The organism is Nocardia sp. NPDC059240, from assembly GCF_042753865.1.
Classification (GTDB): domain Bacteria; phylum Actinomycetota; class Actinomycetes; order Mycobacteriales; family Mycobacteriaceae; genus Nocardia.
Genome location: NZ_JBHZAC010000015.1, coordinates 1 through 57,671 on the forward strand (window position 1 = coordinate 1; position 57,671 = coordinate 57,671).

Annotated in this window: 45 protein-coding genes and 1 tRNA gene (1 of these 46 running past the window's edge); 17 read left to right on the top strand and 29 right to left on the bottom strand. The window is 65.6% G+C overall.

Annotated elements, in window-relative coordinates; all coding sequences use genetic code 11:
- Positions 1 to 138 precede the first annotated feature (138 nt).
- Both gndA and ACFXHA_RS38950 read right to left on the bottom strand, forming a co-directional pair.
- Positions 139 to 1,581 carry an NADP-dependent phosphogluconate dehydrogenase gene (gndA, locus tag ACFXHA_RS38945; protein ID WP_379365327.1) on the bottom strand — a complete coding sequence of 481 codons (1,443 nt, stop codon included), beginning with the start codon at positions 1,579 to 1,581 and terminating at the stop codon, positions 139 to 141.
- 165 nt (positions 1,582 to 1,746) lie between these two features.
- The gene (locus ACFXHA_RS38950; protein ID WP_379365329.1) at positions 1,747 to 2,688 is read right to left on the bottom strand and encodes a LysR family transcriptional regulator; all 942 of its coding nucleotides are present in this window, start codon (positions 2,686 to 2,688) and stop codon (positions 1,747 to 1,749) included.
- Between the two features lie 219 nt (positions 2,689 to 2,907).
- Here ACFXHA_RS38950 and ACFXHA_RS38955 point away from each other — a divergent pair, with 219 nt between their 5' ends.
- Positions 2,908 to 3,684: a C1 family peptidase gene (locus ACFXHA_RS38955; RefSeq protein ID WP_379365331.1), complete on the top strand. Its 777-nt coding sequence runs from the start codon at positions 2,908 to 2,910 to the stop codon at positions 3,682 to 3,684.
- A 48-nt stretch (positions 3,685 to 3,732) separates the two neighbouring features.
- A complete protein-coding gene (locus ACFXHA_RS38960) occupies positions 3,733 to 4,464 on the top strand; it encodes a hypothetical protein (protein ID WP_379365332.1) in 732 nt (243 codons plus the stop codon).
- Between the two features lie 5 nt (positions 4,465 to 4,469).
- On the opposite strand, the gene ACFXHA_RS38965 is transcribed toward ACFXHA_RS38960, so the two are convergent.
- From ACFXHA_RS38965 to ACFXHA_RS38990, 6 genes are all read right to left on the bottom strand, one after another.
- A complete protein-coding gene (locus ACFXHA_RS38965; protein ID WP_379365334.1) occupies positions 4,470 to 6,149 on the bottom strand; it encodes an alpha/beta fold hydrolase in 1,680 nt (559 codons plus the stop codon).
- Between the two features lie 88 nt (positions 6,150 to 6,237).
- Positions 6,238 to 6,795 (bottom strand): TetR/AcrR family transcriptional regulator, encoded by a 558-nt coding sequence (locus tag ACFXHA_RS38970; protein WP_379365336.1) that lies wholly within the window; start codon positions 6,793 to 6,795, stop codon positions 6,238 to 6,240.
- A 633-nt stretch (positions 6,796 to 7,428) separates the two neighbouring features.
- Positions 7,429 to 8,826: an ATP-binding protein gene (locus tag ACFXHA_RS38975; protein ID WP_379365338.1), complete on the bottom strand. Its 1,398-nt coding sequence runs from the start codon at positions 8,824 to 8,826 to the stop codon at positions 7,429 to 7,431.
- Positions 8,826 to 9,506 carry a response regulator transcription factor gene (locus ACFXHA_RS38980; protein WP_379365340.1) on the bottom strand — a complete coding sequence of 227 codons (681 nt, stop codon included), beginning with the start codon at positions 9,504 to 9,506 and terminating at the stop codon, positions 8,826 to 8,828. Before ACFXHA_RS38980 ends, ACFXHA_RS38975 begins: the two co-directional genes overlap by 1 nt.
- A gap of 46 nt (positions 9,507 to 9,552) precedes the next feature.
- On the bottom strand, positions 9,553 to 11,046 hold the full coding sequence (locus tag ACFXHA_RS38985) for an alpha/beta fold hydrolase (protein ID WP_379365342.1): 1,494 nt from the start codon (positions 11,044 to 11,046) through the stop codon (positions 9,553 to 9,555).
- 133 nt (positions 11,047 to 11,179) lie between these two features.
- Positions 11,180 to 12,766 carry an MAC/perforin domain-containing protein gene (locus tag ACFXHA_RS38990; RefSeq protein ID WP_379365344.1) on the bottom strand — a complete coding sequence of 529 codons (1,587 nt, stop codon included), beginning with the start codon at positions 12,764 to 12,766 and terminating at the stop codon, positions 11,180 to 11,182.
- Between the two features lie 308 nt (positions 12,767 to 13,074).
- On the opposite strand from ACFXHA_RS38990, the gene ACFXHA_RS38995 reads away from it, so the two are divergent.
- Positions 13,075 to 14,031, top strand: a complete 957-nt coding sequence (locus ACFXHA_RS38995; RefSeq protein ID WP_379365346.1) for a cutinase family protein — start codon at positions 13,075 to 13,077, stop codon at positions 14,029 to 14,031.
- On the opposite strand, the gene ACFXHA_RS39000 is transcribed toward ACFXHA_RS38995, so the two are convergent.
- The gene (locus ACFXHA_RS39000; protein ID WP_379365348.1) at positions 14,032 to 14,898 is read right to left on the bottom strand and encodes a MerR family transcriptional regulator; all 867 of its coding nucleotides are present in this window, start codon (positions 14,896 to 14,898) and stop codon (positions 14,032 to 14,034) included.
- A gap of 62 nt (positions 14,899 to 14,960) precedes the next feature.
- Here ACFXHA_RS39000 and ACFXHA_RS39005 point away from each other — a divergent pair, with 62 nt between their 5' ends.
- The 4 genes from ACFXHA_RS39005 to ACFXHA_RS39020 all read left to right on the top strand — a co-directional run bounded on the left by ACFXHA_RS39005 (position 14,961) and on the right by ACFXHA_RS39020 (position 17,422).
- Positions 14,961 to 15,491, top strand: a complete 531-nt coding sequence (locus tag ACFXHA_RS39005; RefSeq protein WP_379365350.1) for a maleylpyruvate isomerase family mycothiol-dependent enzyme — start codon at positions 14,961 to 14,963, stop codon at positions 15,489 to 15,491.
- A 79-nt stretch (positions 15,492 to 15,570) separates the two neighbouring features.
- Entirely contained in the window at positions 15,571 to 16,314 is a 744-nt protein-coding gene (locus ACFXHA_RS39010; protein ID WP_379365351.1) for a hypothetical protein, read from the top strand.
- Positions 16,315 to 16,414: 100 nt separating this feature from the next.
- Positions 16,415 to 16,657 (top strand): hypothetical protein, encoded by a 243-nt coding sequence (locus ACFXHA_RS39015; RefSeq protein WP_379365353.1) that lies wholly within the window; start codon positions 16,415 to 16,417, stop codon positions 16,655 to 16,657.
- A gap of 129 nt (positions 16,658 to 16,786) precedes the next feature.
- Complete coding sequence (locus ACFXHA_RS39020) at positions 16,787 to 17,422, top strand: hypothetical protein (protein ID WP_379365355.1); 636 nt, start codon at positions 16,787 to 16,789, stop codon at positions 17,420 to 17,422.
- A 56-nt stretch (positions 17,423 to 17,478) separates the two neighbouring features.
- Here ACFXHA_RS39020 and ACFXHA_RS39025 read toward each other — a convergent pair whose 3' ends face one another.
- The 5 genes from ACFXHA_RS39025 to ACFXHA_RS39045 all read right to left on the bottom strand — a co-directional run bounded on the left by ACFXHA_RS39025 (position 17,479) and on the right by ACFXHA_RS39045 (position 22,638).
- The gene (locus tag ACFXHA_RS39025; RefSeq protein ID WP_379365357.1) at positions 17,479 to 18,945 is read right to left on the bottom strand and encodes a glyceraldehyde-3-phosphate dehydrogenase; all 1,467 of its coding nucleotides are present in this window, start codon (positions 18,943 to 18,945) and stop codon (positions 17,479 to 17,481) included.
- 148 nt (positions 18,946 to 19,093) lie between these two features.
- Positions 19,094 to 19,345 (bottom strand): hypothetical protein, encoded by a 252-nt coding sequence (locus tag ACFXHA_RS39030; protein ID WP_379365360.1) that lies wholly within the window; start codon positions 19,343 to 19,345, stop codon positions 19,094 to 19,096.
- 82 nt (positions 19,346 to 19,427) lie between these two features.
- Complete coding sequence (locus ACFXHA_RS39035) at positions 19,428 to 20,792, bottom strand: ABC1 kinase family protein (RefSeq protein ID WP_379365362.1); 1,365 nt, start codon at positions 20,790 to 20,792, stop codon at positions 19,428 to 19,430.
- Positions 20,793 to 20,999: 207 nt separating this feature from the next.
- Positions 21,000 to 22,199 (bottom strand): lipid-transfer protein, encoded by a 1,200-nt coding sequence (locus ACFXHA_RS39040; RefSeq protein WP_379365364.1) that lies wholly within the window; start codon positions 22,197 to 22,199, stop codon positions 21,000 to 21,002.
- Positions 22,192 to 22,638 (bottom strand): Zn-ribbon domain-containing OB-fold protein, encoded by a 447-nt coding sequence (locus ACFXHA_RS39045; protein ID WP_379365366.1) that lies wholly within the window; start codon positions 22,636 to 22,638, stop codon positions 22,192 to 22,194. The genes ACFXHA_RS39040 and ACFXHA_RS39045 overlap by 8 nt, the downstream gene beginning before the upstream one ends.
- Before the next feature lie 82 nt (positions 22,639 to 22,720).
- Between ACFXHA_RS39045 and ACFXHA_RS39050 the strand changes: the two genes are divergently transcribed.
- Positions 22,721 to 23,443 (top strand): GTP-binding protein, encoded by a 723-nt coding sequence (locus ACFXHA_RS39050; RefSeq protein WP_379365368.1) that lies wholly within the window; start codon positions 22,721 to 22,723, stop codon positions 23,441 to 23,443.
- On the opposite strand, the gene ACFXHA_RS39055 is transcribed toward ACFXHA_RS39050, so the two are convergent.
- Complete coding sequence (locus ACFXHA_RS39055) at positions 23,437 to 29,460, bottom strand: amino acid adenylation domain-containing protein (protein ID WP_379365370.1); 6,024 nt, start codon at positions 29,458 to 29,460, stop codon at positions 23,437 to 23,439. The two genes, ACFXHA_RS39050 and ACFXHA_RS39055, sit on opposite strands and share 7 nt — an antisense overlap.
- Before the next feature lie 277 nt (positions 29,461 to 29,737).
- Positions 29,738 to 32,749, bottom strand: coding sequence for a tetratricopeptide repeat protein (locus tag ACFXHA_RS39060; RefSeq protein ID WP_379365372.1), 3,012 nt, complete (start codon positions 32,747 to 32,749; stop codon positions 29,738 to 29,740).
- Between ACFXHA_RS39060 and ACFXHA_RS39065 the strand changes: the two genes are divergently transcribed.
- Positions 32,715 to 33,053: an immunity protein Tsi6 family protein gene (locus tag ACFXHA_RS39065; RefSeq protein WP_379365374.1), complete on the top strand. Its 339-nt coding sequence runs from the start codon at positions 32,715 to 32,717 to the stop codon at positions 33,051 to 33,053. The two genes, ACFXHA_RS39060 and ACFXHA_RS39065, sit on opposite strands and share 35 nt — an antisense overlap.
- Here the strand turns inward: ACFXHA_RS39065 and ACFXHA_RS39070 are convergent.
- Positions 33,037 to 33,648 (bottom strand): nitroreductase/quinone reductase family protein, encoded by a 612-nt coding sequence (locus ACFXHA_RS39070; protein WP_379365376.1) that lies wholly within the window; start codon positions 33,646 to 33,648, stop codon positions 33,037 to 33,039. The genes ACFXHA_RS39065 and ACFXHA_RS39070 overlap by 17 nt on opposite strands.
- A gap of 41 nt (positions 33,649 to 33,689) precedes the next feature.
- Here ACFXHA_RS39070 and ACFXHA_RS39075 point away from each other — a divergent pair, with 41 nt between their 5' ends.
- Positions 33,690 to 34,256, top strand: coding sequence for a TetR/AcrR family transcriptional regulator (locus ACFXHA_RS39075; RefSeq protein WP_379365654.1), 567 nt, complete (start codon positions 33,690 to 33,692; stop codon positions 34,254 to 34,256).
- Between the two features lie 14 nt (positions 34,257 to 34,270).
- Here the strand turns inward: ACFXHA_RS39075 and ACFXHA_RS39080 are convergent, their stop codons facing one another.
- The 3 genes from ACFXHA_RS39080 to ACFXHA_RS39090 form a co-directional block, all read right to left on the bottom strand.
- On the bottom strand, positions 34,271 to 36,313 hold the full coding sequence (locus ACFXHA_RS39080; protein ID WP_379365378.1) for a CocE/NonD family hydrolase: 2,043 nt from the start codon (positions 36,311 to 36,313) through the stop codon (positions 34,271 to 34,273).
- A 172-nt stretch (positions 36,314 to 36,485) separates the two neighbouring features.
- Positions 36,486 to 36,740 carry a hypothetical protein gene (locus ACFXHA_RS39085; RefSeq protein WP_379365380.1) on the bottom strand — a complete coding sequence of 85 codons (255 nt, stop codon included), beginning with the start codon at positions 36,738 to 36,740 and terminating at the stop codon, positions 36,486 to 36,488.
- Between the two features lie 9 nt (positions 36,741 to 36,749).
- Positions 36,750 to 37,082 carry a DUF6247 family protein gene (locus tag ACFXHA_RS39090; RefSeq protein ID WP_379365382.1) on the bottom strand — a complete coding sequence of 111 codons (333 nt, stop codon included), beginning with the start codon at positions 37,080 to 37,082 and terminating at the stop codon, positions 36,750 to 36,752.
- An 812-nt stretch (positions 37,083 to 37,894) separates the two neighbouring features.
- Here ACFXHA_RS39090 and ACFXHA_RS39095 point away from each other — a divergent pair.
- The 6 genes from ACFXHA_RS39095 to ACFXHA_RS39120 all read left to right on the top strand — a co-directional run bounded on the left by ACFXHA_RS39095 (position 37,895) and on the right by ACFXHA_RS39120 (position 48,321).
- A complete protein-coding gene (locus ACFXHA_RS39095; protein WP_379365384.1) occupies positions 37,895 to 38,908 on the top strand; it encodes a DUF4365 domain-containing protein in 1,014 nt (337 codons plus the stop codon).
- Between the two features lie 401 nt (positions 38,909 to 39,309).
- Positions 39,310 to 40,143, top strand: a complete 834-nt coding sequence (locus ACFXHA_RS39100) for a TIGR04255 family protein (protein WP_379365386.1) — start codon at positions 39,310 to 39,312, stop codon at positions 40,141 to 40,143.
- 703 nt (positions 40,144 to 40,846) lie between these two features.
- Positions 40,847 to 41,785 carry a hypothetical protein gene (locus ACFXHA_RS39105; RefSeq protein WP_379365388.1) on the top strand — a complete coding sequence of 313 codons (939 nt, stop codon included), beginning with the start codon at positions 40,847 to 40,849 and terminating at the stop codon, positions 41,783 to 41,785.
- A gap of 441 nt (positions 41,786 to 42,226) precedes the next feature.
- Positions 42,227 to 45,640 carry a hypothetical protein gene (locus ACFXHA_RS39110; protein WP_379365390.1) on the top strand — a complete coding sequence of 1,138 codons (3,414 nt, stop codon included), beginning with the start codon at positions 42,227 to 42,229 and terminating at the stop codon, positions 45,638 to 45,640.
- A 461-nt stretch (positions 45,641 to 46,101) separates the two neighbouring features.
- On the top strand, positions 46,102 to 47,574 hold the full coding sequence (locus tag ACFXHA_RS39115) for a hypothetical protein (RefSeq protein ID WP_379365392.1): 1,473 nt from the start codon (positions 46,102 to 46,104) through the stop codon (positions 47,572 to 47,574).
- A 507-nt stretch (positions 47,575 to 48,081) separates the two neighbouring features.
- Positions 48,082 to 48,321, top strand: coding sequence for a hypothetical protein (locus ACFXHA_RS39120; protein WP_379365394.1), 240 nt, complete (start codon positions 48,082 to 48,084; stop codon positions 48,319 to 48,321).
- A gap of 180 nt (positions 48,322 to 48,501) precedes the next feature.
- On the opposite strand, the gene ACFXHA_RS39125 is transcribed toward ACFXHA_RS39120, so the two are convergent.
- From ACFXHA_RS39125 to ACFXHA_RS39165, 9 genes are all read right to left on the bottom strand, one after another.
- Complete coding sequence (locus tag ACFXHA_RS39125; protein ID WP_379365396.1) at positions 48,502 to 49,278, bottom strand: class I SAM-dependent methyltransferase; 777 nt, start codon at positions 49,276 to 49,278, stop codon at positions 48,502 to 48,504.
- Positions 49,275 to 50,291 carry an aminotransferase class I/II-fold pyridoxal phosphate-dependent enzyme gene (locus ACFXHA_RS39130; protein WP_379365397.1) on the bottom strand — a complete coding sequence of 339 codons (1,017 nt, stop codon included), beginning with the start codon at positions 50,289 to 50,291 and terminating at the stop codon, positions 49,275 to 49,277. The genes ACFXHA_RS39125 and ACFXHA_RS39130 overlap by 4 nt, the downstream gene beginning before the upstream one ends.
- Entirely contained in the window at positions 50,288 to 51,646 is a 1,359-nt protein-coding gene (locus ACFXHA_RS39135; RefSeq protein ID WP_379365399.1) for a radical SAM protein, read from the bottom strand. The genes ACFXHA_RS39130 and ACFXHA_RS39135 overlap by 4 nt, the downstream gene beginning before the upstream one ends.
- Before the next feature lie 154 nt (positions 51,647 to 51,800).
- On the bottom strand, positions 51,801 to 52,238 hold the full coding sequence (locus tag ACFXHA_RS39140; protein WP_379365401.1) for a hypothetical protein: 438 nt from the start codon (positions 52,236 to 52,238) through the stop codon (positions 51,801 to 51,803).
- A 273-nt stretch (positions 52,239 to 52,511) separates the two neighbouring features.
- Positions 52,512 to 53,738, bottom strand: coding sequence for a hypothetical protein (locus tag ACFXHA_RS39145; RefSeq protein ID WP_379365403.1), 1,227 nt, complete (start codon positions 53,736 to 53,738; stop codon positions 52,512 to 52,514).
- Between the two features lie 296 nt (positions 53,739 to 54,034).
- Positions 54,035 to 54,106, bottom strand: a tRNA-Val gene (locus ACFXHA_RS39150).
- Between the two features lie 61 nt (positions 54,107 to 54,167).
- A complete protein-coding gene (locus ACFXHA_RS39155) occupies positions 54,168 to 54,632 on the bottom strand; it encodes a peroxiredoxin (RefSeq protein WP_379365405.1) in 465 nt (154 codons plus the stop codon).
- Between the two features lie 152 nt (positions 54,633 to 54,784).
- Positions 54,785 to 55,207, bottom strand: coding sequence for a DUF3052 domain-containing protein (locus ACFXHA_RS39160; RefSeq protein WP_379365407.1), 423 nt, complete (start codon positions 55,205 to 55,207; stop codon positions 54,785 to 54,787).
- A gap of 138 nt (positions 55,208 to 55,345) precedes the next feature.
- On the bottom strand, positions 55,346 to 55,903 hold the full coding sequence (locus ACFXHA_RS39165; protein WP_379365409.1) for a hypothetical protein: 558 nt from the start codon (positions 55,901 to 55,903) through the stop codon (positions 55,346 to 55,348).
- Positions 55,904 to 56,118: 215 nt separating this feature from the next.
- Between ACFXHA_RS39165 and aceE the strand changes: the two genes are divergently transcribed.
- Positions 56,119 to 57,671, top strand: the 5' portion of a protein-coding gene (aceE, locus tag ACFXHA_RS39170) for a pyruvate dehydrogenase (acetyl-transferring), homodimeric type (protein WP_379365656.1). Its footprint extends 1,315 nt past the window's final position; 1,553 of the gene's 2,868 nt are visible here — the first part of the coding sequence; its start codon is at positions 56,119 to 56,121; its stop codon lies off the right edge, out of view.

The following is a 57,671-nucleotide window of genomic DNA, read 5'->3' on the forward strand; positions in this document are numbered from 1 at the left end:
CTACCTTTACACCCCCCCCGGCGCCCATCTGCGCTGGGGGGGTGCTTTTGGGGCTCTATGTAAACCCGCGGGGGGGGCCGGCGGCGGGGGCCCCGCCCCCCCGCCCTTTCGTGGTGAGACCTGTTGTACTACCGCGAATTACGCGGGAACTTCGCTGCGGTCACCGCTCCACAGCGTGTGGTACTTGCCCTCGGCGTCGATGCGCTCGTAGGTGTGCGCGCCGAAGAAGTCGCGCTGGCCCTGGGTCAGGGCGGCCGGGAGGCGGTCGGCGCGCAGGCCGTCGTAGTAGGACAGCGAGGAGGCGAAGGCCGGGACCGGGATGCCGAGCTGGGTGGCCACCACGACCACGCGACGCCAGCTGTCGATGGCGGTCTCGATGGCCTCGCGGAAGTACGGGGCGAGGATCAGCGACGGCAGCGCCGGATCCGCCTCGTAGGCGTCCTTGATGCGGTTGAGGAAGCGGGCGCGGATGATGCAGCCGCCGCGCCAGATGGTGGCCAGGTCGCCGGGGTGCAGATCCCAGTTGTATTCGGCGGAGCCGGCCGCGATCTGGTCGAAGCCCTGCGCGTAGGCGACGATCTTGGAGGCGTAGAGCGCCTGGCGGATGGCCTCGGTGAATTCCGCGACATCCGTGGGCTTTTCGCCGAGCACGCCGGAGGCGAGGCCCTTGGCGGCGGCACGCTGGGTGCGCGAGCCGGACAGCGCGCGGGCGAAGACGGCCTCGGCGATACCGGTCACGGGGATACCGAGATCCAGCGCGGACTTGACCGTCCAGCGGCCGGTACCCTTCTGCTCGGCGGCGTCCACGATCACATCGACCAGCGGCTTGCCGGTCTTGGCGTCGACCTGGTTGAGCACCTCGGCGGTGATCTCGACCAGGTAGCTCTCCAGCTCACCGGAGTTCCACTGGGTGAACACGTCCGCGATCTGCTTGGCGTCGAAACCCAGCGCGTCCCGGAACAGGTTGTACGCCTCGCCGATGAGCTGCATATCGGCGTACTCGATGCCGTTGTGCACCATCTTCACGAAGTGACCGGACCCGTCGGGGCCGATGTGGGTACAGCACGGGGTGCCGTCGACCTGCGCCGCAATGGATTCCAGCATGGGACCCAGCGACTCGTAGGACTCCTTCGGACCACCCGGCATGATGGCGGGCCCGTTGAGCGCGCCCTCTTCGCCGCCGGAGATGCCCGCGCCCACGAAGTTCAGCCCGCGCGCGGCCATCGCGGCCTCGCGGCGGATGGTGTCGGTGTAGAGGGCGTTGCCGCCGTCGATGATGATGTCGCCGGGCTCCATGGCCGCGGCCAGCTCCTCGATCACGGCGTCGGTGGCGTCACCGGCCTTGACCATGATCAGCACGCGGCGCGGCTTCTCCAGCGCGGCCACGAACTCCTCGACGGTCTCGGTGCGCACGAAGTCACCGTCGCCGCCGTGCGCCTCGAGCAGCGCGTCCGTCTTGCCGATGCTGCGGTTGTGCAGGGCCACGGTGTATCCGTGCCGTGCGAAGTTGCGGGCGATGTTGCTACCCATGACCGCCAGGCCGGTCACGCCGATCTGGGCACGCGCTTCCGAGGTCGCCATGAAACAGCCTCTCCGTTCGTCAGATGTGTTTCCGCACGAATTCTCCTCGGCGGCGGCATCCCGGATCGCGTCCACGACGCCATGTCCTTTTCTACCCGGTCGGCCTCCGACACACCGAAGGGCCCCGGGCGGCAGCCCGCATTCAACCGGTACGGCAGCCCGGATTCAGCCCGCCCGGCGCTCGGCGACGCTCACGATCGCCGCCTCGGGTTCTCGCCGCGACGTCCAGCCCAGCCGCTCGGCCAGCAGCCGCGCACAACAGCGAATGGCGCGCACGGCCTCGGTCTCACCGTTCGCGCGCCACAGCAGCGACCACGGATAGTGGGCGGGCTCGGCGAGCGGCAGCCAGCGCAGCCCCGGCAGCGGCGCGCACGACCGGGGCACGCACGCGACCGCGTGGCCGTCACGGACCAGCCGGCCCGCGCCCAGCACACTGTGCACGGTGCCCGGATACTCCCGGGCCACGAATCCCGCCGTGCGGCACAGCTCCCGGACGTACTCGTTGAACTCCGGGGCGCGCGATTCGTCGGCGAAAACCTGTGTTTCCCCGGCCAGTTCGGTGAGCGGCACCGTATGCCGTTGCGCCCAGGGGTGTTCCGCGCCGACCAGCACACCCAGCCGGTCGAGCCGGATCACCTCCGAGGCCACCCCCGCCGGCAGTTGCGTCGCACGCCCGATACCGACATCGAGGTGTCCCTGAGCCAGCATCCGGCACTGCTCGGGCACCCCGGCCTCGATCTGATGCACCTCGACGAGACGCGGATGGTGATGCCGGACGGCGGCCAGCACCATCGGCATGGTGTCGAAACTGGCGTCGCCGAGCGCAACCCGCGCGATGGCGTCGGTTCCGGTCATGGTGCGGGCCGCGGCCGCGGCCCGATCGACATGGCTGAGGATCAGCCGCGCCTCGGCCAGCAGCAGGACGCCCGCCGCGGTGAGCCGCACATGATGGGTGCTGCGCTCCACCAGCGGGACCCGCAGTTCCCGTTCCAGCCGCTGGATCTGCTGGCTCAACGCCGATTGCACGATGTGCTCGCGGGCCGCTGCACGCCCGAAATGCAGTTCCTCGGCCAGCGTCACGAAATACCGCAGTTGCCGTAATTCCACGGCCTTGCCCCCTTGCGCCGTTCGACACCGGTCCCCGCACCCGGTTGCCGTCGGCGGTATCGCCATTCACCTTCGCATCCAATATCGCGCAATCGGGGGGCCGGGGTAACGAGTGGCCCGCTACCCGAATTTCGGGGACATCCGGTGATCGGTTCGAGTGAATACGTTTTCTGATTTCGCCGGTTTCCGATGCCCGCGCCCCCGGTTGCACTGGAAGGCATGAACACTCTCAACACCAAGAAGACCACCCAGCTCGGCTGGCTTCCGGACCTGCCGGACCAGCGCGACCACCTGTACGCCGCACCGGCCGCGGTGATCGCCGAACTACCCCCGTGCGTGGATCTGACCTCGCAGTTCGCTTCCGTTTACGACCAGGGCGAGCTCGGCTCCTGCACCGGCAACGGCATTGCCGGGGCGCTGCAATTCGATGCCATGAAACAGGGACTGCCCGACGAATCCATCCCTTCCCGGCTTTTCATCTACTACAACGAACGCGTCATGGAGGGCACCGTCACTCAGGACTCGGGCGCGATGATCCGGGACGGCATCAAGAGCGTGGCCAAGGTGGGCGCCTGCCCGGAAACCGAATGGCCTTATGACATTTCGGCCTTCGCCACCCAACCGCCGCCCAAATGTTATGCCGACGCCGCCGCACATCGAGCCATCGCGTATTCCCGGGTGACCCGCACACTGTCGCAGCTGCGCGGCTGTCTGGCCGACGGGTATCCGTTCGTGTTCGGGTTCACCGCCTACCAGAGCATCTTCGATCCGGACGTGAAGACCACCGGGGCCATCCCGCTGCCCGGGGCCAAAGACCCGGTGGTGGGCGGACATTGCGTGGTCGCGGTCGGCTACGACGACGGCCGCTCGGTGTTCCGCATCCGCAATTCCTGGGGCACGGGCTGGGGACTCGACGGCTACGGGAGCATGCCCTACGCCTACCTGCTCTCGGGCAACGCCTCCGACTTCTGGACCGTTCGCACCGTCGCGGGCTGATCGAAAACGCCTGGCCGCCAGGGTGGCCACACCGATACAGTGCGGGGCATGACGCGTTTGAATCAGATTGTCGCCGTTGAGAAAGGGATCAAGTCCCGTACTTTCTCCGACCTCACCGAGGCCCATCACAAGCTGGCCAAGAATCCGCTGCTGAGCGGAATCTCGCGCACCTACCGTCCCAAGGACGAGGAGGGCGAGCAGCTGCCGCCCGAGTCGACGCGCGTGCAGGTGAAGGCCGATGAGGTGCTGGCCACCACGGCGGACATTCTGACCAAACTGTTCGATGTGGTGGCGACCAAGGATTGGGCGAACACCACCGCGACGGCCGATGTGGTGGTGGACGGGCGCACCCTGGTGGCGGACGCGCCCATCACCTATCTGCTGTTCCTCGAGAAGCAGTTGACGGATCTGCACACCTTCGTGCGCAAACTGCCGGTGCTGGACGCCTCGGAGTCGTGGGACTACGACGCGGCCGCCGACTGCTACGCCACCGAGCCGGTACAGACGGTGCGCACCAAGAAGATTCCGCGCAACCACGTGAAAGCCGAAGCGACGGAGAAGCATCCGGCGCAGGTCGAGGTGTATCACGAGGATGTGGTGGTCGGGTACTGGCGGACCATCAAGTTCTCCGGCGCGCTGCCCGCCAAGCGCGTCCACGAGCTCACCGAGCGCGTCGAAAAGCTGCAGCAGGCAGTGAAGTTCGCGCGCGAGGAAGCCAACAATGCCGAGATCACCCAGCGCAAGCTGGGGGCGGACGTCTTCGGGTACCTGTTCGGCTGACGCCGTTATCGCGGGCCGGCCACCTTTTCTAGGTGTCCGGCCAGCACGGCCGGATGCGTGAGCTGCGGATAGTGGCCCGCACCCGGCACTTCGGTCACCGGATGATCGACGGGCACGACCAACGGGTCGGCCGAGCCCACGATGATCTCGACCGGGACGCTCACCCGGTCCAGGAGCTCGCGGTTGTGCCCACGCTCGGCGTGCACGGTGCGCAGCGCCGCGACGACCCGCCGCGCGACTCCGGGGCGGCGCAGATCCGCTGCGGCGCTGTCGATCTCGGGACCGGGCTCGAGCCCGAGGGTCTCGGCGAGCCGTGCGGCGGACATGCGGCGCAACATCCAGGCCGCCAGTGGCGAGCGCGTGAGCGCCGAGCCGGGGGCCTGCAGGAACGCCGGTGCGATCAGCACCAGTCCGCCGATGCGGTCCGGATGCTCGATCGCGTAGCGCAGCGCGGGCGCGCACGCCAGCGAGTGTGCGACGAGCACCGGCCGGGTCCGGACCTCGCTCAGCAGGTCGGCCAGCCACGCCTCCAGCGGCCGGTCGGAGGCTTCCGATCGGCCGAGCCCCGGCAGGTCGGGCGCCAGCACCGAACCGTCCAGCCGCGCCGCGAGCGGAGCCCACAGCTCGGCGTTCATCGGAAGACCGTGCAGCAGAACGTGATCGGGAGTGTGCCGGTCACCCGCGATCCAGGTTCGGCTGCCCGCCACGGTCCGGAAACCGTAGGGGCGCAGCCACGGTGCGGCCGCGCCGAATCGTTCCGCGATGAGATCGTCGGCCCACGTGCGCAACGCGTCGTCGGCAGCGGGCATCTCCAGATTCGCGGCGGCGGCGAAGGATCGGGCCGAAGCCGTCGGATAGCGGTCGGTCGAGAGGAACGAGAGCGTCTCGGGATCGGCCCCGGTGAGTTTGCGCGGCAGGCGGCGCAGCAGGCCGACCGGGACACTGCGGCTCGGCGCCCGCACTCCCAGGTGGTCGGCGACCGTGCGAATCAACTCCGGCAGCCGCGGAGTGTTGTCGTCGAGCACCCAATAGTGCTCGCCCGCAGGAGATTCGGGAATGCGGGCCAGGAAACGCACGAAGTAGTCGATGCCGACGATCGGCACGAACACCTCGGGACCGCCCGGGACCGCGGGCAGCTTCCCGTCCCACAGATCCCGGACCAGCCCGGCCAGGCCGATGTGCTGTCCCGGACCGATCACGGTGCTCGGGTTGGCGATGGTCAGCGGTACATCGCGCTCGCGGGCCAGCTTCCGGACCGCGAGATCGCCCTCGAACTTCGACGCCTCGTACGCCCCCAGCCCGGCATAGTCGGGCTCGCCACTGGGCGCGCTCACCCGGTATCCGCTCACATGCACCAGCCGCCGCAGGGCGGGCAGGGTCGCGGCCCATTCGAGAACGTTGATCGCTCCGATCACATTGGTGGCCCGCGCTTCTCGCTCCCCGAGTCCGAACGCGTACCGGGCCGCGGCGTTGTAGACGTCGCGCGCCTCGGGCAGTCCGGTGAGCGGTTCCGTGATGTCAGCGGTGACGACGGTCAAACCCTCGATGTCGGTCCCCCGGGCGACGAGCCACGGGGTGAGGGTGTCGTTGCGCACCACCGCCGCCACCCGCTGCCCCTCGCCGAGTAGTTCGCCGACCAGCGATCGGCCGATGAATCCGGTTGCGCCGAAGACGATTGCGTCCATACCCACTCCACTAATAGATCGGTCTACATATTTTCTGGTCAAAAAGAGAGCCGACTTCCCGTCGGCCCAATCTCAGCCCGGATCGAAATCAGTTCAGCCAGACCGCGATCTGCCTGGCCACCCGGTCCAGCGGCTCCCGGCTGCGATGTGCCCGGGCCAGAATCAGTGCGCCCTCGATGAGCGCGAGAATCGTGGTCGCCAGGTCATCGCCGCCGGGCTGCCCCGACAGCCGCGCGCGCAGAATGTCCTCCCACGAGGCATAGACCTCCGCGCACACCTGCTGGATCGAGTCGTTGGAGGCGGCCGTCTCGAGCGCCACGGTGGCGACCGGACAGCCCTTGCGCCACTCCGACTCCTCGAGCCGCTCGCCCAGCTGCCGCAGCACCAGGTCGACGACGTCGGCCACCGGCAACTCGGAACCGGCCAGCGCCCCAAGCGAATCACCGATCGCCGCACCCGCCCGGCGCACGGACTCCCCGACCAGCTGATCCTTCCCGCCAGGGAAATGGAAGTACAGCGACCCCCGGGGCGCACCGCTGAGCGCGATCACCTGGTTGAGCCCGGTGCCGAAATACCCCGCGGCCTCGACCGACTCCTGCGTCGCGTCCAGCAGCCGGTCTCGGGTCTCGGCGCCCTTCTGTCCCATGCCCAAGAAAGTAGACCGATCTACATATTCCGTCAACCCCAGGCTGCGCACGGACCACGTCATTATTGGCTTGGCCGCCGACCGCGCCGCCGTCTAGAGTCTCCAATGCGCAAGGAGCGCAAGCTGAAACCGAAGTTCAATGTGATCGGCTCAGCGGCCCAGTGGGGGTTCGAATCCCTCTCCCGCCATCCCTGGCGGGATAGCCCAACGGTAGAGGCACCGCGGCTGACTCAAACTCACATTATCGCTCCAGCTTCAGCATTCGCCGCCGAACGCCGAATCGAAGGAACGGGTTGTCAGCGTGAAGGTTGCGGGTTCAACTCCCGCCGGCTCAGCCATCAATGGGCCGTAGCTCAATCGTAGAGCGTCACGTTAACTTGAAACTCAGCTCGTTCTTAAACGTGTCGGCGTGCTGCAATTGGGCGGCCACCGAGGCCCCGGGGCAGGCTACGCCCCGGGGCTTCCCCAATCCCCTTGCCCCGCAACGGCACCACACGATCCGAGCCCCAGCGCCGACCCGACCGGCGACCGGTCTTCGCCACCGTGACCGCCACACATGACCGGCTCCGCCGCACACGATGACCGTCCCCCATCCCACCCGAAACCGGCTGGGGTCCTGGGCCTCCCACTGCGCTATCGCGCGGGCGGCAAGCGGAAGCCGACCTCGGTGCCGCCGCCGGGGCGATCGGCCGTGTAGACGGTGCCGCCGTGCGCGGTGATGATGTCGTGCACGATAGCCAGGCCGAGACCCGAACCGGGGGTGGCGCGGGTGCGGTCGGCCCGATAGAAGCGGTCGAACACCGCGGTCCGGTCGGCCGTATCGATGCCGGGGCCATGGTCCAGGACCGCCAATTCCGTTCCGCGAATGCGAATCTCGACCTCGGTGTCGGCTGGGCTGAACTTGAGCGCGTTGTCCAGCAGGTTGTCCACGCAGCGGGCCAGTCCGCGTGGGCGCACCACGACATCGGCGGGCGGGGTATCGCCTTCGTCACGGCCAGTGGAGATTTCGTTGTGCACGCTGATTGCGCGGCCGGTGCGGCGGCGAAAGCGCTGGGCGCAGTCTTCCGCGAGATCGGGCAGCGCCACCCGGGCCGACGCTTCGTCGGCATGCTGGTCGGTCGCCAACTCGACGAGTTCACCCACGAGGGCGTCGAGGGCCTTGGCCTCCTGCACGAGAGTGGTCAGCACCTGCTCCTCGTCCGCTGCTTCGAGGCGGCCCTTGGCGCGTTGGAGGAGTTCGGCGCTGCCGCGGACCGAGGTGAGCGGGGTGCGTAGTTCGTGGCCCGCGTCCTGGACCAGGCGGTGTTGCTGGGCTCGGGACAGTCGTAGGGCGGCGAGCATGGCATTGAAATCGCGGGTGAGGTCGCCGATTTCGTCGCGGCCCGCTTCGGGCAGGACGGTGGACAGCTCGCGGGTGGTGGTGATCCGCTGGGTTGCCTGGGCGAGGCGGCGCATGGGGCGCAGGATGCGGCCGATCGCCAGCCACGCCGTCAGCGCGACCAACAGCACCGCGACGGCGGTGATCGAGGCGGTGCGCCAGATGAATTCGCGATCGACCCGCTCGACCTCGGCGTAATCCTGGCCGACCATGACCGCGCCGCCACCGGGCCGCGCCTTGGTCAGGACGCCGTAGGACCTATCGCCGACCATGATCTCGGTCTCGACGCTGCCGCTCCCGGCGCGGGCGACGGCCAGATCGGATGCGCTGACCGGCAAGGGATCTCGCCCCGTGGTCAGCGGTCGTACGGTCCCGTCCGCGAGCAACAGCTGCTCGGTCATGTCGGAGCGCACGGGCAGCATCGCTCCGACCGGTACCGCGCCACCCGGCATGATCGGCCCCGCCCCTCCACCCGACACGCTCTGGGCGTCCGCGGCTCGCAATACGGCAATGACCGTGTCGGCCCGATCGCCCAGGCTGCGATCGACTTGCGCTGCCACCAGCGGGGATACGCTCCGATACGCCGTCACCAACGCGACCACGATGGCGACGACGGTCGCGGTGAACACCACCAGGGTGAGCCGGGTGCGCATCACACCGCCTTCACGGTGAAGCCGACATTGCGGACGGTCTGGATGAGTCGGGGCGCGCCGCCCTCCTCGGTCTTGCGCCGCAGGTACCCGATGTACACATCCAGCGAGCGGGATTCAGTGTCGAAGTCGAAACCCCAGATGTGTTCGTAGATCTGGCCTCTGGTGAGCACCACCGGCGCGTTGCGCAGCAGCAATTCCAGCACGTCGAATTCGGTGCGGGTGAGCTCCAACAGCCGATCCCCACGCCGGACCTCCCGGGTCGCCGGGTTCAGGCTCAGGTCTCCGACCGTCAGCACCGCGGGCTCGGCGGGCGCGCTGCGCCGCAACAGCGCCCGCAGCCGCGCGAGCAGTTCCTCGGTGTCGAACGGCTTGCCGAGGTAGTCGTCGGCCCCGGCGTCGAGCCCGGCGACCCGGTCCCCGGCCTGCCCCCGCGCGGTGAGCACGAGGATCGGCAGCCGATCCCCGCGCCGCCGCAACGTCCGGCACAGCGACAGCCCGTCCAGACGCGGCATGACCACATCCACCACCGCCAAATCCGGCCGATCGAGCTCGAGCAGATCCAGGGCCTCCCGCCCGTCGGCGGCCACGCTGACCCGATACCCCTCGAACCGCAGCAACTGTTCGAGCGTGCTGCGCACATTCGGATCGTCCTCGACCACGAGCACTTTCGCTGATGCCATCGGGTCAGTCTGGTCGGTGGCGGACACTGTCATCTCAGGGCTCCCGTCAGTTCGTGACCGGGGCCACGACGATCGGCGGCAGCGACGCGACGCACTCCGCGCCCGACACCGCACCGGTGCGCACGAAACCGGCGACGACCCCGACGACGCAACCGCTCGGCTCCAGATCCGGCACATGCCCGGTATTGGGCACCGAGATGAAGGTCGCGCGCGGGAACTTCGCGGCCACCAGCTTGCCGTTGGCGTCGGGGGTGATGGCGTCCAGATCACCGGAGAGCACCAGCACGGGGACATCCGGCAGCGGGGTGGTCACCTGGTCAGGGCGCTGATGGCCCGGGATGCCGGGCCAGCGCAGGCACGCGTCGCCGCCGTCGCGCTGTCCAGCGGTGAAGCCTTCGGCGCTGAACGCCCCGAACTGGCCCGCGCTCTCGGCCACCCGCTGCCGGTACTGCTGCTCACGCTGCGGCAGTGCCGCCTCCCGCGACCAGAGCGACGGATAGTCGTTGCAGGCCACCGTGATGTAGAGCCCGATGTTCTCGTAGGCCGGTTCCTCGGTGGTGAGCCGGACGAACTCGCTCAGCCCGCTGTCGTCGCCGCGCACGGACGCATGCAGGGCGGCGGGCAGCAGACCCAGCGGGGTCATGTGTTCCGGAGCCGCACCGACATTGCTGGTGGCCGCCTCGAAGACCAGGCTCGCCAGCTTGGCCTCGGTCAGCAGGACGTCCGACTTGGCGCGCACCGGCAGGGGATGCTCCCGCACCCGGGTGGCCACCGCGCGCAGATCATCGACCGCGGTGGTGCCGTCACAGGCCCGGCTGCGCTCGCAGATCCGTTGCAGCGCAAGCGAGACCGCCGCGGCATTGGGCCGCTGCAACGGGTCGTGATCGGCGGGGTACGCACCGGTCAGCACCATCGACGCGACCCGGTCAGGGTGACGCTGGGCGTAGACCGGCATCAGATAGGTCCCGTAGGAGATGCCGTACGGGATCACCTTGTCGATCCCCAACTGCGCCCGCACCGCGTCGAAGTCGTCCACCGTGGCCGCCGACGTGTATCCGGCCGCCTTGTCCCCCAGCCGATCCGCGCACCGCCCGACCGCGTCCCGCTGCTGTTCGCGGGTGCCCAGCTGGTATTCGTCGGCGCCGACGCCGCAGTCGATCGGGCCCGACAGCCCGGTGCCACGCGGATCGATCAGCAGCACATCGTGATCGGTGAGCAGTCCGGCGGTGACCTGGGCCGCCTCGGCGGCATGCGAGATCATCGGCACGCCCGGCCCGCCCGGGTTGGGCAGGATGGTGCCCGCCGCCGGCGCCCCGCCCGGATGCTTGATCCGCGCATACGCCACGTCCACCGTGCCCAGCTCCGCCCGCCCCTCGACCAGCGGCCGCGGCACGGTCCCGCAGTCCACCGCGTACCCCTCGACGGTGGGACACCACGGCAACGCGCGATCCCGCTCCCCCGCATCACATCCCGTCACCAAACCCGCAGCTATCGCCGCCACCGCGGCCACACCCATCCCGGCCCGAATTCCAGCGCGCATGCCGTCGGCTCCCTCATCCGTGCGCCGCCCGGCACTTCCGGGCGGCTCACAGGAATCGTGCGCGGCCGAGGTCAAACCCGATTCAAACGAATGACAAAGGCGTGTAAGAATCCGCGCCCCGAGAATCCGGACGCTAGTGCCCGGACCCTTCCGGCAACACGAGCGAGCCGTAACCACGCTGCCCGAGCGCCTTATTGGCGGTGCGGGCATAGGTCAGGCCGAGCGCTGACGGGTTCAGATTGAACAGATACGGCTGCTCCAGCCAGTTCGCGGGCGAGTACATCGCCTGCAGCAGTTCGATCGCGTGCCCCTGCACCGAGCCCTGCCTGCCCAGTACCACGTAGCAGCAGGATCCGGCCTTGTAGTCGTAGCCCTTGAACTTCTTCCAGAGGTTCATGGTCGCGCCGATGCTCAACAGCCAGTTCGAGAACTCCTGCGACGGATAGTTCTGCAGGTCGATCCCGAAACCGCTGACCGCGGCCACATATCCGTGCTGGGTGACCTTGTTGAGGTCGGTCATCATGGCGTGATAGATCGCCGGATTGGGTTTCAGCGACTGCTGCCCCAGGTAGGTCTGGTAGTACAGGTGGCACATGATCGGCTCATAGGTGTGCGGATCGTAGAGCGCCAGTTGATATCCGCCCACCGGCGCCACCTGGCCGGGCCCGACGATGTGCGGCGGGGGCGGTTCCACCGGCGGCGACGCCACCGCCACATTGCCATTGGTGATGATGCCCCAGCCGGTGGAGACATTGCCGCCGCCGGGTGCGGTGCCCGGGGTGTAATCGGTGCCGGCGAAGACCAGGATCGCGCCGTTCGTGTACGCCTCCAACGCATCCGACACCGCGGCGGCCTGCTGGCCGTAGAACAGATGCGTCAACGGTTTCAGGGTGTACTCGATGACCGACGGGTTCTTCATGACCGCGTTCGACCACTGGGTGAAGATGCCGACGTGGTTGTCGCCGTAGCTGGGATTGAGGGCGTCGAGGATGGAGTTGTCGCCGCCGGTGGCGCTGACGGTGACCAGCCGGCTGTTGGACCAGCTCTTGCCGAGCGTGTCCCACTGCGTCTTGGATTCGGCCTTGCCCGAGGTGAATACGGCCTTGTATTCGAGGGTGATGTTGGCGCTGACCGACTGCTGGTTGGAGGAGTAACTGGTCTGCACGGCCTCGTAGTAGTCGAGGCTGCCGCCCACGACGACGCGGTCGACCAAATGGGTTCCCCACTTGCGGAACACCGAGAAGAATTGCTCTTGATTCTGCGGCGTGAAGGTATCGGGCAGGTTCTTCACATCCGGATCATTACGGAAAGCCGGAGTCTGTGAGTCCGGCGATCTGTCGCCGAGTAGGAGATCCCATGCGGTGAAGTCGGCTTCATAAATGCCGTAATAGTATGACTGGTCGGTATTTACGGTTTTCTGATAGGCCATGTCGAACTGGCCGCTGAACGCGCCGTAGGAGGCCTTGACCCCCGCCTTCTGCGAGAAATGCGACTGGAACTGTTCGACCGTGTTGTAGACATAGGACGAACCCGTGGTGTGCGTGGACTCGGTGGGCTGGGCGTTCTCCGGTACCTGATAGACGATCCCGGTTGGTGGATATTCCCAGGTCTTGTCCTCGGGACCAAGAGCGATTATCTGAGGCATGAGCGACTTGGCGCTATAGGTTCCCAGAATATTGAATCCGCGCCCGATAGCGGATGCGCCGGGTATCAGCGACATGATGTGATCCTTCCGTTGCCGTCCCCATGGCAATGGTAGGGTTTACGCGGTCGAAACAACTTGCACTCCAAAGGAATTAAGAAACATACCCGCGGTCTCACAATTTCAGCTCCACGTGCGCCGGAAACGGCGCGCGGGGGCTTCGCGTGAAATCTCCTGAGTCAGTTCAATAATCCTGTTTGTCCGGCTCTCGGCGTTTCCTGTCGACCACCCCTCGAACCAACCAGTTCCTTTGGTATGTTCGCGGCGGTGTAGAGAAATCGACCGAACGATCCGAACAAGGGGTGTGGACCTTGTCCTTTCGAACAGTGCGATCCAACGAGTCGGCACGGCGATCCAGCAAACTCGCGGGCCGATCCAGCAAACTCGCGGGCGGCGTCGCCGCGGCGGCCCTGACCGCCGCCGGAATGCTCACGGCCACCGGCGCACCCGCCACGGCCGCCCCCGCCGACTGCCCCGGCCTCAATGTCATCGCCGTCCCCGGCACCTGGGAGACCTCCAAGGACGACCCGAAACAGGGCATGCTCGCCCAGGTCACCCGCGGCCTGCCCGGCAAGGTCCGCACCGACTACGTCAGCTACCCGGCCACCGCCTTCCCGTGGGACGGCGAGGTCTACGGCAAGTCCAAGCACGACGCCGTCAACGCGGCCCGCGGCCTGGTCTCCGCCATGGCGGCCCGCTGCGGCGCAACGAAGTTCGCGCTGATCGGCTACAGCCAGGGCGCGGACGCGGCCGGTGACCTGGCCTCCGAGATCGGCACCGGCATCGGTGTCATCCCGCCCGACCGGGTCGCCGCCGTGGGTCTGGTCTCCGACCCGCGCCGCTCACCCACCGACGCCATCGTCGGCCCGCAAGTCCCCGGCACCGGCGCGGGCGGCGCCCGGGCGGGCGGCTTCGGCTGGCTGAGCTCGAAGGTGCGTACCTTCTGCGCCGCGGGCGATCTCTACTGCTCGGTACCGAACGACGATCTGGCGGGCCGCTCGGCGGGCCTGCTCACCCAGCTCACCGCCCAGGATCCGCTCCAGATCCCCAGCTATGTGCTGACCTTCCAGAACATCCTGGCCGAGGCGCTGATGCCGGGCTGGTCGGCGATCCTGTCCGCCCCGGCCGACGATCCGGCGGGCGAGCAGTGGCTGCGCCAGGTCCAGCAGTTCCTGGCCTCGGGCGTGCACCAGTCCTACCCGCGCTACATCGTCGACGGCAACGGCACCACCGCCACCGGATGGCTGCGCAACTGGCTCTCCGACACCGCCGAAAACTCCTGATCAGCAGGAACTTTCGGCCAGCGCTCGGGCCAGCCAGTGCTGTGCCCCACCCGAGGTGACGGTCCCGGTGATCTCGCCGGTCAGCCGCCAATACCGCTGCACCCGGGGATCGGAATCCACCGCCCCGGACAGCAACCGCCGACGGAAGCCGGGGGTATCGCGCACGCCTCGCCCCGAGGCGTGCGCGGCCACGAACCGATCCAGTTCGGGCCCCGGCCGCGGCGGCTCGTTCGCCAGCAGCAGCCCACCGACGTCCTGACACGCCTCGGCCAGCCCGATGAGCAAGGCCCCCGGATGGCGAATCTCGTCCGGGTCGGTCCGCCACAGTTGGCGTGAGATCACCGCGCCCACCCCGGGATCCGCGATCGTCGCGGCGAGTTCACCGAACGCCAGCACGCGGCCGGTCTCCCAATCGTCCGCCGGATTCGGCACATCCATCTCGGCGAAGGCACCGAACAGAGGTGGCGGCAACGGTTCGAGCATCCGCGCCCAGAACGCCAGCACCGTCCGATACCCGCGCCCCGGATCCTCCACCGCGAGCAACGCCGTCCGGCGTCGCGCCAGGGCAGCCAGCTCGGCGTCGACCGCTCCGCGCTCGGCCGCCACCGCCTCGGTCACCGTCCGCTCCCCCGCCAGCACCTGCGTGATCGCACCGAGTCCCAGCCCGAGCCCGCGCAGCCGCCGCACCACCGCGAGCCGCCGCACCGCCGTGTCCGAATCGAATACCCGATGCCCGACCGAGTTGCGTGCTGTCTCCAGAACGCCTTCGTCGCAATAGAACCGGATGGTGCGCACCGATATCCCGGTCCGCCGCGCGAGTTCGCCGATCCCGATCGACCCCTGTCGTGTGCCCTGGCTCACAGTCACTTGCACCTCCACCCGACTGGAGTTCCTACGGTACGGGAACACCCATCACCCCGGAGGTCCCGATGCCCACCACCGAACCCCTGACACCGCAACAGATCTGGCACGCCGTCGACACCGAACGCGCCAGCCTGCACGAGTTGCTGTCCACGCTCACCGAAGCCGAGTGGAATCATCGATCCCTGTGCGAGAGTTGGCGAGTCCGCGAGGTGGTCGCCCACATCATCCTCTCGAGCAACCCATCGCTGCCCACGATCCTCGTCGGCCTGCTGCGCGCCCGCGGCGACCTGCACACCATGATCCGCGACACCGCCATCCGGCATGCCGCGAAAACACCCACCGCGCAACTCCTCTCGCAATTGCGCGCCACCGTCGGCCTGCGGGTCACCGCCCTCGGCACCACCCCCACCGACCGTCTGATGGACCTGCTGGTGCACGGCCAGGACATCGCCATCCCCCTCGGCCTGCCCCGCGAGATGCCCGCCGCCGCGACCCGAGCGGCCCTCGACCGGGTCTGGAAGGACGGCGACTGGCGCACCCGGGAAGCCCCGCTCCCGGAGTTGTTGCTGCAGGCCACCGGCCGTCGTACCTCGTGAGTTTCCCGTTGGTCGCCCATTAGTGGGCGAGCGCATTCTCGGTGCAATCGATCAGCACCGAGATGAAGGACCACCACCGATGATCGCCAACCACGTTCGTACCGCCGCCCGCGCCGCGCTCGCAGCGGCCGTCGTCGGTACCGCCAGTTTCGGATTCCTGTCGAGCATGGGCGTCGCCAATGCGGGCGGCGACTACGGCCCGGACACCTGTCAGGAAGGCTATGTGTGGCGCGAAGCCAATGCGGCCGACCATGTTTGCGTGACCCCGGCCAATCGCGATCAGGCCAAGGCCGATAACGCCGCCGCCGGGTCCCGTCGGGCGGGCGGCGGGGCGTACGGGCCCGACACCTGCGTCAACGGGTTCGTCTGGCGTGAGGCCTACACCGGCGACGTCGTCTGCGTCACCACCGCGGTGCGCCAGCAGGCCAAGGACGACAATGCCGCAGCAGCAGCACGCAAGGCGTCGCTCAACATCTGGCTGACCACCTACACCTCGGGCAACAAGTGCACCGGCGACGTCTGCACGGTCGTCTCCGACGCGGGCAGCGAATTCAAGATCAATGGCGATCACTTCAACAACGGCACCATCACCCTGATCGTCAACCGCGACAACGGAACCCGCCTCGCCACCTACACGGTCACCGCAGCCCAGCACAACGGCTACCCCGGTGCCTCGTTCGGCTACGAGACCAACATGTGGGACCCGACCAGCGGCTTCCACGCGGCCTGCAAGGGCGGCAACGACGCCTACATCCAGGCCTACGACCCGAACTCGCAGCGCTGGTCGGACAAGCTCTACTTCAAGCACGACTGCAACGCGTAGGCAGGGTGGGGGCGTTTGTCCCTTAGCGCACTCGATCTCGGTGACTAGCGTCGGTTCGGTCAGTCAGTCCGTGGCGATGTAGGTGATCCGAGGAGTCGCAATGTCCGCATCCACGAAGGCCTTGAACCCGAACCAGCAGGTGGCGTTCGCGATGGTCAATGTCGTCACCTTCCTGGTCGGGCTGGGCCTGCTGGCCGTGCTCGATCCGCGCGATCAGCGCTTCCTGCTGACGGCCCTGGCGGCCGCGACGATCCTGGCGGTCGCCAATCTGCTGAAGTGGCGGATCAAGGCCACCGCCGCCGATCACCTGCGGTATCCGGCGGGCAAGCTGGCCGACCAGTAGGTCCCTCGAGGATTCGGCAGGCCGGAAGAAAATCAGGAACACGTTCATTTAAAAACAGCCTCACCGGAACCCGTCTCGGGGTACGTTCCTGGCCGTGTCCGTCACCGGACCGGAAGGAATCGAAAGACTGTGTTCATCATCCCCGCGATCGGCGTGGTCCTGGTGGTCGCCGGCCTGGTCCTGCGCTCACGCTCGAAGGCGACGCCCGCCAATGCCTCGGCCCCGGCCCGGCTCCCCAGCAACAGCGGCACCTTCGTCGCCATCGCGGGTGTCGTGGTCCTGGCCCTCGGCCTGCTCGCCACCATCACGCACGCCACCACCACGGCCACCCACGATCCCGAACTGGCTGTCGGCAATTGCGTGACGTCGAGCGAGTACCGCAGCGCCCAGATCGGCAAGATCCATCCCGCCGACTGCGCCGATCACGCCGCCGTCTACGAACTGGCCGCCGCGGTCACCAACGGCGCGACCTGCCCGGACGGGAAGCTCAAGGACGCGGCCTATTTCGTGCTGACCGACGGCAATCACTCGCTGTGCTTCGCCCCCAACGTGAAGGTCGGTGACTGCTTCAGCATGCAGGCCGACGTCAACCAGATCACCCCGGTCGACTGCGCCACCAAGAACGGCGCGGGCGTCACCGCGCAGGTCGGCGCGCGCTTCGACGGCAGCACCGACACCGCTCAGTGCGCCATGCCCGCAGGGGCGACGGTCACCCCGAAGCCGGCCCGCGTGGTGTGCTGGCAGCCGGTCGGCGCATCCAGCTAGAACAAACGATCGGGCCCCGGCAGTCGACTGCCGGGGCCCGAATTCGTCTGTGCGGCCTAGCCGGCCGTGACAGCCGCGAGCGCGTACTCACCCAGCTGCGGGTAGGTCGGGTACTCGATCCCCGAGATGTACTGCACGGTCCGCACCACCTGGCACGAGTAACCGAATTCGTTGTCGTACCAGAGGTAGAGGATCGCGGTGTCACCGTCGACGATGGTGGCATTGGCGTCCACGATCGAGGCCGCCCGCGACCCGATGAAGTCGCTCGACACCACATCGGTGGCCGCCGTGAAGTCGAGGTTGCGGCTCAGCGGGCCCGACAGCGACACCTGCCGCAGGTACTCGAGCACCTCCTCGCGCGTGGTCTCGCGACGCAGCTGCAGATTCAGGATCGCGACCGAGACATCCGGCGTGGGAACGCGAATCGAGCTGCCGGTGATCTTCGCCGCGAAGTCCGGCATGGCCTTCTTCACGGCGGACTGCGCGCCGGTCTCGGTCAGCACCAGGTTGAACGGCGCGGACCGGCCGCGACGATCGGACTTGTGGAAGTTGTCCAGCAGGTTCTGGTCATTGGTGAACGAGTGCACCGTCTCCACGTGCCCGCGCACGATGCCGAACTCGTCCTCCATCGCCTTGAGCGGCGGTACGATCGCATTGGTGGTGCAGGACGCGCAGGAGTAGATGGTCTGCGACAGATCCAGGTCCCGGTGGTTGACGCCGTGCACGATATTCGGCACATCGCCCTTGCCGGGCGCGGTCAGCACGACCTTCGCGATACCCGGGCGCAGGTGGTTCTCCAGGCCCTCGCGGTCACGCCACTTGCCGGTGTTGTCGATCAGGATGGCGTCGTTGATCCCGTACTCGGTGTAGTCGATCTCCGAGGGGTCGTTGCTGTAGATGAACTTGATCTCGTTGCCGTTGGCGATGATCGAGGAGTTCTCGGCGTCGACCTTGATGGTCCCGTTGAACTGCCCGTGCACCGAGTCGCGCCGCAGCAGCGAGGCCCGCTTGACCAGGTCCTCCTCGCCGCCCTTGCGCACCACGACGGCCCGCACGCGCAGCCCGTTGCCCGAGCCGACCTTCTCGATGAGCAGCCGGGCCACCAGTCGCCCGATCCGCCCGAAGCCGTAGAGCACGACATCGCGCGGGCCCGGGGCCTGCGCCTTGTTGCCGGCGGTGATGTCGGCCAGCACGTCGGCGGTGAACTCCGGCACCGCCAGCCCGCGCTGGTCGGCGCGGTAGGCCATGACCAGTCGACCCAGGTCGATCTTGCTCGGGCCCAGGTCCATCCCGCTGAGCACCTCGAGGAACGGGAAGGTCTCGTCGACCGACAGTTCCTCGCCCTCGATCTGCCGCGCGAACCGATGGGTGCGCAGAATGCTGATCACTGATTTGTTCACCAGCGACCGGCTGTGCAGCAGGATCGTCACGCCCTTATCGCGGTAGAGCTTTCCGATGATCGGAATCATCGCCTCCGCGGCTGCCTCGTGAGCGTTCCAGCGGTCAAGATGGTCGGTAGTCAACACAAGTCCTCGGGGTCTGGCCGATCCGTACGAGAACCGATGCTATCCAGCGCCGAAGTATCACAATCTCCGGCTCCCCGCATGTGAGATGCAGATCGCCCTGCGAGGACGGTCGCCCCGACACGACCGCCTCCGCCGGATCCGTGCGCTAGTGCGCCGACAGGCTGCTGAGTACCCCGTCGAGGTAGCCACCGCCGAAGGCGCTGCCGAGCCCCGCGCCCGCGCTGCCCGCGTTCACGGACCCCGCCCCGATGGCGTTACCCAGGTCCCCGGCCGAGCCGGTCGAGATGAGGTCGACATCGGCGCCGGTGGTGAGCGGAATCCCGTCCGCCGCGGCCGTTCCCATACCTGCGCCGAGCAGTGCGCAGGCCGCGAAGCCCACGAGAATGGTTCGTTTCATAAAATTGTCCTCTTATCTGTGCATCGGAGCGGGCACTGACTTCCCCCACTCCGCGCGCCAGAGCATATGAAACATCGACAATTCAGATGAGCGTTTCGGCCCGTTTGCTACCAATCTCATAGGTGCGCACCACCTCGGCCAATTCCGGCCAGCCACACAGGAATACATCCCGGATCGGCCCCGTGCCCAGCTGACACAGCACGCCCAGCGCCGACACCGTCGCCCGTGCCATCACGGTGAGCTCCGGCGGCAGAGTCATCTGACGGAAGACATTGGACAGCTGAATCCGCGTGATCACCCCGACCTGCTCACGCATCCACCCGGTGGTGAGCCGGAAATCGTCCTGCAGCAACACATCCAGGAACGGCGAGATGGCGCGGACCAGCTCGTCGACCTCGAACTCCTGGCCCGGCTGCACGAATCCATAGGCGCGCAAAGAGGTTTCGAGCTGTTCGGGAGTGCCGTTGTAGAGGGCGTCACCGAGATCGGCGACGATGCGACGCAACTGCGGGGGCACCGGAGCGCACGCGCCGAAATCGACCACCCCGATCCGCCCGTCGGGCAGCAGCAGAAAATTTCCGGGATGCACGTCGCTGTAAAGCATTTCGCACCGCATCTTCGCGGCTTCGAGGAATTCGAGAATGGCCAGACCGGCGCGGCTACGATCCCCCGGGCTCGCGTCCGCGACCAGCGTCCCGAAGGACTTACCGGGGACCCATTCGCTGATGAGCACGTCGTCGGCGCACTCGATCACGTCGGGCACCAGGAACCGGGTGTCCCCGGCGAAAGCCTCGGCGAAGATGCGCTGATGGGCGGCCTCCCGCCGGTAATCGAGTTCCTCGGTCACCATCCGGCAGACCATCTCGACAATGCCCCCGACGTCCGCCCCCGGCATGACCGCACCGATCACGCCCGTGAGTCCGCGCAGGGTCCGCAGATCCGCGGCCGCGGCTTCCCGCACGCCCGGATACATCACCTTCACGGCCACCGCGCGCCCGTCGTGCCAGACCGCCCGATGTACCTGTCCCAGCGACGCGGCCGCGGCCGGACGATCCTCGAAACTGCGGAACAGGCCGCGCCATCCGTCGCCGAAGTTCGCCGCGAGCACCTGATGCACCAGCCCCGGCAGCATCGGCGGCACCGAATCCTGCAGCCGGCTCATGGCCTCGCCCGCCGCCTCGGCCAGCTCCGCCCACTCCGGACCCACCGCGTCGAACGGCAGGATGGAGCGGTAGACCGCGGCCATCTGCCCGACCTTGGCGGCGCAGCCCTTCAATTCCCCGAGCACCTCGAAAAGGTGCTCGGCGGTGCGCAATTGCACCTGCCGATCGATATCGGCCGCCGAGCGCCCCAGCAACCTGCGACCGCGCCCGGCCATCCGCCGACCCGCGTACGCCACCGGCAACCCGGCCAGCTTGGCGTCGCGGACCAGCCGATTCGTCGGCATCGACTGCCCGTTCGCGCGCGTCACACCCGGAAATGGGATTACCCGTCCCAAACCGTCCCCCGATTCAGTTCCAACCATGCCGAACCGCCTACCGTCTTGCGGTCTGTAGTCTGGCACATTTTCGAACCGAGCGGTGAACAAAGTTGTTCGCAGCAAACAGGCAGCCGAACCGTGGCCGCGCCGATTTCAGCGCGGCGACGGCCGAATTCAGCGTGCGGCGATGAGCGCCGAACCGTGGCCGAACAGGCCCTGGTTCACCGCGATGCCCGCGCGGGCGCCCTCGACCTGCCGGCCGTCGGCCTGCCCGCGCAGCTGCCAGGTCATCTCGCAGACCTGGGCGATGGCCTGCGCCGGGATCGCCTCACCGAAGCAGGCCAGCCCGCCACTCGGGTTGACCGGCACCCGGCCACCCAAAGTCGTTGCGCCACTGCGCAGCAACGCTTCCGCGCCACCTTCTTCGCACAGGCCGATATCCTCGTACCAGTCCAGTTCCAGCGCGGTCGAGAGGTCGTAGACCTCCGCGAACGACAGCTCGTCGGGCCCGAGTCCGGCCTCTTCGTAGGCGGCATGCGCGATGGCCGAACGGAAGGTGCGCGACGGCGGCTCCACGGCGACGGCCGAATCGGTCGAGAAGTCCGGCAGATCCAGCACGGTCTTGGGGAAGGTCGGGGTGACCGTCGAGAGCGCCTTGATCCGAACGGGATCGGCAACACCGTGGCGTCGCGCGTAGTCCATCGAGGTCAGCACCAGCGCGGCACCGCCGTCACTGGTGGCGCAGATGTCGAGCAGCCGTAAGGGATCCGACACGATCGCCGAGGCGGCGATCTCCTCGACCGACACCTCCTTGCGGTACCGCGCGTTCGGGTTGTTCAGGCCGTGGCGGGCGTTCTTCACCTTGACCGCGGCGAAGTCGTCGAGGGTGGCGCCGTGCAGTGCCATCCGGCGGCGCGCGTAGAGCGCGAAGTAGATGGGGTTGGTCGCGCCGAGCAGATGGAAACGCAGCCAGTCCGGATCATCGCGGCGCTCGCCCCCGACCGGCTGGAAGAAGCCCTTCGGGGTGGTGTCCGCGCCGACCACCAGCGCCACATCGGTCAGCCCGGCCAGGATCTGGGCGCGGGCATTGGCGATGGCCTGCGCGCCCGAAGCGCACGCGGCGTAGCTGCTCGAGATCCGCGCGCCCGACCAGCCCAGCGCCTGCGCGAAGGTCGCGCCCGCGACGAAACCGGGGTACCCGTTGCGGATGGTGTCCGCGCCGGCGATGTAGCCGACATCGCGGTAGTCGACGCCCGCGTCCGCGAGTGCCGCACGCGCGGCGACCAATCCGTATTCGACGAAGTTGCGGCCCCACTTGCCCCACGGGTGCATGCCCGCGCCGAGGACGGCGATATCGCGATTGTTGTCAGTCATTGACCGGCCTCCACTTCCACACCGTGTGCTCGGCTTCCTCGTCCTCGTAGAGCGTGCCGACGGCCAGCTCGACCGGCATGCCGACGGCCAGATCGTCGACGGTGAACCCACGCACGACCTGTCCGAGGATCACCATCTTCTCGACCTCGAGCTCCACGGCCGCAACGACATACGGCTCGAACGGATCGCCCGAGACGTACGGGGCGGGTGGCTTGTAGCGAGCATCCGCGTACGACCAGATCCGGCCGCGCGTGGAAAACAGGTATTCCTCGAGCTCGGACCCGTCATGCGGACCGGCACACTGCGGATTGCGACAGGCCAGCGAGTTCCGTGGGAAGTACGGTGTGCCGCAGTCTTTGCAGCGACTCCCCTTCAGCCGGACCGCGCCGTCCTCGGACGTGAACCAGTCGGCCACGGCAGGGCGTTGTTCTTTCTGCACAACCCCGACGGTATAGGAACACGTTCTACTTTGGGAGTGGAATCCGCTCCGCCGATCCGCGCCCGCGAGTACGGTCGAAACCGTGGGCACCAAAGCCATCGACCCGCGGTCGATCCGCAATGTCACCCTGATCGGAAACCCCGAGGCGACCGCCCGACTCACCCACCGCCTGCTACGCGCACACGGCACCTCCGACTCCCCGGCCACCATACGATGGGCGACCGACCGCATCGAACACACCATCCGCGTCACCGAACTCGCCGCCCACGCCCCCATGGCCACCCTGGAACGATCGATCCGCGTGGCCGACGGCCTGATCGCGGTCACCGACGCCGCCGACAACCCCCGTCTGCAAACCATGCTGCGCATCGCCGACGACCACCAGGTAGCCCGCCTCTGCCTCATCCACGGCCTCGACCACCCGACCGCCGATTTCGACCGCTGCCTGCACACCCTCGCCGAAACCCGCGGCGCGACACCGATACCCCTGCAGACCCCCGGCTCCGACAACGTCATCGATCTGATCGCAATGGCCGACCTCATCCCCCTCGCCGCCGAAACCTACGGCGGCCCTTGGAAACTCGCCGAAGACCGCTACCGCACCCTTGCGAAAACGCTGGCCCCCTACCCATCCAGCCGCTGGCACCAGCGCATCCGCCACCTGACCCGCATCGGCGACATCGTCCCCGTCCTCTGCGGTCCCACCGGGTCCGGAAACGACACCACCACACTCCTCGACGCCATCATCCGATACCTCCCGTCCCCCCTGGATGTCTGCCAGCCCGAACACGCCCTCGACTACTGAGCGATACCTCCGGAGCGCTGAGCCGGGCGAGGCAGGAAGCCGATGTCGGTGAAGTAGTCGATGTAGCGGTCGAGGACGATGCCGTCCAGGGGGCGGCAGTCGGGGGCGGGGCCGGTGGCGTCCGGGCCCAGGCCCGCGTAGTTGATGCTGAGGGCGGCGGCTCGGGCGAGGGTGTCGTCTCCGGTGGACGCGTGTGCTTCGGCGGCGGCTGTGAGGGCGGTGGCGAAGCATTCGGCGGCGACCGGCTGCAGGCGATGTCCTCGGAGGTGGAGGCGGGCGAGCAACTCCCGCAACGACACTCGGTGTGGGGCGGGTTCGGCGGGCTCGCCGTCGGGGCGCCGGACCGGTCTAACGATGGCGGCCGCAACGTGGTCCACCGGTAGCGCATCGATCCCGATGCCGCCGAGATCCGGGGCCATGCCGAGCAGCACCATGGCGCGCACCATCGTCCATACGGCATCGTCGACACTGCCTGCGCCGGTGCGGGTGTCGCCGGTGATGAGGGCGGGACGGTGGATGACCGTAGGGATCTCGCGCTCGGCGGCAGTGGCGACGAGCCGTTCGGCGGCCCATTTGGTGAGCAGGTAGCCGGGGGCTCCGGTCGATGGTTCGCCGGAGTCGGCGGGCAGTGAGGCGGTCGAGACGAAGTGGACGGGCTTGACCCGGGTGGTGACGGCCAGGCGCAGCACTTCGGCGGTGCCGCCGACATTCGCGTCGCGCAGGCGGGCGTACGGTGCGAGATGGTTGACCGCCGCGCCATTGTGGTAGACGACGTCGATTCGTTCCGCCAGGTCGGCGAAACGTGTTGTGCCCACGCCGAATTCCGGCTGCGCGAGATCACCAGCGACGGGAATGATCCGGTCCGCGTATGCGCCGAGCTCCACTCGATAGCGGGCGGCGGCACTCCGAATCCGATCCCGGGCGGCGGTGTCGGAGGCGGCGCGCACCAGGCAGTGGACCGTGGCCGGCGTGTGTTCGAGCAGTTCCCGCAGCAGGAAGATGCCCAGAAAGCCGGTGGCCCCGGTCAACAGGATCGCGCGGGGTGCACCCGAGCGGGCCGGAGGGCGATCGACAGCGGTGATGGCGGGGTCGAGGACGGCGTCGGTGCGCGGATCCGGACCGGTCGGCAGCGCGGCCGGCTCGTCACGCAGCGCGGCGGCCAGTTCGCCGACCTTCGGGTGGGCGAACAGGGAGCGCAATGGCACCGGCAGTTCGAGCCTTTCGGCCAATGCGGCACGCACCCGGATAGCGGTCAGCGACGTCCCGCCGAGGGTGAAGAAGTCGTCGTCGCGTCCCACCCGGTCGACACCGAGTAGCTCGGCGAAGACAGCGGCGATGGCTCGCTCGTCGGCGGTGACCGGCGGCTGGAACTCTCGTCGGACCTGGTCCGGCTCCGGCAGCGCGGCACGATCGAGCTTTCCCGTTGCACCCAAAGGCAATTCGTCGAGCACCAGCAGCCGGGACGGAACCAGGTACCCGGGCAGCCGATCTCGGGCCGAGGCCAGCACGGCGTCGGCATCCAGAACCGCACCGGCGGGCGCGGTCACATATCCGATCAGCTGTTCGCGGCGAACCAGCACGACGGCCCGGGCGACCGAAGGGTGTGCGCGTAAGGCGGTCTCGACTTCTCCCGGTTCGATGCGCAATCCATGCAGTGACAGCTGAAAATCTGTGCGGCCCAGGAACTCCAGCACCCCGTCGGTGCGCATGCGAACCAGATCGCCAGTGCGGTACATCCGCGAACCTGCCGGACCGTAGGGGTCGGCGGCGAACCGGTGCGCGGTCTGCCCGCTCGCGGCCTCGTAGCCGCGCGCCAGCTGCGGACCGGTCAGATACAACTCGCCGGCGACGCCCGACGGTACCGGACGCAGACGGGAATCGAGCACGTACACACCGGTATTGGGTACCGGACGCCCGATCGGCACGCCGGTGTCGGTAGGCGCGCAGCGATGGAAGGTCGAGGTGACGGTGCCTTCGGTCGGCCCGTAGGTGTTGTCGACGACAGCGGCGTGACGGTCCCGGACCTGCGCTACCAGCCACGGCGGCAGTTCCTCGCCGCCGACGGACAGATACCGCAGGCTCGCCGGAAGTTCCGTGTTCCCGTCGGCCAGCAGTAGGGCCAGCATGGAGGGCACGGACTCCAGCATCACGACCTCGTGCCGGCGGATGGTCTCCAGCAGATAGTCGGGGTCCAGGTGGCCGCCGGGAACCGCCATCACCAGTCGAGCGCCGATCTGCAACGGCAGGAACAACTCCCACACCGATGCGTCGAAGGTGATCGGCGTCTTGTGCAGGAACGTGTCGGCGGGCCCGAGGTCGTACTGCCCGTGCATCCAGCCCAGCTGGTTCATCACGGCGGCGTGGGTGACCACCACACCCTTCGGGCGGCCGGTGGATCCAGAGGTGAACAGCACGTAGGCGGCATTCGACATCCGCAGAGGCGCACGACGATCCGCGTCGGCGACCGGGTCGGCCGCATGCCTCGACAAGTCCAGGCGGTCGAGGCACACCTGCACGGCCGTGGTGTCGAGTCCCGGCCCGGCGGTCAAGATGCATGCGGGCCGGACCGTTTCGAGAAGATGGCCGATCCGCTCGGCCGGGTGATCCGGGTCGATCGGCACGTAAGCGGCGCCGGCCGTCAGTACCGCATAGATCGCCGCGAGCATCTCCGGCGACCGCGGGATGGCCACCGCCACCCGGTCTTCCGGCCCGATGCCAGACGAAATCAGCTCTTGCGCAAGCCTGTTCACCCAGGCCGCGAACTCGGCGTAGGTGAACCGCCGATCCTCGAAGACCATGGCGACAGCATCCGGCGTCCGCGCGGCCCGGGCGTGGAACGCATCGAGCACGCTGCCCGGCGACACCGGTTGCCGCACACCGGCTCCCGCGGTCGTGACGGCGGCGCGTTCCGCCCGGGTCAGCAACGACAGATCCCCGACCGGCAGGTCCGGGTCAGCCACCGCCGCCGTCAGCACCTGGTTCAGGTATCGCGCGAGCGCCGCCATCCGGGCCTCGTCGAAGAGATCGGTGGCATACCGCCAGGAGCACGGCAGCCCACCCGCCTCGCCTACCGGCTCGACCACGGTCAGTTCCAGCTCGAATTCCGCGGTCTCCCGACCGGATTCGACACCCGAGATGGTGAGCTCGGGTAGTCGCAGCACCTGCTCACCGAGATTCTGGAAGACCAGCAGCACCTGTACGAGCGGTTGATACGCCTCGGTGCGCGGCGGATCCAGCTCCTCCACCAGGCATTCGAACGGCACGTCGGCATGGTCGAAGGCGGCCAGATCGGTGTCACGGACGCGATCGAGCAGTCGCGCGAACGGCTCGTCCTCATCGATCCCGGTGCGCAGCACCAGGGTATTGACGAACATGCCAATCAGATCGTCGAGTTCGCGCGCACCGCGCCCGGCCAGCACGGTGCCGACCGCGACATCATCGGTGCGTGCCAGCCGGGACAGCACGACGGCGAGCGCCGCGTGCACCACCATGAACAGCGATACTCCGCGATCGCGTGCCAGCCGGGTGAGCGCACCGCGCAGCTCCGCGTCGATCTCGAATTCGTAAGCGGCGCCGTCGGTTCCGAGCACTGCGGGGCGCGGCCGGTCGGTGGGCAGCTCGAGCAGCGGCGGCAGTGCGTCGAGGGTGTCGCGCCAATACCGAAGCTGCTGCGACAGCAGGGAATCCGGGTCGTCGCGGCGACCGAGCATGTCACGTTGCCAGATCGCGTAGTCGGCGTACTGCACCGGCAGCGGCGTCCACCGTGGCGGCTGTCCGTGCGCTCGGGCCACATAGGCGGCGGTCAGGTCGCGGATCAGCGGATCCAGCGAAAATCCGTCCGCCGCAATGTGATGCACCACCACCGACAGCACGAACTCGTCCTCCGCCGCGCGGAACACTCCCGCTCGCACCGGCACTTCCCGGGTGACGTCGAAACCGGGGGCGGTCAGCGCGGCGAGCGCGGCAGGCAACTCCGCCGCGGTGACCGGCCGGGGCGTCAGATCCAGCGGGACCCGGTCGGCCGGCAGCACGAGCTGACACCCGGCTCCGTCGACCTCCGGATACACGGTCCGCAAAACCTCGTGCCGCTCGACCACATCACGGACGGCCGCGGCCAGCGCAGCCACATCCAATGCCCCGGACAGCCGCAGCGCGATGGTGATGTGATGGGCGGCCGAGTCCGGATCCAGCCTGGCCAGGAACCACATGCGCTGCTGAGCCAGTGACAGCGGAGCCCGCTCACCGCGCGGCTGCGGGGCCAGGGCGGCGAATGCGCCCGCCGTCGCGGATCCCACCGCGAGGGCGAGGGCGGCGACGGTCGCGTGATCGAACACCATCTCGACCGGGACCTTGCGGTCGAGGGTTGCCCCCAGTCGCCCCGCCAGCCGCATAGCCAGCAGCGAATTGCCGCCGAGCTCGAAGAAATCGTCCGCGGCCCCGACTCGGTCGACCCCCAGCAGCCGGGCGAACTCCGCCGCGATCAGCATCTCGGTGTCGCCCGCCGGTGCGCGATACTCCCGTGCGCCCAGCACGGGCTCCGGTAGTCGCGCACGGTCCAGCTTGCCGGCCGGGGTGAGCGGCACCGCGTCGAGGACGACGATCGCCGCGGGCACCTCGTGCCTGGGCAGCGCTACTCGGGCCCGAGCCCACAGCGCGGACATGTCGACCGCTGTGTCGGCCGACGGCAAAACATAAGACACCAAGGCGTTTTCGCCGCTCGGCAGTATTCGCACATCTGTAATCGCCAGCGCCACCGAATCATCGGCCGCCAGCACAGCATCGATCTCGCCGAGTTCCACCCGGAATCCACGGATCTTGACCTGAGAATCCTTGCGGCCCAGGTATTCCAGCTCGCGACCACCCCGCGTGCCGATCACCCACCGGACCACATCGCCCGTGCGATACATGCGCTCACCGGTGCCGCCCGGATGCGCGACGAACCGCTGCGCGGTCAGCGCGGGCCGACCGTGATAGTCGCGAGCCAATCCGGGCGCCGACACGTACAGCTCACCGGCCGAACCGTCGGGCACCAGTCGCAGCCGGGAATCCAGCACCAGCGCGGTCACACCCGCGATGGGCGCCCCCACCGTGACTGGATCGGCCGGGGCGAGCGGGGCACTGATGGTGACCGCGACGGTGCTCTCGGTCGGGCCGTAGAGGTTGAAGAACCCCCGATCGGATGCCCACCGCGCGACCAGCTCGGGTGGGCACGCCTCACCGCCCACCAGCACCGCCCGCAGCTCCGGCACCCGACTCGGATCGAGTCCGGCCAGCACCGCGGGAGTGAGGAAAGCGTGGCTGACTCGTTCCGCACGCAGCAGCTCGGCCAACCCTTCCCCGCCATAGCAATCCGCGGGCGCGATGACCATGGTCGCCCCGGTCCCGCAAGCCAGCAGCAATTCCAGAATGGCCGCATCGAAGCTCGGCGAAGCGAAATGCAGCGTGCGCGCACCCGAGGTCACCCCGAATCGGCGAGTCACCTCGCCGCACAGCCCCGCCAATCCCGCATGGGTGACCGTGACGCCCTTGGGCTGCCCCGTCGACCCCGACGTATAGATGACGTAGGCCGCATTCCCACCGTGCAGCCTGCGCACCCGCTCGCCGTAGTCGACCGGCCGATCGGAGGCGAGCGCCAGCGCCGCCCCGCAAGCCAGCGAATCGAGATCCAGCCACCGCAGCCCGGCTCCCCACTCCGAGTGCAGGCCATTGAGCGAAATCCCTACCACCGCACCGGAATCCGCCAACATGTACCGCACCCGCTCGACCGGATACCGCGGATCCACCGGCACATAAACCGCCCCGCACTTGGCCACCGCCCACAGCGCCACCACCGCCTCGATCGACCGCGGCAACGCCACCACAACCCGATCCTCCGCCCCCAACCCCCGCCCGATCAGCACCCGCGCCAACCGCGAAGACCGCCGATCCAACTCGGCGTAACTCACCTCTTCCCCCGCACACCGCACCGCAACGCCCGCCGGATTCGCCTCCACCGCCCCCGCCAACAACTGCGGCAACGTCCGCGTCCGAGCCCCCCGCCCCCGCACCCCCCGAGATTCCCGTCTCGCAGGCGCAGAAGCGGTCACTCCCGATACCCGCCGACCAGCTCATCCCCCGGCATTGCACCGCAAACCCGCAAAACGCTACCTATCTCCATCAGAACCGAATGTACAGCGACCATGCAGCAACACAGTCGGGCAGCAAACCACCCAGCCACATGGACCCCAGATCGTACATAAACGCTCCCGACCCAACGACCACTTCGCCAGGGATATATGTCCCGACCTCAGGCAGTCAGTCGGATACTCCATCGGGATGCAGATCTGCCAGCTTGCCCGCAGCGGTTATGGCGTTAGGTGCCCCGATTTCTTCGTAGACGCCGATTGCCGCCCGCAGGTCCACTCGGGCACCGGCCATATCGCCGAGGTGTGCTCGGCATCGGGCGGTTCCTTCGAGCGCGCGGGCCTGCTCCAACAGCAGTGGCCGACGAAGTGCGAGGTGCAAGGCCGCGCTGTAGGTCGCCAATGCCCTTTGGTAGTCATCGGATTCGGCGAGGATGGCGCCCAGCCGGTTCAATGTGACGATTTCGGCGAATGGGTAATGCGCTGCACGGGCGAGGGTCAGAGCCGCATTCAACTGTTCAACGCCGGTGGCCGTGTCGCCTTCGAGATGGTGTGCCCATCCAAGGTTGCCCAGGGCTTCCGACTCGCCTCCGACGTTTCCGATGCTCGCGTAGATCACCCGCGCTTGCTGAGCCGCCTCGGCGGCGGCACGGTATTCGCCCAGCTCGCATCGCACCTTTCCGAGGACGTTGAGAGTGGACGCCTGGCCCGGCCGATTGCCGATCTCGCGATGGATACCTAACGCCAGTTCGGCCAGATCGATTGCGGTGGTGAGGTTTCCAACCCATTCCTGCAAGCTCGCGAGAAAGCCGAGGATGTAGCCCTGGCCGGCACTGTTTCCGATCTCTCGGTAGAGAGCCAGTGATTGCTCCAGCTGCCCGATCGCCCCGGGTAGGTCGACGGCGGCGTAGTGCACGCAGGCCAGAAGCAGCTGAGTGAACGCCAGATCCGCTGGGCGACTGGCATTTCGATGCATGACGACGACCTGTTGCAAGGTGCCGATCGCCTCGTCGTGGTTGCCCGTCAAGCACTGGACCCAGCCCAGGCTGCACAGCGCGTTGACCTCACCGGAACGAATCCCGAGTTCCCGATAGAGAGCAACTGCTTGGTGCGCCAGGGTGATGGATGCGGTGTAGTCGCCGGACAGATGGGTCAGCCAGGTCAGCAGGTCCAGCGCCGACGCCTCGGCGCGACCGTTGCCGAGGCGTCGATGGATTTCCACCACCTCGCGCGCCGCGTCGGCGGCATTCGCATAGTCGCAGGCCTGCAGTTGGGCGACCGCAAGCGCACGCAGGGCGGCCGCGCGCAGTTCCGGATTGTCCGCAGGGTCGTGGCTTTTCAACATTCGCTGGAGCAGATCCGCGGCGACGGAGTAGTTGTCGGCGAGATCGGTCGGTGACCCGAAGTCCTGAGCCGAGCGGCCCGCGAAGTTCAGGTCTCCGACCTGCCCGGCCGCGACGGCGCGATGATTCAGGAAGATGGCAGCCTGCCAAGGACCGTGCAGACGGAGCTCACCGAGCAAGGCGTTGGTCAGCGAACATGCGCGTGGCAGGTCCTCGTTCGAAACGGCCACCTGCAGGCAGGCCAGCAGGTTCGAGCGTTCGGTACGCATCCATGCCAGCGCGGCGGCGGTAGTGGACAGGTCCGGCGACGTCGCCGAAGCACTGCCGCGCAGGGACTCTCGACGCTGCGGTCGCGAGGCGGAGAACGCGGTGGCTTGGTAGTAGTCCAGCAGGCGGCCGACGGCACGAGTGCGGTCCTCGGCCGGATCCTCATCGACGAGGTGGCGCGCGTACTCGTGCACCAGATCGTGGAGGCGGTAGCGGCCGAAAACCGATTCCTCGATCAAATGGTCGGTGTAGAGGTCCTCGAGGGCCCGGCGTGCGATGGCGAGGGGGATGTCGTTGAGTGCGGCGACCGCATAGGCGTCGATGTCGAGCCCCGGGTGGAGCGCAAGCCGGCGAAACACACTTTGCTGCGCCGGCGACAGCCGGCAATAAGACGTGGTGAACGCGGCTCGGACCGCACGCTCGCCGGTATCCAGCTCACCCAGCCGATTACGCGTATGCACGAATTCCATCGCCAGCTCGGCGAGAGTCCAGGCCGGATGATGTGCCAGCCGCCCGGCCAGCAGCGCGATGGCCAACGGCAGATACCCGCAGGCTCGCACGATATCGGCGACCACCGCATCGCCGGAACCGCCCGGACGGCGCTGTGCCAGCAAGTAGAACAACTCGACGGCGGCATCGGGGGCGAGCGTGCCGAGCGCCAAGGGGACCGCTCCCTCGAGAGCAACCAGTCGGCGACGACTGGTGACCAGCGTGAGGCACCCGGGCCAGGTCGGAAGCAGCGGCTCGATCTGGGCCTGGTCGCGGGCATCGTCTAGGACCAGGAGTATTCGCTTGCCTGCGACCCGGTTTCGCCACAGATCGCGCCGGGCCTCGACCACGTCGGGAATGCGATCTGCCGCGATACCCGTATCGATCAACAGCGTCGCCAGCACGTCGAACGGTTCGGCAGGCAGCTGTCCCGGGGTGTGGGTGTGCAATTCGACGCAGAACTGGCCATCGGGATAGTGCTTCGCCAGCAGGTGAGCGACATGCGTCACCAGTGCGGTCTTCCCGACCCCCGGCATCCCGTCGACGGTATGGATCGACACCACTCGTCCCGGACCGACCACGTCGAGAATCCGGCCGATCTCGGCGTCTCGTCCCACGAACGTATCGAGATCGCGACGCAACGCCGTCCTGACCGTCAGCTGCGTCGGCTCGGCAATCGCCGCCTCCCACAAGTCCTTCCACGCCGACCTACTGGACAGTTCACGTGGCAAAGAACGGGATGTCCCGCCCGCCAACTGCGCCAATGTCACCAGCACGGGCTCGAACGTCTCGAACCTGGACGGCACGCTCCGTCCGTTACGCCAATCACTCATCCGCTGGACGAGCGAACCTCGACCGCGACCGGACGCCCGCGTCGCCCGCATCCGCCCCTCGGTCGCATCGGCGATACGCTGCAGCGTCGGATTACCGGCTGCCACCCAGAGTTGACTCAGCCTGGCCGAGAAGAGTGATCGAGCCGAGGAGTCCCCCACCTCGCTCGTGACCTGATCCACCACCGGCATGGTACAGGCAACAGCTCGGAACTCGACGATGAATGATCTGCCGACAAAATGGATGAGCCGCAAGGGCTTTGACGAAACCGGAGAGCCAATGTCCCTCAGCCGCGACGATGCTCAACGATCGGTTCGACTAGCTCTGGGGCTGGTTCGAGAACGAATGGCGGTCAACTCGGACTATGGCGTCTATGTACATGCGCAAGAACAGCTTCAGCAAATGCTGCGGTTTCTCGAGTCTGTACCGCTGCCGGACGGATCGGTACGTGATTTCGTCGATATCGGACTGATGGCAGCAAAGGAGCTGGAGGCCGGCGACCCAGAGCTCGCCGAGGCACTCATGCACGCCGACTACAAGTTCAAACACGCTCGCTGAGTGCGACCCGGATTACCAGCAAGTCTGTTCCGAGGGTCCGGACCACGATGGCGTTCAGGATTCGGAGTGGGTGCCGGCGCGAGATCGTGCGCTGCCTTTGGAGCGCGTCTGCTTCCGGGAGGACCTCGGCCAGGCCCTCGTGCCATTCGAAGCGCAAGCCACGGCGAAACTTCAAGCGCACTTTGGGCTGGGCGATCAGATTGTTCACGTACCCGGCTCGGTAGCCGTGCTCGGCGATGATCCAGAACACGTCACCCTCGAGTCCGTTGCCCACGGGGACGACGTGGGTGCGCCCGGTGCGGCGACCCGTCGTCTCCAGTAGCGCATACCCGAAGGGCACGAAGCCGATTCGGAACATCAGCCGGATCATGGGGTTGAGGGCGAAGCGTTGTATCGCCGCGACCAGCGCACGTTTCACGTCCGGCCGCGCGACGGTCAGGGGGATGTTGGCCGCAAGCACCAGGGTCGCTATCCCAGGAACCAGCGGGGAGGCGGGCGCGGACGGATCGAGGATCCACCAGATCCACACCAGCGCCACGCTCGCGGTTGTCCCGGTGAGAGCCATACGAATTCGAGCGGCGTGACGCGTTTCCATACGATCGTATTGTTCCATACGAGTGTATGGTTGTCGAGGTGATGGCGTACCGGTCGACAACCCCCGAACTGCTCGCCGAAGCCGTCTTCGACATCGCGGCAACCCGCGGGTTGGATGCGGCGAGCGTCCGAGAAGTCGCCACCGCCGCCGACGTGTCGATCGGCGCGGTGCAACACCACTTCCGAACCAAGGACGAGCTCTACGCGTTCGCCTTCGAGCAGCTCGTCACCCGGGTCAGGTCCCGCATCACCCGGGTCGATCCGAACACACCGCTGCCGAAGCGGCTGCTCGAGGCGCTGTCGCACCTGCTCCCACTCGATGCCGAGCGGGAGCGCGAAGGGCGGGTGATGCTCGCGTTCACAGCCAGAGCAGCAACCAACGAGAGCCTCGCCCGCCTGCAATCCCGCACCCTCGACGAGCTTCGCGCAGGTCTGGCAATTCCCTTGGCCGAGGCCGGAATTCCCGATCCGGAACTGCACGCGGCCCTGCTGCTGTCAGCCGTCGACGGGCTCACCATGGACGCGCTGAGCACCCGAGGGCTCTACACCCCAACACAATTGACCAAGCTGGTGTCGCTACAGGTGCAACTGATACTCGCGCACGCCTGAATTCCGTTGCCCCGTCACATCGGCCGACTAGACGGCACATTCACCCAACTGGGTTCCGCGGGATCGAGCAGCAGGTGCTGGGGTGCGAGCTGAGATTCCAGCATGAGCGCTGGGACCATGAAGCCCTTGGGAATGTTGGCGGCATAGATATCGACACGCAGCCGGTGCCCCGGTTGCAGGACCGCGTCGGTCGCGATCAAGCCGACATCCAGAGTGGTGGGCCGGCCCGGCACGATCGGTTCACGGTCGGCGAGCGTCAGGGTCGGAAACGGTGCGGTGTAGTCGCCGTTCGGCGACTTCTTACTCTTCGCGTCGTCGAGCTTGCGCAGGGAGGCGGTGAGCTGCCCTGTAGTCAGCACTGTCGATTGCCCGTCTGGCGCAACATCATTGAGCGTGGCCGACCAGTACCCTTCGGTAGTGTCCAGCACAGTGTTGAGGTGCACATTGATCGGGCCGGACAGCACCGTCGGCTCGGCCACCGGGTCACCGGTGAAGGTGAGGGCGGCGACTTCGGCCACCCGTGAATCCTTCGCACAGCCGTCGATGATCTGAATACCCAACAGTCCGGCGGTCCCCTGCGCGCCGTCCCGCGAACACACGGTGGACAAGCCGGGCGACACGGTGAGCGTGGTCGATTCAGTGGGCGGAACGGCGCTCAGCGAACCGTCATGTGCGACAACACCGGTGGTGCCACTGGCCGCCGACAGGTACTGACGGGCGTAAGTCATTCCAGCGCGCGGGAATTCGTCACTGCTGGTCCAACCACCACCCTGCTGGAACAACGTCGCCGGACTGTATTCGTCGATCCCGTTGTCGATTCCCTTGAGCCACTTGTCGAACCACGCCCGCTGCAGCACGTCGATCCGCGGCGGAGCCCCCGCGACACCCAGCCCGGATCCGAGAGTGAGGTGATACCAATCGCCCATGAGCAGCTTCTTCTTGCTGTCCGGCAACGGAATCGAGTTGATGATCTCCGGCTGCGAGTTCGCGAAAATATCGTGCCAGCCACCAACCACGAAGGTAGGCACCTCGATCCGGTCCGGGTGTCCCATGAGCCCCGACCGGAGCGGCCCGTCAGGATCCAAGATCGACCGCATGTCAGCCGGCAGCGCATCAATCGAGGGCACGAACATCGCACGAATCAGCGTATCGAGGAACGTGATCGGACTGTCCACCCGATCAGCAAGCCACTTCCAGTCGAACTGCCCCGTCACGATCGACGTCAGATCGGGAACCCATTTCCCGGCATTGATCGCGGCAAGCCAGATCGGAACGAACCCGATATCGAATCCCCCGCCGGGAAAAACCGTGTCACGCAACAGATCACTACCCGGCTCGACGGCAAACACCGCCTGCACCGACGGCGGCCGCTGCTCAGCCCCTTGTAGTGCACTGATCCCCCCGTTAGACACCCCCGCCAGCCCGATCTTCCCATCCGACCACGCCTGCCCCGCAGCCCATTCCGCGACCTCAGCGGTGTCTTGCTGCTCCCGCTCCCCGAAAACCTGCCACGCCCCCTCCGAAAACCCGGTACCCCGAACGTCCACCACGATCTCGGTATACCCCGACTGAACCAGCTTCCGATCAGCAGACACAGTCCGCACGATGCCCCCCGACAACGTCTTGATCTGATCCCCAAGCCCCGAGAACGGAGTCCCACCCAAATTGAACAGATCAAACCTGTTCACCAAATCAATCGCCGCATCAGACACCACCGGCACCGACAACGCCGAATCCAACACCATGTAAGCAAGTTTCGTATAAGGCGTCATATTCACAATCGAAGGCATCGGCGTCTCCACAACCCGCCCCTCCGCATCCATAGGCCGATAAACATTGGCCTTCAACACAGTCCCATCACTCATAGTGATAGGCACATCCCAATCCACATGCACCCCCGGATACCGAGCCACCCCATCCTGCGCCGCAGTCCACGCCACACCCGGATCTCCCCATTCGGGTTCCGCCTGCGCAACGGGCACCACCAAAGCCGCCGCCGTGGCCGCGACCACCGCAATCGCCGCACCCGCAACCCATCTCCGGGAAGACAGTCCCATCGAACCCCAACCAGCCCTTCATTGGACAAGAGAAAAACATCACGTTTCCCCACTGGTAAGGTACGGTAACGTCTCTCACTATCAGCCGCAAGAAGCGAACCAGATCACACCAGCCCAACGAGAGCTATCGGGATCTCACGGGTGGCTCGACCAATTGGTCTACGCCGCCGAGTCAGCCGAGCCATTGCACCATCAACAGGTGCACCTCGCGCTGCGCTTCGAGCACGAGATAGATGACCTGCCCAGCCTTTCCCGGACCGAATGCCCAACGGCGCACGGCCCCATCAGGATTGGCATCATTCTGCGGAGAGCCCGCCCACGGTGAGACCTCGAGGACACTGAGCACCTGGGCGTAGTCCAGCAGCGCATCGACCGGAAGCGCAGCCACCTGTTCAGCGGTGTCCGGATCCGGAATGATTCGGTACAAGCGAATCGACTAGTCGGCTTGTAGGCGCTGCTGGATCAGTGCGCGCATGTCCTCGATCGAGACAGCAGTGGTTCGCCCCCCTGCCAACTCGATCTGCGCGCCCTTCTCCAGCAGACGTTGATACGAACCCGACTCACGCATCTCCATCACAGCGGTGTGCTGCCACTTGTTCAGCAGATCGTGAATCTCCGCGAGCGAATGCGACTGTTTCGCACGATCCAGTGCTCGCACCCACTCTGCATCGAACTCCTCGCGCAACGCGGTAGGTAGGGCAGCCCGTAGCGCTTCAGGGTCCGCGGCGGGAATCTGCGGAGGCGGAGGAAGCGGCACAGGAGTAGCCATACCTCACGATAACCGGCGGCACCGACGATGTCGCCGACCATGCCTCACGTTTGCCCCATGACGTGGGGCAGAATCTGAATCTGCCCCACGAAACACAGGTCGTGACCTGAATTTTCGAAGGTGGACCTTGCGGGACGTTATTCGAACCGCGCTGACCTGCAGACACTCAAGGCAGCCCTCACGGAATCTCAGGTTCAAGACACCCCACCAGGCTCCCGCCGGCGCCGCCGTCCCACACGAACGAAGACCGCGTCCCGCGCGCCTCAACGCCTCGAACGCCGGCTCTCACGCACACAAAAGAACGAGCTGATCCAGGCATACCGCGACGGCGCATCCACGACAGAACTCGCCCGCCACTATCGCGCGTCCAAGAGCGCAATCCTCGAACTGCTCACCAAGCACCGGGTTCCGCGGCGATACCAATCGATGACCGACGCCGACATCGAGCGCGCCGAGCGGCTCTACCTCGCCGGGCACCCCCTGACCGCCTGCGCCGAACTCACTGGATTCCCCGCCAGCAGCATCAACCGAGCTCTCAATAGACGTGGAACCCCGATGCGGTCAGCAGGCCGGCCGCGCCCCGACGGTTAAGGACGGCCCGCTTCGGTGTGGCGACACTCCACAAACTGGATCAAGGTTCGCCGATCAGCAATCCGACAGCAACCTCTTCCGGTCAATTCCTTCAATCACACACAAGGATCGCTCCCCTACAGCAATCCAATCGACGGGCGGAGTCTCCACCAGGTTCGCCGTGAATAGCGCGCCGGTTTGTCAGCGGCCAGCCGTAACCTGATGTCCGGGGAAGGGGCCACGTGACCAGGATCAGACCTAGCCGCCGTATCGAGCGCGCCGGCATGAACGCACTTCGGACTCTGCTTGAGGCAGGCGATCATCTTGTCCAGGAGATCGACGGTGGCGTCGACCACGGCGAAGACATGTACGTCAGCTTGACCAGCGGTGGTCGACGCACAGGTCACGTAGTCGCAGTCCAGGTCAAGAGCGGTGCAAAGTACAAGCGCTCCAGTGGGTATGCGATCCCGGTTGGTAACCATCATGCTGACTGGCGCCGGAGCAGGATCCCCGTGTTCGGAGTGGTCTTCGACCCAGAGACAAGAAAACTTCACTGGGTCAATTTGACTGATGAATTACTGAAGGGGCCATCTGCGCATAACCCTTCATGGATAAAGATTCCGATATCAAACGAGCTAAATGTCAACAGCCTTGGGGAATTTGCGATCTCGGTCCAACAATACATCGATACGCGCGACCTAACTGTCACGGAGACTGCGGGTTCACCCTTGTCTGAAAGCGTGGCCTACGCACGTAAATTCAAATATCGCGATAGTAGCGAAAGCGATGTTCCGAATGATGCATTTGACGGGATAGCCCGGTTCCTACTTGAACACCCTCGTCTTATGCGCTGGGGAAGACGTGCACCCCTAACCGTCTCCATGATCGGCATCGCTATCATGGAGTGGCCAAATCAGATCCGCTTTGCACAGGAGTATCAACCTGAAGTTGGCCCGCTCAGGTGGACGTTGACACTGTACACCCTTATCCTCTATCTGCTCTGCATAATCAATTCCGAGAGAAAAGCGGGCAGGTTCGCCCGGGGTACTCGATACCTACTGGCATTCATTGTGGGGAATTACAGCGTTATTCCGTTCCTTACCAGCTACAGCCCTGGAGATCACCTGTTCGGGCAGATATGGTCAACTACGCTAATCATCGGAGCACACTTAATAACTGTTTGGATTACAACTTGGTTCGTCGCCGACGCTATAGATCGTCGCCGAAGGATATCGACTGGCCAGCCCACTAAATAACGTCCGCTATGGCCTCCGCTGCCGCGGATTGAAATCTGAATCATGTCCATGACGAAACGCCCCCGCCAAACGCCACTCCGCCCGATGCCCACCACACCCGTACGCATTGCCCAGCCGCGACCCAGAGTCCGGCCAGCGTGCGCAACGTCTTCTTTTGGTGCGTCCTATTCACCTCCACGATCGTCAGCGTCACCGGCAACGCCGTCCATGCGGTCCAACACACTTCGGCACCTCCAATCGTAGCCGCCCGTCGTACCGACGATCGCACTGCTCGCCGCCGTACACGGCGTCACCGTCCCGCTCGGTGCGCATACCCCCGCGGCTGCATGCACCCACTCGCCACCACCATGACCCTGCTCATCGCTGCCGCGAGAAGCAGCATGTGAAGTACAGTGTGAAGTATGGCGTCGGTAGTGTTAGGAAGCCCCTTTAGTACGGAACCACTGGTCGAGGTTCCGCTAGCCAATCCACCACTGGCTCAGGTACTGGCTCAGGTGCGTTTCGCGAAGGTGTCGCAGTTGTGGGTAGGCGACGCCGCGGCCCGGCAGGTTGTCGCCAGCATGACGCATGAGTATCCAATCTTTGACCAGAAGCAGGAGACCGGTTTCCACATCGGGCCGGACGGGATTCAGCCGGTCCCCGCGAATGCGCAGATCTGGCAGCTGCAGAGCCAGGACCGTCAGTGGATGATCACGTTCGGCGACAGCTTCTTTGCGCTCACTGCGTGGACGTATACGAGCCGAACCGAGTTCGCGAGCCGGCTGCAGACAGCGTGGCAGCACTTCTGCAATGTCATCGAGTCGGTTCGCCATGAGCGTGTGGGTGTTCGCTACATCAACCGTATTGCCGAGCCCGATGTAGACGGACTGGCAAAACTGGTTCGCCCCGAGATGCTGGGCGAACTCGCCACCCCCTTGGGAGCAGGGGTTCGGCGGCAGCATTCCATCAGCGAGGCAACCTACGCTGTCGATGAGCGCGAAGGGTTGCATGTTCGATGGGGGTTGCTCCCGGCCGGTGCTGCATTCGATCCAACGGTACCGACAGTCGATTCACCTAGTTGGGTCCTCGATATGGATGCCTACCTCGCCTACCCGGATAACGCTCCGGTCCTGCGTCCAGATGATCTCGCGCAAACCGTTAAGGATCTGGCCGAACGCGCCTACCGCTATTTCCGATGGTCGGTCACGGATGACTACCTCACAGCATTCGGGGAGTCCATCAATGTCCACTATTGATCAGCAACTGTGGTTCAAACCCATCTCTGACGGAGGAACTGGCAATCGGCCACCAGCACGTTCCCCGTCGAAACTCCCGCAGATCGGTGCGACCCTTCTCATCGTGACCGGCATCTTCACGACCGGCGGTGGCACCACCCAGGCAGCGCCTGCGAGGGAACCCCAGATGTGGTGCGGGTACGTCGGTAACAGCACGTCAAGTCGACGGGTAATGCAGGCTCCGGCACCTCTGAGGCCTATTACCGACAGATCGCTCGTGCCAAGTGGAGCTGACCCAGCGAGTGTCAACGCCCCCGTCGCGATTAGTACCAAGGATTCGGTTCGGTGGCTCCACGAGCAATCAGGATTGACGTGGGATCAACTTGGGCGAATCTTCGGTGTGTCGCGGCGCGCAGTCCACATGTGGGCGACAGGTACCCGAATGAACGCTGGCAACATCGAAACCCTTCACGAACTCCTGGCCATCGTCCAGCAGCTGGGGCTGGACACGCCAGAGGAACGGCGAAACGCGTTGCTAGCCGCCGGATCTGATGGGTTCAGCTGGGTTGATAGATTCCGTGGACGCCACCGCAGCGGCACAGGCGATGTCTCAGGGGCACCGGAGTCGCCGGATTTCTATCTCGGCGCCCAGCACGGTGATGTTGCTCGACATTAGGATCTGATCAGGGCTGCCTGCCCTAGCTTAGAAGGGGCACTACTAGCTGTGACCGACGCAGAAGCTGGGGCATCGATCGCCGCTCTTCGCTTGGATGGATACCAACAGGGCGACGTCCTCGACAATCTCACACAGTTGGGCGTCCTAACCCCCGAGGGGTGGCGGTCCATCGACGCGCCGCATGGCGTTGTGTTGATCAGCCAGACATGCGACATAGCCCAGACGAGCCGGTCGTATGTGCAAGTAGCTAGCCTCGCGGAACTGGCCGGCGACAACGCCGGGTTGGCACGCAAGGGGAAACGACCGCGATACGCGTATCTGCCAGAGCTAGGCACCACCTGGTTTGCCGACCTCGAAGTCGTTGCGACAGTGGATAAATTGGTGATCGCGGATCTCGCACCCAAACGTGGCGTGGTGACAGATGCCGACATTCGCAAGTTCGGCAACGCAGTAGCGCGGAAATTCGGCCGATTCGCATTCCCCGACGAAGTCGTCCCCTGGCTCAGCAAGCTCGAGCGAATCGCCTACGACGGCAGCGGAAAGCCGAACTCCCCGCTGGGTCGGGCGCTTGAGGATGTCTTGGAGCTGAGGATCGAGGCAATCTCGGGATGGGATAAGCCGCCATTCGATCTGCGGCTCCTCGTTGTGGTCGAACCAGGTGTCGTACCGATCTTCGAAGACGACGAATATCCCGACCTGCCAGCGGAGCTCGGCCGTTGGCTCGATGCCGACCCAGGATCGATTCGTACACACAAGCAAATAGCCGAGCGACTGTATTCAACGAACGACCCTGTTGAGCGGTACTTCCTCTGGCACGCTCTGGGGGGCGCGTGGGCGGCGATGTGCCAACCTTCGGACGATGCTGCCATCGTCGTGCACAGTGCCGTGATGGGTGGCGCACTCGGTTCGGATGTGGTTGCCGCAGATGAACTCACATACGACCGCTACCGACGCACAGAGCTACTCGACGTTGACCATCTGTGCTGATTACCACCAAACCAGCGCGCCGGGCTTGCACCCAAACCGCCTGGCCGCTGCTTTGAGACAACAAACCACGACCGACCCGACCTCCGAATCGTTCAGCCGCGGTCTTTTCGTGCAGCGAAGTAGAGCAGTCAGGTAGCCAGCTGGACCATTTCGAGCAGTATCGCCGGGAAACCAACGCTGCGCGCTGTACCCCGACGTCTTACCGGCTCGGCGACGTGCTTATGGCACATGTGCAGCGCAAGGCGCGGGCAGACAAGCGGACGTCGAGCCCGTACACGGGGGCCACCACTGTCTGTGGCCTGTCTAGGAAACCACGCCACATCGGGTGATCTTTGACGCCGAATAGCGGGCTACTTGACATAGGGCTCGTCTACACCGAAGGTCACAGCGTCGCTCCTGCGACGTCGTTTGTTGGTCAGTGGGTGCTCCTACACTCATCTCATGTCACGCTCTGATGGGGGAGGCCGCGCGGCGTCAGGCTTGTTCTACCAGTACTTGTTCACGATCGAGCGGTTCCTCGATCTCCTCGATGCGGGCTCGGACCTGGACATGGCGGTTCTGATCGAGGATCCGCAGATGCAGCAGGTCACCGATCCCGACGTCGTCGACTTCGCCGTCCGCAGCCGAGGCTCGACCCTGCTGGAAATACATCAGGCCAAATCGGCGGCCGACCCGGACACGACGACAATCAGTGCAGCGGAGGCGATCTCGGTGCTGACGCGAATGACCAAGGCCATCGATTGCCCCCACTACGTGTTGACCACCAATGCTCGTGCCGGCCGCACGCTCAACGTCCTCACCACGGTGCTCGACAACGCTCGTGCCGCGACGCCGACCGATGACGCGACATTCCTGGCGCAGCTCGATGCGCTGTGTCTGCGATCAGCCGACGCCAGCGCGAAGTTGGCCGAAATCGACTCCCCCGCAGCGCTCGCGCGATTGCGGCGGGCGCAGGTCCGCGCCACCGGCGAAGTCTCATCACGTATGCGCGGCCGAATCCGCATACGCCTGTCGAGGTGGCGCGCCGAACATGGGCTGGCGTTGAGCGAGCGAGCCGCTGGGCTGCTAGAGAATTCGCTCATCACCACGATGTTCGAACACGCAGCAGGCACCCCTTACTCCCCCTGCCTGCATAGCCCCACAGGCGGCCGGGCAGTCACTCTCCGAGAGTTCACCGAGATGTTGGCCACTTCGACACATCTGCTGTCACAAACGGCTGGCGTCGACGACAGCGGTGCGGGCATCCACCGGGTGCCCGCCGGGGAAGGTATCGATCGCCCCGAGTTGCTCGCAGAGCTGACGGCTCGGCTGTCGAACGTGCGCGGACGTCGAGTGGCGCGGTGCGCGTTGGTGGGACGCTCGGGTATCGGCAAGACACGCTTGACGGCGATGTACGCCCACGCCAACCGTGAAGGTTACGACCGAGTGTGCTGGATCGATGCCGAATCCGACGCCTCGATGCTCGCATCGATAGTCGCCCAGCGGATGTTGCTAGGCCTTCTCGGTGTGGAATCAGCGCCGCCGCAAGAGGTTCCGCAACTGTTCCGCCAGTCGGTGTCAAAGTTCATCGGCCGCTGGCTGATCGTGTTCGACAATGCCCCACACCCGGACCTGATCCGGGCCTGGCTACCGACCGCGGGTGCCGCGCAGGTGATCGTCACCTCCACCAACTCGCAGGCGTGGACAGCGTTCGCGCCGCTGCCGGTGCGGGGTATGTCCGAACCACAAGCGATCGAGCTGCTGGCCGACAGGCTCGGCACACCAGGAGATGTCACCGCTGAGGCCGCGCAGGCACTACAGACGATCGCGCGAAAGTTCGAAGGATGGCCCCTGGCCCTGCAGATTGTGGCCGCGCACTTCGGTGAACTGCCGGCACTGATCCGAGGCAGCGCGTCCTACCTGAACCAGATCGCTGACTACGTCATCGACGACGAATCCCTCGACCGTGACGGATATCCCAGGACACTGCAGGCAGCGATCGGTATCTGCCTCGATCGGCTCGCCTCGGCAGCAAGCGAGGATGACGGTGCGCTAGTCGGGGACGCCATGCTGAACGCTGGCTCCGTGGTGGCAGGACAGGCGATTCCCGAGGAACTGCTCTACGTCGCCGCGTGCGTCGACGATGAGATCCTGCGTGAGGGCGCCATGGTCGCCGTCGACCCGGACGGCGGCTATGCGATGCTCGACCGTGCGATGGGCCGAGTTCGGGCCGAGTCCCTACTCGATCGCAGCGAAAACCTTTCCCCCGCACCGGCAGAGCTCCGGTCGATGATCGAAATCAACGAAGTCGTGCAGAGGATCGTGCGCGCGCGTCAAACCAGCCTCGGCGCACTCGTGCCGGTACTCAACAGAGTCGCCGCACATCTGTCGAGCTGGCTCGCGTACTACACGCGCAGATACGACTATTCCGCCGCGATTATGTTGCAGGCCCACGCTCAAGCTGTCCTGGATCATGTCAGCCAGTCCAGCGCCGCGCGCACGGAGTTCTCCAAGGCCGGGCCGCTGGCGGGAAATCTCGCGCTGCTGCTCAACATCCGAGGAATGACCGGCGCCGGTGCCCTGCAATGGGTCAACCTCCAACGCGAAATCCTCGCCGCATTGCCGAGCTCGCCACACCGCGCCCTGGCCAAATCAGCGCATACGATGCTCGATTCCCTACGCGCACTCGGCAGCGGCGATCCCACCTTGCTCGCCTACGCCTGCGAGATCGTCACCCAGCTCGAGACCGCAGCACAGTGCGGGGACACCGACTGGGAAGCTGAGCCGATACGCCGTAATGTCTGGTCGTGGGTGGGCACCAGCGTGGAGAAGGCCCGCTTCTACGGGCACGACACCACAACTTTGGAAATGTTGCATCACCGCATCGCAGCGCTGGCCGACCGGTTCCCGCCCAACGGCGCCGCCGCGCTCCAGCAGGCCTCCGATGAGATCAACGCGGCTCTGAGCAACAGCGACGGCGACGGCGCACTGGATCTCATCGATACCGCGATGCAGATGATCGATCACGGCGATCACCGCTCCCGTCTGCTGATGGCGGCCTACCGCGTCGAAGCGTTGTCGATGCTCCGACGGTTCAGCGACCTCGCCGCTCACCTCGACCTCCTGCACGCCGAACTCGACGACCATCCCGAAACACGTTCAGGTTTGGCGCAGATCCTGCTCGACGCCGCCAACCACCTTTGGCATCGCGGCCTGCTGTTCGGCGAAAGCCCAGTAGCCGATCCCCTTGTCGAGCAAATCGTGCAATTGACCGCGACACTGCTCGTAAGCGACTACGACCGATGCCGCCACGCGTTGTTGAGCGCCTACCTTGCCTGCCTGGCCGAAGACCGAACCGGTGCGCGTTCGATCCTGGAGTACGCCCGGACGATCCGCCCTCACGAGCTGCCCTCTGAGGTCATCGCCTCCCCCGTCATAGATGCCCTCGATTCGTGGTTGCAGCACTTGATCGACTCCCCGAACATGGCGGCACGCCCGCAGGTCATCATCGGAAAACCTACGCGCATATCACATTTCACGGATTCGCCTATCGGATCGTTGCGCTCGATCCATGTTCGCCCCCATGACGGTTCCCTGCCTGATCTGGGCAGTCCTCCACACCAGGCCACGTGGCGGCGCGATAGCTGGCTCGGATTCGTCTACGTTCTGGAACTACGAAACGTTACGAACGAACTCGCCGCATTGCTCCTGCTCGACATAGACGATGACGTCCTCGACGTGGACGGCAACCGCATCGATATCGCCCAGTTCGTGAACGGCTGCAACGGGGTGGTTGTCGAGCTTGACACCGCACCGGCCGATCAGTTCATCTACGCCCTCGTCCTCACACCTCGTCAATCTCACCCCAACAGGTAATCCCACAGCCACCACACTGAGCAATCACAGGGACACGGTCACAAGGCCGATGCTGATCGTGACTCGCTCGTGCACAACGATCGCGTTCGCCATCACTGACTCGTACCCGCTGAGCCACACCCTGCCCAGACCTCAGTCAGCACACGGCAATTCGTAATGTGACCTCGCATAGAGCGCGGCGGGGCCCGGGCACACCAGCGCCTGACCGGAAGCGAGAAGCTGGTTCGCCTTCTCAAGAGAACCTTGGACCAGTGACTGCAGCAGCTTGTCTCGACTGAACACAGAAAATTGTCCGACACAGGGAACCACTTCGCGCTACACTGGGCAGCACTCGCCACGAGGTTGCAGGACGAACCACAACCATCAGCGGGACCAATGACAACGATCGCCCGCCAAGGGGACAGCTGCGTGTATGCAGAGCTGTGCGCCCGTGGTCAGCGGTGGTCGAACGCTGCCCAGAAATGAGTAACAACATCATGAGCGAGAACCCCTACTATCTGTTCCTGGTGCACAACACCCAGTCCAAGCATCGAGTGTTCGCGGTACACGAATCCGGCAACACACAGCTGAAAGCTGTTGCGACATTTGATAATCAACCCACAGCAGCATGCGTAGCCGATGCACTCAACGAGATGCTGCGCGGTAACAACAACGCCTCCCGCTTCCTGGAGATCGCCCTCATCAACGCACCCAGCCCAGTGAAAGCCGAGATCGGCAGGGTTGTCGAAACAATTACAAATGCGACCTATGGGCGATACCGAGTCGAGCCGTGGACCAAGGCGCTCGGTCAATACCAGACGGCCGCTATGGGTTCATTCGCGCAGACCGAGACCATCGACGACGAGCTTCCGTCGTCGCTCACTCCCCGAACCATGGCGCTGCTGCACACCAAGGCTTGCATCATGTCCGATGAGGCATACATGGCAGCCGGGAGTAAACACGGATTCGATATCGAATCGTACAAGGAGCACTATCTGCCCGAATCCCTTCACGGACAAGGACGTAACTTCATCGCCGAACTCGGCCGCTGCTTCGATCACTTGCGCATCGAGATCGAACAGGGTGAGCAGCCCGACCCCACCTGCGTCGGCGAGGAAATCGCCCTGTGGCTGATGATCGAGGAAGCCGAACAGGAAGCCGAAGAGCATCTGCAAGGTTACGACACAGGCTACCCGCTCAGCGCGGGCGGATTCGATGATATCGCTGTCAGCGAGAACGACTACGACTACGAAGCGTTGTCCGAGATCCTGTTCCAGGATCACGACTTCCGGGAAATCCTCGACGCCGACCAACCCTATGAGGATGGCGCGCTGGACCGCATCTTCGTGCCGTTCTTGAACCACGGTCCGAGGGATCCGGAGTTGTATCCGCCCCGAGAGACCAAGGATGCCAACCCCAATGGTGAGCCCTCCTGGAAGGACCGCAGCGGCCCGTCACTGCTCTCGATCCGGAAGCACTTCGGCGAGGGTAAGCCGCTAGCTGACGAAACCACCATCTTCCTGAGCAGGTTTTCGCGTGGCGGCGGCGAGACCTGGGCGGAAGGGCTCGCGCGGTACTTCAGTGCCGCTGACGAACTGCGGCTCGGCATAAGCGCTTTCGCCAATCGTGGTTCGAATGGCGGACTCGAGTGGGTCCTGAAGCTGGAAACCGAGCCATCGGTCTACAAGGAAGTTGCCATCGCCGACCGAATCACTACCGGCGAGGCAGGAGTACGGCTGCGGGAGGTCCCGTTCGAGGAGCTGACCCAAGCCGCAGAATGGGCGGCCAACGAAGCACTTGATGGGCGCGAAACCCAGATGTGGTTGGGGTGCAAAGAAGTTCCATCCACCGACGACGACACGGAAGAGGTCGACACCGACGATGAACTGATGGTGATCGCGCTCAGCACCAACAACGAGTTGCCGCAGTATGACCCGGACGCGCACGACGAGTAGACACGCCGAAGAAGCCACGACCGATCCACTCTGCCGGGTCTTGCGCTCGAGGCGCAGGGACATTCCGGCAACGGCACGCTGCCTCGAACCTGACACCAGCGGGCACCGCGTGCTGCGCCGAGATACCTCTGGGACGGTTTGGTGGAGCTTCGAGAGCAAACGGGCGGTCCATCTCAGAACTGCGATGGACCGCCCGTTCCAGTGGACCTAGCGGGATCTTATTCGAACCGCGCTGACCTGCAGAAACTCGAAGCAGCCCTAGCAAAATCTCAGGTTCAAGACATCCCAGCAGTCCATCGCCGACGCCGTCCTTCCAAACGTACGCCGACCGCGACTCGCACACCCCAACGGCTCGAACGCCGCCTCTCACGCACCGAGAAGAACGAGCTGATCCAGGCATACCGCAACGGAGCCTCCACCGCTGAACTCGCCCGCCGCTACCGCGCATCCAAGAGCGCAGTCCTCCAACTGCCGGCCAAACGACGCGTCCCACGGCGATACCAGTCGATGACTGCCACCGAGATCGACCACGCCGAGCAGCTCTACCTCGCCGGGCACTCCCTCACCGCCTGCGCCAAGCTCACCGGATTCCCCGCCAGCAGCATCAACCGCGCCCTCAACAAACGCGGCACCCCCATGCGCCCGGCCGGACGCCCCGCCCCGATCCCTAGACCAGCGGTCGTCGTGTCGACACACCGCGCCAAAAGATCTCGCGGCTCCACCTCCACCACCGAACCCGCGGCGTAGATCACGCCTGAATCCAAGGTGCTTCGCGGGCGAGTCCTACATCGCGGCTGGGAGTTTTACCCCTGCTGGCGGCCAGGGCTGGGGTCTGCGCACGGCCGCGCCATCGTGGCAGGAACCGGGATCCCTCCCGGTTCGAACTCTGAGCGAGCTCCAAACATCGATGAAGCAATCCGCATTGTCTTAGAGGTCAATCGGCGCGGGAAGAGGCGCGCGGCAGAACAGGATCTGCTTCGGCGAGGCGCTCGTAAACGAGGACTGGTCGTAGTCCCCGCACCGCTGCACGACGTCGAGGCCGGCAAGTCGGCAGAGCGCCAGCAGTTCCTCGGGAAAGAAGCAGCGCATGCTGACCTTCTTGGTCCGCACGCACACGTCGCCGCGGAGATAGTCCAGCGTGAAGCGCAGCACTTGGGTGGAGCGGTCGTAGCTGGTCGTCGCTTGCACGTCGAGCGTCGTCCCGTCTCGGTCGACAACCGACTTGTGGCGGTAGGGCGCCTCGGGGCGCCGGCTCAGCTTGGCCATGTCGGGGTTGAACACGTCCAGGATCAGGGTCCCGCCCGGCATCAGCGTGTTTCGCGCGGAGGTGAGGAAGCCGACCGCGGAATCCAGGTCGTGCAGGTGCTGCATGGCGTTGGTGGCCGAGAATACGCGGTCGAAACGCTTGGCAGTGCAGATATTCCGGCAATCCTGTTCAAGCCACTCGACGGCCAGCCGCTCCTCCTCAGCCCGCCGACGGGCGCGCGCGAGCATCGAAGGTACGACGTCGAGCCCTGTGACGTCGACGCCCGCCCGCGCGATCGGCAGGGTAATGCGCCCAGTCCCGCAGGCCACCTCCAGGACCGGGCCCCTCGCTGCGACGGCCTGGCCGAGGAAGAATGGGATGTCATGCGTGCGCGCCGCGAACTCCTGGTCGTAGAAGTCCGCGTCATCGTAGACAGCCAGACCTTCCAGTGGCTTCATCGCGCCTCCTCCGGTGTCGGGCCGAACACGTCGGCGAGGCTGGTCAGAACGGAACCGGGCCACGTGCTGTCCCCGAACACACTGATCGGGACAGCGAGCACACCGTGCTCGCTCAGAAGCGCCTCTGCCGGGATTCCAACCGGGAAGAAGTAGTTGCCGGGACTGGTTCGGTTCGCCGACGGGATCGCCGCGAGCACCTCATCCGGCAGTCGTTCGAACAGTCGCTCAGCCCTGACGGCCAGCTCGGCGACGACCCGCGGCGGCACGTCGCAGTGGTCGGTTAGCAGGCGGTCGGCGAACCTCAGCTGCGACTGTTCCGGCCGATCCGCACGGAAGGCTTCGGCGAGTTCGGCATGCTCCGGTCCCACAAGGACCACGCCGAAGGTGCGCGGCCACAGCCATGCCTTCGTGACCGAATGCAGCAGGATCGCGCGACCGGTCTCCAGCAACCGCTGGGTGCCCGCGGCGAACGGCGTGCCCAGGTCATAGACGCTGTCGATGAGGACGCGGCGATGAGGTGACTCCTGCAGCCACGAAACCACTGCGGCGCACTCGGTGTCGGAAAGGTACCGGCCGAGCGGCTTACTGGGATTGGTGAGCAGCAGGTATTCGGGCCGGTCGTGCGCCAGAGCGCTCGGTAGGACAGGCGCCGGCAGCGTCGGGTACGACCCGGGCACCAGGCCGGCCTCGCGCGCCAGCTCGAAGTAGACCGGGTACACGTCACTGGGCAACCACAGCCGCGCTTGCGCACCGCTCAGCCAGTGGAACACCACGCCGAGTCCGTGGCGGACCCCTCGACACACCATGGCTCGGCGGGACCACTCGGCTGGCAGCTCGTACCGCGCCAGCCACGCGCGAGCGACATCGCACCGGTGCACGGTCTCAACGCCGATCGGCGGTTCCGGCCGCAGCGGAGCAAGCGCCCGGTACACGTTGGTTTCGGCGGCGTCCAGTAGCGATAACGCTGCACTGAGCTGCTTCTGCCGAAACTCCTGGAACTCGGCGAACCTCACGCCGCCACACTTTCCGGGACTATCTCGCTGGCTCGGTCTTCGAGGGAGGCGTAACAGCGTCCATCGGCCATGACGTTCCAACTGCGGACGACGCCATGGGTGCGTTCCCAGAGCAGGCTGGGCTCGGTGTAGGCGGCGATCCGCATCGGGCGGCCGTCCCAGCTCCCGTCGTAGACCGGCGCACCCCAGGGCAGGCGGCTCGCCAGCTCGAAGCCGTACTGCTCGGCGAACCGGGTGACGACGGACAGCGAAACCTGGTGCTCGCGGCTCCAGACGTTAGCGGCGCGGTCGAAGTAGAGCGACTCGGTGCTTGTCGAGACATAGAGCTCTTTGAAACAGACTTCCTCGACACCGTGGGCCACGGCCCACGAAAGGTAGTCGGCAACGCCGGTCGCGTCGGCCACGCCTCCCTGCTGCAGCACGCAGATCAGCCGCATTCGTAGCCCCGGCCAGCGGTCGCGGTCCCTGCGCCAGGTTTCGACTACGGCATCCACTGGTGTGCGCAGCATCATCAGCCGTTCACTGACGGCATCGTCCTGATGGTGCCGAGAGATCGCCAACACGCTCAAACCCGCGGTGCCTAGAGCGGCCAGCCGGTCGGCCACATCGGAGTGCTCGCCCTTGGCCAGCGTATGCGCGTTGGTGATCAGGACGACCTTCGGGAAAGCCGCCGAGCAGGCGGACACCAGCCGCAGCTGCTGGTCGAACGGCAGGAGCGTCGGCTCTCCTCCACCGGTAATCACCGCACGCTTGGCACCCGCCGCACGAGCGCTCTCCAACCAGGAGGCGACCGCGTCCCACGGGACCCGCGCCGGCGGTTGGTCACTGGAGATCGACGCCGAGGAGAAGCAGAACGAACACCGAGCCTGACAGGCAGAGGCGACCGGCAGCAGCGAAACTGAGCGCGGCCGCAGGTCGGCGTAGCGACGCAGTGCCGATCCGTGCAGGTGCAAGGAAGCCGCCATCGCGTCCTCGACGGTTGTCGGACGCAGAGCGAACTCATCGCCCCCTGTTTCAGAATCGAGCACAGTGTCGAGCTCATGGACAGCTGACAAGCGGATGCTGGCCTCGTGCAGTTCCGTACCGAGGCCGGTCGACACGTTGGGCACCAGTATGTCCGGATCCACCGTGGTTTCCAGTACCAGCAGCCGGTTGCCCGGAATGGCCAGACGGTCCAGCAAACGTCGCGCCTTGCCGATTCCGATACCCAACTCAGCACGGGTCAGCAGGTGAAACCGGTCGGGATAGGTACTCTCCGGAATCCCCGCCTTACCGTAGGCGAGCGCATACTTGTTGAAGCCTCTCGCGAAGTTCGACAGCACGATGACGTGGAAGCGCCGATTGCTACGATCCATCGCGCCATCATGCATGAACGGCCGCTGAGGCCACCAGCTACTTACTGTGCGCGGTATCTGCGAACTCACGGTGTCGATGAGAACGGATGTGGTTCCGCTCGCCGTGGAAGTCGTGGCGAGTCAGGATCTGCTGTGCTTCAAGGTCTTCCATGCTTTACCGACACCCGGCGGCTTGGCGAATGGAGTCGGGCACCGGTGGGAGATCGTAGGACCCCGCGCACACTTCGGTGCTGGTTCCGCCGTAGACGATCACCATGACCTTGCCACTCGGAGCCTTGTGGAGCAGCAGGTTCTTTCCGGTGACAACCCCTGACGCGGGCCAGTACGCCCATTCGCCCCCGCACACGCGGGCTGAATCTTGCACCAGATTGGGATGACCCAACTCCTGTGCGACGGCAGCACTGTCGAGCTGGCATCCGGTCTCGGCCTGTGGCTCAGCTGTCAAGGAGACAGAAGACGCCGCAACTGGCGAGGCGGACGTGGTGGCCTCCGGGCCGTGACTGCTGCCGCAGGCGACGACACTCAACAGACCTGCCATACCAAAGGAGATGACGGGCAAGACTTTCCGGGCATAGCTGGTGCTGCTATACATCGCGTGCTCCTCCGTGGTGTCGACGGGCAGGTCGGCACATTTTGCCTTGACGCTGCATGGCGCACAGCGTCCGACACGGTCAGACAACCGACGCCTGACCCGGCGAACGTTCATGGACAACGCACTAGCCAACTATAGGTTTGTTTTCAGTGGGGTGTGCCCGGCACCTCGTTGTCCTTGTTCGGCCGCATGACGCAACTTCACTCACGCCGCACCACTCGCGACAAGTACGACAGTGACTGAACGGTCACGGGTTCGGGCCCGCTCCGAGTATTACGTCCGTTGCGCGTGCGGCTCGTAGACCAACCGGATGACACGGTTAGCACGGAATAGCGCTATCGACGAGAACATCGTCGCCTTAATGTCTCGAATGCTCCACGTCGGGACGCCACCTTCAAACATCCACTTGGCCAGCAGTTCGGGCAGGGTGAAGCGGAGTCGAAAAGCGTCTGATCCATCAGCCGGCACGATCACCCAATCACGGCTGACTTTGTGGCGTTCCGCGAACTCAAGGTGAACACGAACATCCGTCCCTTGCACAGCGCTGAGATAGGCGTCGAAGGCTGCAGAATCGTCGGCGACGAGAACGAGAACGAATGCGGCGGGAGGAAACCCGAGTACCAGACTGCCCAGGTGGTCGGTCGCAAGCCCGGCCATCGTACTGGCCAACTGATAAGTGGGAAACTCTCGTAGCGGAGCGAAACCTTCAGAATCATCAGCATCGCCATCTCCCGACTGATCGCGCAATCCGTTCAGGGATTCCGCGATGCGCGTAGAGCGTTGTGCCACACCGTAATCCGTCGTCATCGACACGACGCCGGGGACAGTCTCAGCGCTTCTGCCGGGGCGAAGGTTCGAGATCAGATGGCTCAGCTCAGAGAAGTCCTCGTCGGAAACGCTAGCGGGCCAGGTACCGAGTACGTGGCGCAGCGCAGTCCGAAACTGCCGAAGCGGGAACCGCGAAACTCGACTCTGCTCGATCAGCGCAACTGTCTCCGCTGCCAGATCGTCGGCCGCCGTAAGTAGCGGTGCGAAACCAGGGTTCGACAGGTCCACGAGTGAAATCTGATGGGCTAGAGCGAACTGCTGCGCAGGCGTCGTGAAACCACTCGCCGAGAACAACGCGTACCGATAGTGATATCGCCGAAGGGGCAGTCGATCGGTATCCGGCGGGATCGCTCCAAAGGTCTCGTTGACATCGTGCAAAGTACCGGAGGCGTTCCGAACCATCGGAAGACCGGTCTTGGCTTTCCGATACTTCGCCTCGACGAACAGTCTTATCGGCAAGGAGAACGGCAACGGCAGGTCGAGCTCACCGAGAACGTCAACCTGATGGTCGGCTCCGCGCCCACGAACCAGCAGTCCGAGCTCGCTGTCCTTCAACGCCTCCGGATCTTGATCAGCAGCAACCAGCAGCCGATACCCATTGCGTTGGAGAAGTCGGGCCAACAACTCCTCCAGGACATGCCCGCGTATCGTCTCACGACTAGGCTTCTTCACAGTTCCCCCTGCACCATCACCATCGACTCTTCACCCACGAGTGGCTTCGAGGATGCTAACTGGCCAGAACCCATAGCGGCGGAAGATCACTCATGCACATTGGATGCCAGCGCCTGGAGTCACCTGTACCAGCGGAAACTGCATGGAACACCGGCTACCGCCCAAGATGCCAACTGTGAGGTATGTCAAGTGGCGCACCATGGTTCGAGCATCGAAATCGACAGCCCCGTCCAACGCCAATTGGCCAAAAGCAGGAGGTCGGTCTACCGCAAATCGTAGTGGACCGATCGTTCCAGTGGGCGCAGAGGGGATCGAACCCCCGACCGCTGGTGTGTAAAACCAGTGCTCTACCGCTGAGCTATACGCCCCGAACCGCCGGCGGGCCGGGGTTGGGTGTCGGGTCCGGACCTTGCGGTTCGGAGCGACGGGTTATGAATCTAGTGTGGCGAGGGCTTTTTCCCAAGCTTGCTGGTCACGGGGCTCGCCGGGGCCGTTCATTTCGGCGAAGCGGATGATGCCGTCCTTGTCTACGACGAAGGTGCCGCGGTTGGGGTAGCCGGATTTGGCGTTGAAGACGCCGTAGGACTGGGCTACTTCGCCGTGGGGCCAGAAGTCGGACAACAACGGGAAGGTGTAGCCCTGTTCGGCTGCCCAGATTTTGTGGGTGGGCGGGGGGCCTACCGAGATGGCGAGGATTTCTGCGTTGTCGTTCTGGAACTTGGGGAGTTCGTCGCGGACCTTGCAGAGTTCGCCTTGGCAGATGCCGGTGAAGGCCAAGGGGTAGAAGACGATCAGGACGTTCTTCTCGCCGCGGAAGCTCGACAGCGTGACTTCCTGATTGTTCTGGTCCTTCAGCGTGAAGTCCGGTGCGACCGTACCGACCTCGAGCGGCATAGCAACCCCTCCCATCCTGCGTCCCGGCATTCGCCGAGACAAACCTGGCGCGTCACCGGGCCCGATGCACAGGCCCAGCACCCAGCGACAACCGGTGGATTCACGAGGAATCCACCGGTGTCACTCGGTTGACTGAAACCTTAGTGGAGGGTTCAGCGCTGCTTGGAGGGTGTCTTGGGCTGGGTGAGCTTGGTGCCCGTCCAGGTTCCCAAGGAGACCGGGGTGGTCGAGGTGAGGCCGGCAGGTGTTGCCGACTCGGCGATTTCACTGGGATCCACATGGCCGGGCTGGCCGGTCTTGGGTGTGAGGACCCAGACGATGCCGTCATCGGCGAGCGGAGAGACAACGTCCATCAGCTCGTCGACCAGATCGCCGTCTCCATCCCGCCACCACAACAGCACGACATCGACTACTTCGTCGGTGTCCTCGTCAAGCAACTCGGAACCGACGGTCTCCTCGACACCTGCACGCAGTGCGTCGTCGGTATCTTCGTCCCAGCCCAGTTCTTGAACCACCATGCCGTGTGAAATGCCAAGCTTCTGAGCGTAGTTCTGCGCGTCCGCCGCGGCGACCACGGTGGTGTCCTCCTCAACTCCAGACAATAGGTAGTTGCAAGCGAACATGGTTAGAGCCCCAAGCGCAAGCCGATCGGCCGAAATCGCACCCTAAATGTCTTATGTGAGACCAGAGGGAGCCATCGGACAGCGGTGATCCTACTTGGCCGGGCAGGCATTGCGGACCGCCGTCAGCGCGTCATTGACCTTCTTGCTCGCGTCGTTGAGGGGTGCGACGGAGGACCCGGATCCGGTCCGTCGAATCTCTGCGGCCAATGAGCGCGCCGCGCCGACGTAATCGGTGAACTTGCCCGAGAGATCGGCCGACAGTGCCGGTCCGGCCGCGGCCACCTGAGCCTCGACCGCCTTCGCCGCGTCCTCGAGGGCGCCGGCGGCGGCATCACGCTTGGCGATCTGATCGGCCGCGCTGCCGTCGTGCGCGTCGACCCACTCGTTGTAGCGGTCGACCTGCGTCCCGGCCGTTTTGCGGAACGTGTCGCAATTGTCGGCGGTCGCCTTCACGATCGCGGCCGCGGCCGCGGACGAACTGGCCGCCGCCGCGGAGGTCGCCGCTTCGGCCTTGTAGGAGGTGACCTGGGCTTGATCGACGGTCGCGGTACCCTCGACCGTGTTCGCGCAGCCCGCCAGCACCAGCCCCATCGCCACCGCCGCGGACGCGCACACCAATCCGAACCCCCGCGGGTTCAGCAGCTTCACTTGGTTCCTCCCCGATCAGCCCGGCGGTTCCCTGCGCAACCGTACTGGATTTCCGGCTGACATGATGACCTGGGCCGCATCATCGACAAGGATGTGAGATGCGCCCCAAACCTTTGCTGACGGGTATGCCGCCGACCAGCGGTTACCCGGGGTATTGACGCCACACCAGATGTCCCACCCCATGTGTACGAGGAGCAATCGTCTTGACCGACTTGATGCACCCTTCTTCGTCGAACTCCACCAATGGATCGGCACGCAAAACCCCGGCGGGGGGCCGGGTTCGAGTGATTCGCGAGGGGGTGGCGTCCTACCTGCCGGACATCGATCCGGAGGAGACCAGCGAATGGCTCGACTCGTTCGACGAGATGCTGACCCGCGAGGGCCCCGGCCGCGCGCGCTACCTGATGCTGCGCCTGCTCGAGCGCGCCGGCGAACGCCACGTCGCCATCCCGGCACTCACCTCCACCGATTACGTCAACACCATCCCCACCGAGAACGAGCCCTGGTTCCCCGGTGACGAGGAGGTGGAGCGCCGCTACCGCGCCTACATCCGCTGGAACGCCGCGATCATGGTGCACCGCGCCCAGCGGCCGGGAATCGGTGTGGGCGGCCATATTTCGACCTACGCGTCGTCCTCGGCGCTCTACGAGGTGGGTTTCAACCACTTCTTCCGCGGTAAGGAGCACGCGGGCGGCGGCGACCAGATCTTCATCCAGGGTCACGCCTCCCCCGGCGTCTACGCGCGTGCCTTCCTCGAGGGCCGCCTGACTCCGGACCAGATGGACGGTTTCCGGCAGGAGTACAGCCACGGCGGCCCCGGCGCGGGCCTGTCGTCCTACCCGCACCCGCGCCTGATGCCCGACTTCTGGGAATTCCCCACGGTCTCCATGGGTCTGGGCCCGATGAACGCCATCTACCAGGCCCGGTTCAACCACTACCTGCACGATCGCGGCCTGAAAGACACGTCGGATCAGCATGTTTGGGCATTCCTCGGCGACGGCGAGATGGACGAGCCGGAATCGCGCGGCCTGATCCAGGTCGCCGCCAACGAGGGCCTCGACAACCTGACCTTCGTCATCAACTGCAACCTGCAGCGCCTCGACGGCCCGGTCCGCGGCAACGGCAAGATCATTCAGGAGCTGGAGTCGTTCTTCCGCGGCGCGGGCTGGAACGTCATCAAGGTGGTGTGGGGCCGCGAGTGGGACTCGCTGCTGCAGGCCGACCGTGACGGCGCGCTGGTGAACCTGATGAACACCACGCCCGACGGCGACTACCAGACCTACAAGGCCAATGACGGCGCGTACGTGCGCGAGCACTTCTTCGGCCGCGACCCGCGCACCAAGGAACTGGTGAAGGGCCTGTCGGACTCCGAGGTCTGGAACCTCAAGCGCGGCGGCCACGACTACCGCAAGATCTACGCCGCCTACGCCGCGGCGATGGCGCACAAGGGACAGCCGACGGTCATCCTCGCCAAGACCATCAAGGGCTACGGCCTGGGCAAGCACTTCGAGGCCCGCAACGCCACGCACCAGATGAAGAAGATGACCCTCGACGATCTGAAGGCGTTCCGCGACCTGCAGCGCATTCCGATCACCGATGCCGAGCTCGAGGCGAATCCCTATCTGCCGCCGTACTACACGCCCGGCAAGGACGCCCCGGAGATCCAGTACATGCTGGACCGCCGCAAGCAACTGGGCGGTTACCTGCCCGAGCGTCGCACCATGGCCAAGCCGCTGCAGCTGCCCGGCGACGAGGCCTACCGCAGCGT

Excerpts from the sequence above, each read along its gene's own strand:
- gndA (WP_379365327.1), bottom strand. The coding sequence starts at position 1,581 with ATGGCGACCTCGGAAGCGCGTGCCCAGATCGGCGTGACCGGCCTGGCG.
- ACFXHA_RS38955 (WP_379365331.1), top strand. The coding sequence starts at position 2,908 with ATGAACACTCTCAACACCAAGAAGACCACCCAGCTCGGCTGGCTTCCG.
- ACFXHA_RS38960 (WP_379365332.1), top strand. The coding sequence starts at position 3,733 with ATGACGCGTTTGAATCAGATTGTCGCCGTTGAGAAAGGGATCAAGTCC.
- ACFXHA_RS38965 (WP_379365334.1), bottom strand. The coding sequence starts at position 6,149 with ATGGACGCAATCGTCTTCGGCGCAACCGGATTCATCGGCCGATCGCTG.
- ACFXHA_RS38970 (WP_379365336.1), bottom strand. The coding sequence starts at position 6,795 with ATGGGACAGAAGGGCGCCGAGACCCGAGACCGGCTGCTGGACGCGACG.
- ACFXHA_RS38975 (WP_379365338.1), bottom strand. The coding sequence starts at position 8,826 with ATGCGCACCCGGCTCACCCTGGTGGTGTTCACCGCGACCGTCGTCGCC.
- ACFXHA_RS38980 (WP_379365340.1), bottom strand. The coding sequence starts at position 9,506 with ATGGCATCAGCGAAAGTGCTCGTGGTCGAGGACGATCCGAATGTGCGC.
- ACFXHA_RS38985 (WP_379365342.1), bottom strand. The coding sequence starts at position 11,046 with ATGCGCGCTGGAATTCGGGCCGGGATGGGTGTGGCCGCGGTGGCGGCG.
- ACFXHA_RS38990 (WP_379365344.1), bottom strand. The coding sequence starts at position 12,766 with ATGTCGCTGATACCCGGCGCATCCGCTATCGGGCGCGGATTCAATATT.
- ACFXHA_RS39005 (WP_379365350.1), top strand. The coding sequence starts at position 14,961 with ATGCCCACCACCGAACCCCTGACACCGCAACAGATCTGGCACGCCGTC.
- ACFXHA_RS39010 (WP_379365351.1), top strand. The coding sequence starts at position 15,571 with ATGATCGCCAACCACGTTCGTACCGCCGCCCGCGCCGCGCTCGCAGCG.
- ACFXHA_RS39015 (WP_379365353.1), top strand. The coding sequence starts at position 16,415 with ATGTCCGCATCCACGAAGGCCTTGAACCCGAACCAGCAGGTGGCGTTC.
- ACFXHA_RS39030 (WP_379365360.1), bottom strand. The coding sequence starts at position 19,345 with ATGAAACGAACCATTCTCGTGGGCTTCGCGGCCTGCGCACTGCTCGGC.
- ACFXHA_RS39035 (WP_379365362.1), bottom strand. The coding sequence starts at position 20,792 with ATGCCGACGAATCGGCTGGTCCGCGACGCCAAGCTGGCCGGGTTGCCG.
- ACFXHA_RS39040 (WP_379365364.1), bottom strand. The coding sequence starts at position 22,199 with ATGACTGACAACAATCGCGATATCGCCGTCCTCGGCGCGGGCATGCAC.
- ACFXHA_RS39065 (WP_379365374.1), top strand. The coding sequence starts at position 32,715 with ATGAATGATCTGCCGACAAAATGGATGAGCCGCAAGGGCTTTGACGAA.
- ACFXHA_RS39070 (WP_379365376.1), bottom strand. The coding sequence starts at position 33,648 with ATGGAAACGCGTCACGCCGCTCGAATTCGTATGGCTCTCACCGGGACA.
- ACFXHA_RS39075 (WP_379365654.1), top strand. The coding sequence starts at position 33,690 with ATGGCGTACCGGTCGACAACCCCCGAACTGCTCGCCGAAGCCGTCTTC.
- ACFXHA_RS39080 (WP_379365378.1), bottom strand. The coding sequence starts at position 36,313 with ATGGGACTGTCTTCCCGGAGATGGGTTGCGGGTGCGGCGATTGCGGTG.
- ACFXHA_RS39090 (WP_379365382.1), bottom strand. The coding sequence starts at position 37,082 with ATGGCTACTCCTGTGCCGCTTCCTCCGCCTCCGCAGATTCCCGCCGCG.
- ACFXHA_RS39100 (WP_379365386.1), top strand. The coding sequence starts at position 39,310 with ATGGCGTCGGTAGTGTTAGGAAGCCCCTTTAGTACGGAACCACTGGTC.
- ACFXHA_RS39110 (WP_379365390.1), top strand. The coding sequence starts at position 42,227 with ATGTCACGCTCTGATGGGGGAGGCCGCGCGGCGTCAGGCTTGTTCTAC.
- ACFXHA_RS39115 (WP_379365392.1), top strand. The coding sequence starts at position 46,102 with ATGAGTAACAACATCATGAGCGAGAACCCCTACTATCTGTTCCTGGTG.
- ACFXHA_RS39120 (WP_379365394.1), top strand. The coding sequence starts at position 48,082 with ATGACTGCCACCGAGATCGACCACGCCGAGCAGCTCTACCTCGCCGGG.
- ACFXHA_RS39125 (WP_379365396.1), bottom strand. The coding sequence starts at position 49,278 with ATGAAGCCACTGGAAGGTCTGGCTGTCTACGATGACGCGGACTTCTAC.
- ACFXHA_RS39135 (WP_379365399.1), bottom strand. The coding sequence starts at position 51,646 with ATGGATCGTAGCAATCGGCGCTTCCACGTCATCGTGCTGTCGAACTTC.
- ACFXHA_RS39140 (WP_379365401.1), bottom strand. The coding sequence starts at position 52,238 with ATGTATAGCAGCACCAGCTATGCCCGGAAAGTCTTGCCCGTCATCTCC.
- ACFXHA_RS39155 (WP_379365405.1), bottom strand. The coding sequence starts at position 54,632 with ATGCCGCTCGAGGTCGGTACGGTCGCACCGGACTTCACGCTGAAGGAC.